58 protein-coding genes (2 of these 58 cut by a window edge) are annotated in these 57,173 nt (G+C 47.6%); 27 read left to right on the forward strand and 31 right to left on the reverse strand.

Annotated features, from left to right (window positions below):
* The 8 genes from CWC33_RS06050 to CWC33_RS06090 form a co-directional block, all read left to right on the forward strand.
* Positions 1-623, forward strand: the 3' portion of a protein-coding gene (locus CWC33_RS06050; RefSeq protein WP_100691206.1) for a helix-turn-helix transcriptional regulator. The gene continues 436 nt to the left of window position 1, outside the view; the window shows 623 of its 1,059 coding nt (coding positions 437-1,059); the start codon falls outside the window, past its left edge; the stop codon is at positions 621-623.
* Between the two features lie 656 nt (positions 624-1,279).
* Entirely contained in the window at positions 1,280-1,534 is a 255-nt protein-coding gene (locus CWC33_RS06060) for a hypothetical protein (RefSeq protein ID WP_100691208.1), read from the forward strand.
* Between the two features lie 41 nt (positions 1,535-1,575).
* The gene (locus CWC33_RS06065; protein WP_100691209.1) at positions 1,576-2,253 is read left to right on the forward strand and encodes a hypothetical protein; all 678 of its coding nucleotides are present in this window, start codon (positions 1,576-1,578) and stop codon (positions 2,251-2,253) included.
* Positions 2,254-2,346: 93 nt separating this feature from the next.
* Positions 2,347-3,879, forward strand: coding sequence for a hypothetical protein (locus tag CWC33_RS12680; RefSeq protein ID WP_198511834.1), 1,533 nt, complete (start codon positions 2,347-2,349; stop codon positions 3,877-3,879).
* Between the two features lie 43 nt (positions 3,880-3,922).
* Positions 3,923-5,143 (forward strand): hypothetical protein, encoded by a 1,221-nt coding sequence (locus CWC33_RS06075; protein ID WP_100691210.1) that lies wholly within the window; start codon positions 3,923-3,925, stop codon positions 5,141-5,143.
* On the forward strand, positions 5,140-6,948 hold the full coding sequence (locus CWC33_RS06080; RefSeq protein WP_100691211.1) for a S8 family serine peptidase: 1,809 nt from the start codon (positions 5,140-5,142) through the stop codon (positions 6,946-6,948). Before CWC33_RS06075 ends, CWC33_RS06080 begins: the two co-directional genes overlap by 4 nt.
* 83 nt (positions 6,949-7,031) lie before the next feature.
* Entirely contained in the window at positions 7,032-8,312 is a 1,281-nt protein-coding gene (locus CWC33_RS06085) for an anti-phage deoxyguanosine triphosphatase (protein WP_232709858.1), read from the forward strand.
* Positions 8,309-9,016: a ZIP family metal transporter gene (locus CWC33_RS06090; RefSeq protein WP_100691212.1), complete on the forward strand. Its 708-nt coding sequence runs from the start codon at positions 8,309-8,311 to the stop codon at positions 9,014-9,016. The genes CWC33_RS06085 and CWC33_RS06090 overlap by 4 nt, the downstream gene beginning before the upstream one ends.
* A 61-nt stretch (positions 9,017-9,077) precedes the next feature.
* Here CWC33_RS06090 and CWC33_RS06095 read toward each other — a convergent pair whose 3' ends face one another.
* The 4 genes from CWC33_RS06095 to CWC33_RS06110 form a co-directional block, all read right to left on the reverse strand.
* On the reverse strand, positions 9,078-11,027 hold the full coding sequence (locus tag CWC33_RS06095) for a S8 family serine peptidase (protein ID WP_100691213.1): 1,950 nt from the start codon (positions 11,025-11,027) through the stop codon (positions 9,078-9,080).
* A 205-nt stretch (positions 11,028-11,232) separates the two neighbouring features.
* Positions 11,233-11,682 (reverse strand): type II toxin-antitoxin system tRNA(fMet)-specific endonuclease VapC, encoded by a 450-nt coding sequence (gene vapC, locus CWC33_RS06100; protein WP_100691214.1) that lies wholly within the window; start codon positions 11,680-11,682, stop codon positions 11,233-11,235.
* The gene (vapB, locus tag CWC33_RS06105; protein ID WP_100691215.1) at positions 11,679-11,909 is read right to left on the reverse strand and encodes a type II toxin-antitoxin system VapB family antitoxin; all 231 of its coding nucleotides are present in this window, start codon (positions 11,907-11,909) and stop codon (positions 11,679-11,681) included. Before vapB ends, vapC begins: the two co-directional genes overlap by 4 nt.
* Before the next feature lie 62 nt (positions 11,910-11,971).
* Positions 11,972-13,138 carry a methyl-accepting chemotaxis protein gene (locus CWC33_RS06110; RefSeq protein WP_100691216.1) on the reverse strand — a complete coding sequence of 389 codons (1,167 nt, stop codon included), beginning with the start codon at positions 13,136-13,138 and terminating at the stop codon, positions 11,972-11,974.
* 198 nt (positions 13,139-13,336) lie between these two features.
* On the opposite strand from CWC33_RS06110, the gene CWC33_RS06115 reads away from it, so the two are divergent.
* Positions 13,337-13,993, forward strand: a complete 657-nt coding sequence (locus tag CWC33_RS06115) for an epoxyqueuosine reductase QueH (protein WP_088767182.1) — start codon at positions 13,337-13,339, stop codon at positions 13,991-13,993.
* 64 nt (positions 13,994-14,057) lie between these two features.
* Here the strand turns inward: CWC33_RS06115 and CWC33_RS06120 are convergent, their stop codons facing one another.
* The 3 genes from CWC33_RS06120 to CWC33_RS06130 form a co-directional block, all read right to left on the reverse strand.
* The gene (locus tag CWC33_RS06120) at positions 14,058-16,184 is read right to left on the reverse strand and encodes a TonB-dependent siderophore receptor (protein WP_100691217.1); all 2,127 of its coding nucleotides are present in this window, start codon (positions 16,182-16,184) and stop codon (positions 14,058-14,060) included.
* Between the two features lie 70 nt (positions 16,185-16,254).
* Positions 16,255-16,725, reverse strand: a complete 471-nt coding sequence (locus CWC33_RS06125; protein WP_100691218.1) for a hypothetical protein — start codon at positions 16,723-16,725, stop codon at positions 16,255-16,257.
* Positions 16,725-17,870: a PepSY-associated TM helix domain-containing protein gene (locus CWC33_RS06130; protein WP_100691219.1), complete on the reverse strand. Its 1,146-nt coding sequence runs from the start codon at positions 17,868-17,870 to the stop codon at positions 16,725-16,727. Before CWC33_RS06130 ends, CWC33_RS06125 begins: the two co-directional genes overlap by 1 nt.
* A 113-nt stretch (positions 17,871-17,983) precedes the next feature.
* Here CWC33_RS06130 and CWC33_RS06135 point away from each other — a divergent pair, with 113 nt between their 5' ends.
* The 7 genes from CWC33_RS06135 to CWC33_RS06165 all read left to right on the forward strand — a co-directional run bounded on the left by CWC33_RS06135 (position 17,984) and on the right by CWC33_RS06165 (position 24,257).
* A complete protein-coding gene (locus tag CWC33_RS06135; RefSeq protein ID WP_100691220.1) occupies positions 17,984-20,137 on the forward strand; it encodes a TonB-dependent siderophore receptor in 2,154 nt (717 codons plus the stop codon).
* Between the two features lie 116 nt (positions 20,138-20,253).
* Complete coding sequence (ctlX, locus tag CWC33_RS06140) at positions 20,254-21,159, forward strand: citrulline utilization hydrolase CtlX (protein ID WP_100691221.1); 906 nt, start codon at positions 20,254-20,256, stop codon at positions 21,157-21,159.
* A gap of 238 nt (positions 21,160-21,397) precedes the next feature.
* The gene (locus tag CWC33_RS06145; protein WP_100691222.1) at positions 21,398-21,607 is read left to right on the forward strand and encodes a cold-shock protein; all 210 of its coding nucleotides are present in this window, start codon (positions 21,398-21,400) and stop codon (positions 21,605-21,607) included.
* Positions 21,608-21,733: 126 nt separating this feature from the next.
* Positions 21,734-22,567, forward strand: a complete 834-nt coding sequence (locus tag CWC33_RS06150) for a putative RNA methyltransferase (RefSeq protein WP_100691223.1) — start codon at positions 21,734-21,736, stop codon at positions 22,565-22,567.
* Positions 22,568-22,663: 96 nt separating this feature from the next.
* Positions 22,664-22,900: a DUF4160 domain-containing protein gene (locus tag CWC33_RS06155; RefSeq protein WP_100691224.1), complete on the forward strand. Its 237-nt coding sequence runs from the start codon at positions 22,664-22,666 to the stop codon at positions 22,898-22,900.
* Entirely contained in the window at positions 22,881-23,120 is a 240-nt protein-coding gene (locus CWC33_RS06160) for a DUF2442 domain-containing protein (RefSeq protein WP_053953435.1), read from the forward strand. Before CWC33_RS06155 ends, CWC33_RS06160 begins: the two co-directional genes overlap by 20 nt.
* Positions 23,121-23,123: 3 nt before the next feature.
* Positions 23,124-24,257, forward strand: a complete 1,134-nt coding sequence (locus CWC33_RS06165; RefSeq protein WP_100691225.1) for a GNAT family N-acetyltransferase — start codon at positions 23,124-23,126, stop codon at positions 24,255-24,257.
* Here the strand turns inward: CWC33_RS06165 and CWC33_RS06170 are convergent.
* On the reverse strand, positions 24,254-26,029 hold the full coding sequence (locus tag CWC33_RS06170; RefSeq protein ID WP_100691226.1) for an SLC13 family permease: 1,776 nt from the start codon (positions 26,027-26,029) through the stop codon (positions 24,254-24,256). The genes CWC33_RS06165 and CWC33_RS06170 overlap by 4 nt on opposite strands.
* 94 nt (positions 26,030-26,123) lie before the next feature.
* On the opposite strand from CWC33_RS06170, the gene CWC33_RS06175 reads away from it, so the two are divergent.
* Positions 26,124-27,149 carry a Vgb family protein gene (locus CWC33_RS06175; protein ID WP_100691227.1) on the forward strand — a complete coding sequence of 342 codons (1,026 nt, stop codon included), beginning with the start codon at positions 26,124-26,126 and terminating at the stop codon, positions 27,147-27,149.
* On the opposite strand, the gene CWC33_RS06180 is transcribed toward CWC33_RS06175, so the two are convergent.
* Positions 27,150-27,980, reverse strand: a complete 831-nt coding sequence (locus CWC33_RS06180) for a DUF4198 domain-containing protein (RefSeq protein WP_100691228.1) — start codon at positions 27,978-27,980, stop codon at positions 27,150-27,152. It lies immediately after the preceding gene.
* Between the two features lie 2 nt (positions 27,981-27,982).
* A complete protein-coding gene (locus CWC33_RS06185; RefSeq protein ID WP_100691229.1) occupies positions 27,983-29,053 on the reverse strand; it encodes a PepSY-associated TM helix domain-containing protein in 1,071 nt (356 codons plus the stop codon).
* Positions 29,054-29,228: 175 nt separating this feature from the next.
* Here CWC33_RS06185 and CWC33_RS06190 point away from each other — a divergent pair, with 175 nt between their 5' ends.
* Both CWC33_RS06190 and CWC33_RS06195 read left to right on the forward strand, forming a co-directional pair.
* Positions 29,229-30,011, forward strand: a complete 783-nt coding sequence (locus CWC33_RS06190; protein ID WP_100691230.1) for a ferredoxin--NADP reductase — start codon at positions 29,229-29,231, stop codon at positions 30,009-30,011.
* A gap of 74 nt (positions 30,012-30,085) precedes the next feature.
* Positions 30,086-30,607 carry a uracil-DNA glycosylase family protein gene (locus CWC33_RS06195; RefSeq protein WP_442906203.1) on the forward strand — a complete coding sequence of 174 codons (522 nt, stop codon included), beginning with the start codon at positions 30,086-30,088 and terminating at the stop codon, positions 30,605-30,607.
* Here CWC33_RS06195 and CWC33_RS06200 read toward each other — a convergent pair whose 3' ends face one another.
* Entirely contained in the window at positions 30,608-31,069 is a 462-nt protein-coding gene (locus CWC33_RS06200; protein WP_100691232.1) for a methyltransferase family protein, read from the reverse strand.
* A 30-nt stretch (positions 31,070-31,099) separates the two neighbouring features.
* On the opposite strand from CWC33_RS06200, the gene CWC33_RS06205 reads away from it, so the two are divergent.
* A complete protein-coding gene (locus CWC33_RS06205) occupies positions 31,100-31,639 on the forward strand; it encodes a DUF1415 domain-containing protein (protein WP_100691233.1) in 540 nt (179 codons plus the stop codon).
* Between the two features lie 60 nt (positions 31,640-31,699).
* Complete coding sequence (locus CWC33_RS06210) at positions 31,700-33,088, forward strand: sensor domain-containing diguanylate cyclase (protein ID WP_100691234.1); 1,389 nt, start codon at positions 31,700-31,702, stop codon at positions 33,086-33,088.
* 13 nt (positions 33,089-33,101) lie between these two features.
* Here the strand turns inward: CWC33_RS06210 and CWC33_RS06215 are convergent, their stop codons facing one another.
* Complete coding sequence (locus tag CWC33_RS06215; protein ID WP_100691235.1) at positions 33,102-33,434, reverse strand: helix-turn-helix transcriptional regulator; 333 nt, start codon at positions 33,432-33,434, stop codon at positions 33,102-33,104.
* 3 nt (positions 33,435-33,437) lie between these two features.
* Positions 33,438-33,833 carry a hypothetical protein gene (locus tag CWC33_RS06220; RefSeq protein ID WP_100691236.1) on the reverse strand — a complete coding sequence of 132 codons (396 nt, stop codon included), beginning with the start codon at positions 33,831-33,833 and terminating at the stop codon, positions 33,438-33,440.
* Between the two features lie 222 nt (positions 33,834-34,055).
* Between CWC33_RS06220 and CWC33_RS06225 the strand changes: the two genes are divergently transcribed.
* Positions 34,056-34,712, forward strand: coding sequence for an SDR family oxidoreductase (locus tag CWC33_RS06225; protein ID WP_100691237.1), 657 nt, complete (start codon positions 34,056-34,058; stop codon positions 34,710-34,712).
* On the opposite strand, the gene CWC33_RS06230 is transcribed toward CWC33_RS06225, so the two are convergent.
* Positions 34,686-35,543: a LysR family transcriptional regulator gene (locus CWC33_RS06230; protein ID WP_100691238.1), complete on the reverse strand. Its 858-nt coding sequence runs from the start codon at positions 35,541-35,543 to the stop codon at positions 34,686-34,688. The genes CWC33_RS06225 and CWC33_RS06230 overlap by 27 nt on opposite strands.
* Before the next feature lie 149 nt (positions 35,544-35,692).
* Between CWC33_RS06230 and CWC33_RS06235 the strand changes: the two genes are divergently transcribed.
* On the forward strand, positions 35,693-37,666 hold the full coding sequence (locus CWC33_RS06235) for a ligand-gated channel protein (RefSeq protein ID WP_198511845.1): 1,974 nt from the start codon (positions 35,693-35,695) through the stop codon (positions 37,664-37,666).
* Between the two features lie 3 nt (positions 37,667-37,669).
* Here the strand turns inward: CWC33_RS06235 and CWC33_RS06240 are convergent, their stop codons facing one another.
* Positions 37,670-38,701: a phospholipase A gene (locus CWC33_RS06240; protein WP_100691240.1), complete on the reverse strand. Its 1,032-nt coding sequence runs from the start codon at positions 38,699-38,701 to the stop codon at positions 37,670-37,672.
* Between the two features lie 234 nt (positions 38,702-38,935).
* On the opposite strand from CWC33_RS06240, the gene CWC33_RS06245 reads away from it, so the two are divergent.
* Positions 38,936-41,554: an EAL domain-containing protein gene (locus tag CWC33_RS06245; RefSeq protein ID WP_157803480.1), complete on the forward strand. Its 2,619-nt coding sequence runs from the start codon at positions 38,936-38,938 to the stop codon at positions 41,552-41,554.
* A 62-nt stretch (positions 41,555-41,616) separates the two neighbouring features.
* On the opposite strand, the gene CWC33_RS06250 is transcribed toward CWC33_RS06245, so the two are convergent.
* The 4 genes from CWC33_RS06250 to CWC33_RS06265 all read right to left on the reverse strand — a co-directional run bounded on the left by CWC33_RS06250 (position 41,617) and on the right by CWC33_RS06265 (position 44,621).
* Positions 41,617-41,982: a cupin domain-containing protein gene (locus tag CWC33_RS06250; RefSeq protein WP_100691242.1), complete on the reverse strand. Its 366-nt coding sequence runs from the start codon at positions 41,980-41,982 to the stop codon at positions 41,617-41,619.
* Between the two features lie 92 nt (positions 41,983-42,074).
* Positions 42,075-43,055, reverse strand: coding sequence for a DUF4917 family protein (locus CWC33_RS06255; RefSeq protein ID WP_100691243.1), 981 nt, complete (start codon positions 43,053-43,055; stop codon positions 42,075-42,077).
* A gap of 234 nt (positions 43,056-43,289) precedes the next feature.
* Positions 43,290-43,862 (reverse strand): HNH endonuclease, encoded by a 573-nt coding sequence (locus tag CWC33_RS06260; protein WP_198511835.1) that lies wholly within the window; start codon positions 43,860-43,862, stop codon positions 43,290-43,292.
* Positions 43,863-44,060: 198 nt separating this feature from the next.
* A complete protein-coding gene (locus tag CWC33_RS06265) occupies positions 44,061-44,621 on the reverse strand; it encodes a hypothetical protein (RefSeq protein WP_157803481.1) in 561 nt (186 codons plus the stop codon).
* Positions 44,622-45,127: 506 nt separating this feature from the next.
* Between CWC33_RS06265 and CWC33_RS06270 the strand changes: the two genes are divergently transcribed.
* The 3 genes from CWC33_RS06270 (at position 45,128) to CWC33_RS06280 (ending at position 47,127) form a co-directional block, all read left to right on the forward strand.
* Entirely contained in the window at positions 45,128-45,523 is a 396-nt protein-coding gene (locus CWC33_RS06270; RefSeq protein WP_100691245.1) for a hypothetical protein, read from the forward strand.
* Between the two features lie 354 nt (positions 45,524-45,877).
* The gene (locus CWC33_RS06275) at positions 45,878-46,531 is read left to right on the forward strand and encodes a DUF5343 domain-containing protein (protein WP_100691246.1); all 654 of its coding nucleotides are present in this window, start codon (positions 45,878-45,880) and stop codon (positions 46,529-46,531) included.
* Between the two features lie 2 nt (positions 46,532-46,533).
* Positions 46,534-47,127 carry a Swt1 family HEPN domain-containing protein gene (locus CWC33_RS06280; RefSeq protein ID WP_100691247.1) on the forward strand — a complete coding sequence of 198 codons (594 nt, stop codon included), beginning with the start codon at positions 46,534-46,536 and terminating at the stop codon, positions 47,125-47,127.
* 136 nt (positions 47,128-47,263) lie between these two features.
* Here CWC33_RS06280 and CWC33_RS06285 read toward each other — a convergent pair whose 3' ends face one another.
* The 12 genes from CWC33_RS06285 to CWC33_RS06340 form a co-directional block, all read right to left on the reverse strand.
* Positions 47,264-48,445 (reverse strand): NAD(P)/FAD-dependent oxidoreductase, encoded by a 1,182-nt coding sequence (locus CWC33_RS06285; RefSeq protein ID WP_100691248.1) that lies wholly within the window; start codon positions 48,443-48,445, stop codon positions 47,264-47,266.
* On the reverse strand, positions 48,445-48,936 hold the full coding sequence (locus CWC33_RS06290; RefSeq protein WP_100691249.1) for a peroxiredoxin: 492 nt from the start codon (positions 48,934-48,936) through the stop codon (positions 48,445-48,447). Before CWC33_RS06290 ends, CWC33_RS06285 begins: the two co-directional genes overlap by 1 nt.
* On the reverse strand, positions 48,920-49,711 hold the full coding sequence (locus CWC33_RS06295) for a class I SAM-dependent methyltransferase (RefSeq protein WP_100691250.1): 792 nt from the start codon (positions 49,709-49,711) through the stop codon (positions 48,920-48,922). Before CWC33_RS06295 ends, CWC33_RS06290 begins: the two co-directional genes overlap by 17 nt.
* Entirely contained in the window at positions 49,708-50,160 is a 453-nt protein-coding gene (locus tag CWC33_RS06300; protein WP_100691251.1) for a GNAT family N-acetyltransferase, read from the reverse strand. The genes CWC33_RS06295 and CWC33_RS06300 overlap by 4 nt, the downstream gene beginning before the upstream one ends.
* Positions 50,157-51,029 carry a Dam family site-specific DNA-(adenine-N6)-methyltransferase gene (locus CWC33_RS06305; protein ID WP_100691252.1) on the reverse strand — a complete coding sequence of 291 codons (873 nt, stop codon included), beginning with the start codon at positions 51,027-51,029 and terminating at the stop codon, positions 50,157-50,159. Before CWC33_RS06305 ends, CWC33_RS06300 begins: the two co-directional genes overlap by 4 nt.
* Before the next feature lie 69 nt (positions 51,030-51,098).
* Entirely contained in the window at positions 51,099-52,688 is a 1,590-nt protein-coding gene (locus tag CWC33_RS06310; RefSeq protein ID WP_100691253.1) for an AAA family ATPase, read from the reverse strand.
* A gap of 46 nt (positions 52,689-52,734) precedes the next feature.
* Positions 52,735-53,808, reverse strand: coding sequence for a 3-dehydroquinate synthase (gene aroB / locus CWC33_RS06315; RefSeq protein WP_100691254.1), 1,074 nt, complete (start codon positions 53,806-53,808; stop codon positions 52,735-52,737).
* 18 nt (positions 53,809-53,826) lie between these two features.
* A complete protein-coding gene (gene aroK, locus CWC33_RS06320) occupies positions 53,827-54,360 on the reverse strand; it encodes a shikimate kinase AroK (RefSeq protein WP_088767221.1) in 534 nt (177 codons plus the stop codon).
* A gap of 136 nt (positions 54,361-54,496) precedes the next feature.
* Positions 54,497-55,768, reverse strand: coding sequence for a type IV pilus secretin PilQ (locus tag CWC33_RS06325; protein ID WP_100691255.1), 1,272 nt, complete (start codon positions 55,766-55,768; stop codon positions 54,497-54,499).
* A complete protein-coding gene (locus tag CWC33_RS06330; protein ID WP_100691256.1) occupies positions 55,765-56,619 on the reverse strand; it encodes a hypothetical protein in 855 nt (284 codons plus the stop codon). The genes CWC33_RS06325 and CWC33_RS06330 overlap by 4 nt, the downstream gene beginning before the upstream one ends.
* Positions 56,616-57,134, reverse strand: coding sequence for a hypothetical protein (locus tag CWC33_RS06335; RefSeq protein ID WP_100691257.1), 519 nt, complete (start codon positions 57,132-57,134; stop codon positions 56,616-56,618). Before CWC33_RS06335 ends, CWC33_RS06330 begins: the two co-directional genes overlap by 4 nt.
* Positions 57,122-57,173: the 3' end of a hypothetical protein gene (locus CWC33_RS06340; protein ID WP_100691258.1), read on the reverse strand. The gene runs 761 nt beyond the window's last position; the window shows 52 of its 813 coding nt (coding positions 762-813); its start codon lies beyond the right edge, outside the window; it ends in the stop codon at positions 57,122-57,124. The genes CWC33_RS06335 and CWC33_RS06340 overlap by 13 nt, the downstream gene beginning before the upstream one ends.

The raw sequence follows: 57,173 nt of genomic DNA on the forward strand, positions 1-57,173 counted from the left end.
CACATTGGTTGAAGGAACCAAAGTTAGATAAACGAGTGTTTGACTGTATTTGTTATGCATTACTACGCGAAGAGCCAATAATAATCACCTATAAATCTCATGGTAGAGATACGCCATACAAAATCACTGTTACTCCGCTGGGTATTTTTTTCAGAGGTAGAGTGGCTTATTTAGTTGCATATGATCATGAGCGTCAAGTTACTAGAAACCGTCCCATTTCACGTATTGTGGAGGCAAAATCAAAACTAGGATCGGCTATTATTCCGAAAGGTTTTGATATCGATACTTATATAAATTCACATGCGGGATCGATTACTTATGGTGAGCCAATTCGCTTAAAGGCTGTAATTTTTGAGTCTATTGAGCGCGAGATAGCCGAGGCACACTTAGGTGAAAACCAAACTATTAAACCTTATGGTCGCGATGAGAGGTTTAAACTACTTGAGGTGAGCGTGCCTTACACGCTTGACTTAATTCAATGGCTATTAGCGCGAGCTGCTTATTTAAAGGTGCTAGAGCCAATTGAATTTAAGAACAAATTCGAAGAAGAAATTAAGCGAATGTATATAAATGTAATGAGCGAAGCACCAGAGGTGCCGATAAAACTGAATTTCGGTGGATAATCATTAGCACTACTTTATGACAAAGACTGTCGCGTTACTACTAATGTTTCCGCGTAGCTTTTGCAAGGTGCATTTGTTTGCCCTTCATCGTTGCGTTGATTTCCTCTCTCAATAGAAGCATGCTTATGCTGTGCCTTTGTAAACCCACGCGTAGCTGAATAAGAAGGTTTCAGTCCCTCAGAAGTGCATACTTTAAGGTCTCCTAATAAAAATTAGCTGTAAATTGAATGGTCTAGTCAAGAAAAGTTGCCTCGTTCTAAGCCGAGTTAGCCGTTAAAAAGTGCTGGGCGACTTCAGTTTAAGAGAAAACCCGAAGGAGAAGTCAGGCGGGTGTATATAAATCTAGTAAGCGAAGATCCGAGCAAGCTCAAAAACTGAATTTCGGCTGATAATTGACCAACTTACCTTACGACAAAAAATGTCGCTTTCACCTGTTAGTATTTCCTCGATGTTTCGCAATAGCTTTTGTTAAGTGTATTTGAACGCCTTGATTTAGCGTTGCGCTTATATTTTCTAAATAAAAAAGAGACTCGTTCTGCGAGTTGGGAAGATACCGAGCTCGGCTTCGAAAAGATTCACGAACTTAAAAAGTTGGATGAGACTTATAAATTCGAAGCTGTTTGTTCAAAAGCGTACATGACAGATAAGAGGTGAAGATGAGCATATTCAAAAAAGCGAAAAATGATAAGTCACGGTCTCAGTTCAATGCTGTAGAGCTGGCAAAAGCTATTCGTGTAATTAAAGCGAAATATGGCGTGAGCGAAGAACTGATTCGTAACTTGTTGGATAACGCGCATGAGTTTGATCTTAACAAGTACACCTGCTCAGCTCAGCGAATCATAGACTTTTGGGACGATCATTGCGCCGAACAGTTTGCGCATGATTGTGATGAGTACGGAATTGCGGCCTAAGTCGTTGTAGTCATTAAATCATTTTTCCTGGAGGGTCTTTTATGAATCAGTCAGAGCGAAGAAGAGCTATTGAAAACCAGCATCTCTCAACACGCCGTTCAGTGACAATCCCAGCGCTGGCATCGATTTTCAGGGTGGCAGAGAACACGATAAAAAGTGATTTGTTATTTCTTGAGAGTCATGGCGTTGCTGTATGCGAGAACCCGAATGGTAAGCCGCAACGGTGGTTCGCAGTGCGATCAAAAGATGACTTAGAAATGACTCTTGAGGTGGCATGCGCAATCAAACGCATTGAAAAAACGGCAAGAGTATTGCTTCCTAAAGCACTCTTCCACGAGGTTGAGTGCCTTTTCAACGCAGCGAATGATGCATATCTAAGCAAGCAAAAAGTGAATCATCGAAGCAAAGTCATACGGTATGACAACAGTGTCTCTGATATTGACCTCATGAAACACCTACATCGGGGGAAAATAGCAGCGGACACGTTGGAAGAAATTAAGTCCGCCATTTACACCGCAAATATGTTGCGTCTTGAAATTGATGAATGTGAAGAGGTACTGGGCGATGTGTCATTGGTTGAAGTTGATGAGCAACTGTTTCTGGAAGGGAATATGTGTGGTGTCAGTGGAAAACTGCAGCGATTTAACACCCGAGATGTTAGTTCCGCAGAAGTTATTGAACGACCACTATTTAGATCTGCGAGAAACCGAGCCGCATGACGTTTAAAAAAACAATGTAAATATTCACGTGTTGTTTAAATGTTAACTGTATTTTGGTAGAGTCCCTTTCGATTTAAGACAAGCGAGTGTCCGATGAAAATTAAAATATTATTGCTTTCTTCACTATTTTTACTGCCGAGTTATGCCTCTGCTGAGCGGACAAAGATCGTCCCGGAGTACCTTGATGAAGAAGGCAAGGGGGTCAACGATAAACGGACTCTGACTTTATCTGACGGCACTGAAACGACCGTTGGTGAGTTTCGGAAAAATACCATCGAGTATGTTGTACGGGCTATGTCGCTCCAGTTCAAAAATGAAGTATCACTTGCCTGGGGCGTTAAGTTTGGTCCGTTAGACGGCTATGGAGCCTTAACATCAGGTCCTTCTTTCTCAGTGGTTGATGAGCGCACTGAAAAGGACGAATTCGGGATTATGCAAGAGGGTCGGCATTACCCCTTAACATTGACGGCGGCGTTAACCGGAAAGCAAACAACGGATTACGACAATTACGGCGAAACTACCTTTGTCGACCGCGATGATGACTTCTTTTTTGACGACATTTCCGATAGTACTGGTTTGCCCTTGTTGGCAACGGTGGTTTATCACGAACTGACCCACTTTTATGGTTTTGCTGATACAAACTGTCTGGGGGGATGCATTCCAGAGGATTACTCGGTCAATACAACCATGACAGAGCTCCTTCGTTATAACCAGTCTGGGGAGATCCTGTTGTACGACAACATGGATATTGATACTCGAATAGCTGCGGGCAAGAGCAGTGGCGATTTGTTGCTATCAGGCTCAGAGTCCTCGCAAAATGCGTTTGTTAATGAGCTCGCTGGCGGTATTCAAACGCATGACGAAAAAGCCTACGTCGAAATGCTATCAGAGCCACTTTCTGATGGTGGTTATGACCCACAGGTTGGCTCTCACGTGTCCAACGACGTTCAACCGGCTCAATTAATGCGCTCTAGCGTCGCGCACACGACTGACTTAGGTGTTGCCGCATTTATGCTGTGTGATATCGGCTGGTGCCGTAACGAGGGTGAGGTGATTGACCTGTCGGCTGCTGCGTCGATAAACGAAAATGCATCAACGGAGAGTGAGACTCACCTGGTCGTCACCCTGACGAATCAGACGAACAGTGCAGTGGATAATGTCATTTCAAACATTCGTTTTGATGCAAATTATCCTGAGCTTTCGGTTGATAGCGCTAACTCCTGCGAAGTTTCAGAAACGGGCTTGTCCTGCACCTTTAATTTTTCCGCGCTTGAAGAGAAAGAAATACTACTTTCTGTTGGAGCTTTGTCTGAAGCGGGCTATCAAATTGCCGGCGAGATTTACTCTGACGATTATGATGTCGACCGTGATGGCTTTAACAATATCCTGGATACGACTCTGACCTTCCCATCTGAAGAAGATACAGGTGGTGATGGTGGTAACGACAATAATGATGACGGCGACGACGGTACTGATGGTGGTGATTCAGGTAGTGGAAGCGGTGACAGTGGAACCACTCCCCCAGTTAACACAGAATCGGCAAGCGGTGGTTCATCGTCACTGTTTTTCTTCTTAATGCTCGGACTGGTTTGGTTACTGAGTTACGGCATACCGAAAAGAAAGTAAGTCCTGACTAACAAACAACATTCCTCAATATAAGGATATTCCAATGAAAAAACTGTTCCTTACGCTGGCGGCTGCCGGCGTGTTATCAGCGTGCGGCGGTGGCGGCTCTGAATCGACACCTCAACTCAGCGTGTCCATCGGCTCCATTAGTAGTATTGATGAAAACTCTAGTGAGTCGGTATCTGTCTCGGCGTCTGGCGCGCAGGGCAGTGCGGAGTTCAGTATCGATGTAAATGGCCCTGATGCATTGAGTATCGACACGAGCGGTGTTTCAAGTAATGGCGGCAATGTTCAGTTATCACTTGCGGAAATTTTTGAAGATGGTGATGCAACCCTGAGTGTCACCGCCAGAGACAGTGAAGGGCGAGTGTCAACAAAGACAGCGTCTATTTCTCTCGTGAATGTTTCGGGGTTCGATAAGATTGAAACGAGCACGACGGCTTCATCAATAGCTGAAAACTCGGAATTAGAAATTCCTTTAAGCTATTTGGGTAGCCGCGGGACAGTGACGACTAATGTCACAATGAACAGCGCCGGACAAAATACGGTCAGTCATTCGGTATCGACGACAAGCTCTGGGGTATTGCTGACATTCACAGCTGATGAGTTCAGTTATAATAACCACCCGGTAACAGTTGAGGTTCAGGCAACGGATAGCGAGGGTAAATCTCAATCTATTGCATTTGAGCTAACAACCGAAAACACTTCTGGAAGCGCGTCACTTCAGAGACTTCAGTCTCTAATGTCGTCGGCCCAGGGTGTTATGGAGTTATCCGAGCAGGCGCTTTTAGTTGAGCGGTTAGAAGAGCTCGCTGTTTTCTTTAATGATAGCTACACAGTACAAAGCCCATCGCTACTTTCTCAATTATCAACTGAGGTCAGCTTTGAAGACGCTCGCGCGCTTGAGGACTGGCTGAATGACAGCAATTATCTGGTTCATGAGTACAATACGGGCGCTGCGATGGAAGCCAACTTTCCTGTGTTTTTCGATAATGCCATTCCGTTGATTGAAAATTATCTTGGCTCGATCAGTACCGTACTGCAGGCGTCGATCGAAGCGGCCGCACCGATCACCGGCAATATTGAATTGACAGACGTTTATGTTAGTGAGTCCGGAGCGACTGTGTCGCAGTTGGTCGGTAACCCTGCTTTAGGTGAGTTTCAGGAAGAAACATGGGTGTTTAAACCCGCTTTTGAGTTTCTTGAAGCTATTGCATTTCCAGAATCACAAACTTGTTCACGCAACGACGAAGGTGAAGCATGAAACATACGTTCAAATTTTTATCTGTCAGTGCGTTAGCCTTTGTTAGTTTGCAAAGTGCAGCGCAGCCATCAAATCTAGACCTGGTGAGATCAGCTAACACAGTTCGCTTAGTCATCAACGCTGTTGGAGCGCCAAAAGCTATGCAGAGCAGTGCAGATGTAAGCTTTTCCGAAAACTGCGTTTCGACACCTGATGGCGCAAATGAGTGGTGCCTGAGCAGTGAAAAATCACAGCAGCTTAATGATATGAAAAGCGCGAGTGCAGACATCAAAGGTGGGTTTGAGGTAATAGAGCTGCAGAGCTACGGATATAGTGCTGAGCGTATTGCGGAGCTATTAAACGAATCGGGGAACTTCGGGTTAGTGGAGGTAGATGCGATCACATACACCGACCCTGGCATTGTCAGTAGCGCTTCAAATTCAATGGTAGGTAGTCAGTCAATAAATGACCCGGCCTTTGGCGAATACCAGCTTGATTACTTCCAGAGTGCGGATGAATCACCTTCAGGCTCAAACATTTTAGGCCTTTGGGATGCCGTCGGCATGGATGCAGTGACTACGGTATCATCGCCGGTTGATTTGATTGTTATGGACTCCAGCTTTGTTGCAAACCCGGAAACGCCATACACAGCAGGCGGCCGAAACTTTTCGACTACCGCTCTTGAGCAAGGAGGACCTCAGCAAGAGCGTGGTGGTAACTACCAACCACCTGCCGAATTAGAGGGACAAAACTGTGGCTCTCATGGGTTAGAGGTTGCCAGTATCGCCACCGCGTTAATGGATAACGGCAAAAATATGTCAGGAATTACTAACAATGCGAACGTACACGCTATTCGTACTTTGACGTGCGGTACTGGCTTCTTAAGTGACTCAGCGGATGCCCTCGACTGGTTGGCGGGAAAATCGTTCGAAAATGTCGAGCCATACACCGGTGCTGCGGGGGTTGTGAATATGAGCTTTGCTTCGCAAACCATGACATGTCCTCAGTTTATGCAAGATGCCGTTAACCGTGCAACTGAAGCCGGGTTTACTCTGGTGGCCGCCGCCGGTAACTCGGGCGGAAAGGCGTCTGAGTATGCACCTGCAAACTGCGACAATGTTATCTCTGTGGGGGCTTTAGACCGCGACGGCGAAAAAGCGAACTTCACTAACTCTGATGAAAGCATTGATATCATGACCCAGGGTAAGAGGGTCGCGGTGGTTTGTGGTGACAGCGAGTATGCTTGCTACGGGCAAGGTACATCGTACTCGGCCCCTATGGTATCTGGTGTGTTAGCTGTGACCAAGCAAGTAACATTAGCAGATAACCAGCTATTGCACTTCGCTCTGGAAAATAGTGCTCGAAAAGATACGTTGGGTCCTTCTTGCGGTGATGGCAGTTGTGGCGACGGATTAATGGATGCATTCGGTGTTTATACGATTGCTCAGCAGGCTCAAGAAGGAGAGCTCAATCGTATTGAGCATGCTCTGGCTGACAAGGATGAGTGTGAGCAACAGTGGTACATCGATCATTTCGGCAATGAGGGACGTCTGTGCGAAATGTACAAACTCACCTTTATGGGGGGATTCCATAAAGAAGGGGTAGAGTACAAGTTGGTCTCAATTCCAAAAGGTGGAGATTGGGAAACAGAAACCCCTGTTGTTGAAGGTCAGTTCGCTCAGCCAGTCGTGACTTTAGAGAATATCGATGCAGAATCATTCGATTATGGCATGCAAGTTTGTGAGAATGGCACCTGTGAAGCTACCAACGTTATGAACACAGAGTTAGCTTTATTAGAAGCCAAGCCTGCTGTGTGCACTGAGTAATTGAGGTATCTGTGATCTTTCACTGGGCAAACGACTGAAAATTTGTTTTGCTGTGGGTTAGTTACTAGCAACTGACTGCCAACATGAATAAAACCATGCTTCAACGACGCTCAGGAAAGACCACGCCGTTTAATGCCGCAACGCCGGACAGTGATGCGCAGCGCGATCGTGCGCGAATCATCCACTCTTCGGCGTTCCGCAGGCTGCAGTCGAAAACTCAGGTACTGGGTGTGGGCGACAACGACTTTTATCGTACGCGGCTGACCCACTCGATGGAGGTTGCTCAGATTGGCTCAGGTATTTGTGAGCATTTAAAGCAAACTTATGCTGATAATGACGCTATTTCGCAGCAAATCCCGTCTTATTTTCAAATAGAGGCGACCTGTCTGGCGCATGATTTAGGGCATCCGCCGTTCGGTCATGGCGGCGAGGTTGCGCTGAACTATCACATGCTGGGTCACGGCGGTTTTGAGGGAAACGGGCAAACGCTACGTATTTTAAGCAAACTCGGCGAATATTCTGAAAAGCACGGCCTGGATTTGACGCGGCGCACTCTGTTGGGTGTGTTAAAGTATCCGGTGCTGCACAGCGAGGTACAACAAGCGGGTTTAACTACTGACACTCCGTTGAACGCCTTTAAACCACCTAAATCGATTCATGATGATGAAAAAGACGTTCTGGAATGGGCTTTAGAAGAGTTTTCGCCCCACGATCGCGACAAGTTCCGCACAAAAACGGAGAAAGACGGCAAGCGACGCTCCCAATTCAAAGCCTTCGATACCTCGATTATGGAACTAGCCGACGACATTTCTTACGGCGTGCATGATTTAGAGGATGCGCTGGCGCTGGGCTTGGTTACAGAAAGACAGTGGCGCGAAGATGTGTTGCAATTGGCGCAGGAAAACAGCCCTTTCATAGAGGAAGCTTCCTTTTACAACGACAAGCTGTTCTCGCCGGACAGCCGCGACCGCAAACACGCTATTAGCAAGCTCATTGGTTATTTAGTGCCGCAAATTTCCGTTGAACGGCAGCAACAATTCGAGCACCCGCAACTGGATTTACAGGCAACACTACCTGCAGAAGCTGAGCATACGCTGGAATTACTAAAAAGCTTTGTCTTCAAGCATGTGATTCGTAGCGCCGAGGTAAAAGCCATGGAGTTTAAAGGCCAGCGCATTATTATGGCGTTGTTCGAAGCGTTGAATGATGCGCCAGAGCAGCTCCTGCAGCCATCGACATTGCAAAAATACCAGCAGGCGACGAACCCAAAACGTGTCATCTCTGACTATATTTCCGGAATGACAGACCACTATGCTCGTAAGCAATACAGCCAACTTTTTAGTAACGGGAGTGAGCAAGCATGACAATCTATTGGATGCTATTACTCGCTTGGGGGGCGGGCTTGATGGCCTTCCTGGGTGGGACAATCGCTTACCTTGAGGGCTCAGCAAACACCGTTACTAAACGCGAATTTGTACATGGAATAACAGCTTTTGGTGGCGGTATTCTGATGGCCGCGGTTGCTTTCGCGCTGGTTCCCGAAGGCATGAAAGAATTGAATGCGTGGCAGTTAGCGCTTTTGTTCGCGCTCGGTGGGGTTAGCTTTGCGATTGTTGATGCCTGGCTAGCCAAACATGGCGGCAATGTCGCTCAGTTTATGGCGATGTTGCTCGACTTTCTGCCAGAAGCCATCTCTCTGGGCGCACTCTTTGCGGTCAGCCCAAACACCGCTATTTTACTCGCCGTATTTATTGCGGCTCAAAACTTACCGGAAGGCTTTAACGCGTATCGCGAATTGCGGTTCGCACAGTTAAGTACTAAAACCGCATTGGCAGGCTTACTTGGCGTGTCGTTATTTGGGCCGGTTGCCGCCTTGATGGGCTACTGGTGGCTGCGCGATGCACCGGAAATTACGGCCATGATAATGAGCTTTGCGGCAGGTGGCATTCTTTATTTGGTGTTTCAGGATATCGCACCCCAAGCGCGTATGCGCCGACATTGGACACCATCGCTTGGCGCTGTCTTCGGATTTATCGTTGGAATGCTGAGTAAACAGTTGTTGGGATAATAAAAAGGGCGCCAAACCGGCGCCCTTTTAGTTCAAGGAGTTTTTTAACTAGCGAAGAAGCTTATTCCCACTCGACGAATAAGTCGACGCCAGAGTAGGCACTGTAGCCGCGAATGCTGATGTACCAGCGGTCTTCAGCTGGGCTGTCAATGCTACAAGACTCGTCATTACCTGAGCGGTATGGACGGCACTCGTAGTTTGATTCAGTTGGCTGAGAACCTTGGCGAACGTATAGATCCGCGTCGCCAGTACCACCCGACATAGTCGCGTTCAGAACTGACATGCCGGCTGGAACGTCAACGTAGTAATGAGACCATTCACCGCTAGCACCTGATAAGTCAGTTGCTGAAGCCGAACCGCCATCACCGCCACCAGTGCTTGGTTCAGTGAATGAACCGGTCAGGTTAACACCAGAGAAGCTTGAGTATGCGTTCAGCATAACGTGGTAAGTACCAGCTTGTACGTTCGAAATAGTACAAGTTTCAGTGTTACCGCTTTGATACGGACGGCAGTCATAGCTTGACTGGGTTGGCTGAGAGCCAAAACGAACGTATAAATCAGCGTCGCCTGAGCCACCATTAATGTTGAAGCTTAGGTCTGTTGCGCCTGCCGGAACATTCAATGTGTAGTACAGAGAATCGCCGGTAGTTGCAGACAAGTTGCTGACCGTTTGACCATTGCTCAGTTCGTTGTCTGTTGGTGGTTCTTCACCGCCGCCACCGCCTGAGCCGTCACAGCCGTTCGCGTCAATGTAATCAATAGCGTCTTTAGACTGAGCTAAGCCGTAACCAAACTTAACGTCACGACCGGCAGCACCTAAGTCTTGTGCTGTATTGTTGAGCACACTACGAATTTCCTGCGCGCTACAGGTTGGGTGGTGTGACCAAACCAACGCCGCAACACCCGCAACGTGAGGTGATGCCATAGAGGTACCGCTCATGGTGCCGTAGTTGCCTTGTTGACCCGTGCCTTCTGGGTAAGTAGACATAACGTTTACACCGGGGCCGGCAATTTCAACTTGGCTGTTCTTCTGAGAGAAAGACGCTAAGTTTTTGCTGCTATCGACAGCCGCAACGGACATAACCGCGTTGTAAGACGCCGGGTAAGACATTGGGTCAGTTGAGCTGTAAGCAGAACCGTCGTTACCCGCTGCCGCAACCAATAAAACACCTTGGTTATACAGGTTTTGCATCGCGTTGGCTTCAGTCTGGCTTGAGCCACCGCCGCCAAGGCTCATGTTAACAACATCAGCGCCGTTGTCGGCACAAGTTTCAATAGCAGAAACCAGTGAAGACGAATAGCCCCAACCACTTGAGTTGAATACTTTGACAATATGCAGGTTAGGATCGCTACCAATAACGCCACGAACGCCAAAACCGTTATCGAGTGCAGCAATGGTACCGGCAACGTGCGTACCGTGTGGACCGCCGTTGTCATGCCAGTTGCCTGTGCCGCTATCATTCGTGCCGTTAATAGTACCGCCTAAAGTACCCATGTCTTCGTGTGGTAGCTCTAAGCCTGAATCGATAACACAGACTTTTTTACCACCTGCGGCCGCAGAAGCAACGCTGTCATCGACCTGATCAGCCTGTACCTGGCTAATGCCGTAAGGCACGTCTTGCGCCATAAAACGACGGATACGGTCAACTTCAACGTATTCAATGTTTGGGTTTTTCTCAAGACGCTTTCGCTGCTTTTCAGTCAGCTCGGCGGCAACCGCCAAATTGTGGCGCATGCTAAGTTTTACCTTACCGCCAGCTTTTCTGACCACGTTGTTTGCTCGGGAAACGGCCAATTCAGAACGTCCTCTGTTGCCCATTTTGTTGACCGCGTTACCATTATTTTTAAATTTAATGATGTAACGCTGAGGTGCTGAGCTATCCACTTGCGCTTGAATTTGAGCCTGCTCTTTTACCAGCGGCTGCGCTTGTGAATGGTCAGGAGGTTTAGCAAAAGCTGATGAAACTGATACTGCCAGGGCAGTCAGTGTAAGATATTGGATTTTTCTCATACCAGATTAGTCTCTTTTTGTTTTTATTTGTGGCTGTAAGAAGCCATGAATGAAAGCAGCAGGGGATACGACGTTTGGCTGCCTGAAAATGACGTCGTTTGACATCATTTGCAACATTTAATAACAAAAAATGAACAATTTAAAGGGTGAGAACGTAAAGATTGTTTAAATTTTTAACAAAAATGACACATGAGTTAATCAGAGGTTAGCGGTAGGCGGGGCTCGGTTCATTCACTGAACTTTGCGGCGGTTGCTGTAACCAATTCTCTGAAATTAAGCCAGGGACGCGTTCAAACTCGCCTGTATTGTTAGTTACAACGGTTAGGCCATGGCATCTGGCGTGTCCTGCTATCATTTGATCATAAGGGCCAATGGGCGTGCCTTTCTTTTTTAAATGATGTCGGATAAGAGCCGTATGATAGGCCGCATCGGCATCGTAGTTGAGGATGTCTAAGCGAGCTAAAAAGCTGTCGAGTTTGTCGGTATTAGTAACGCGTTGTTGAGAGTTTTCGACACCGTATTGAAGCTCCATGACAGTTACTGAGCTTACACAGAGTTCGCGAGAATGCTCATCAAAAATAGGCGCTAAATAGGCAGGCCGGTTCTTCATAATGTAAATACAGATATTGGTATCCAGCATATATCGCAAATTCATAGCTGCTCGCGCTCCTGCTCTTCGGGCTGCTCACGCTCAACCATAAAGTCGTCACTGGCAGGTTCACCACTAAACCAAGAAGCCCAACTGGCTTTCGCTGGGGTAATAATTCGGCTTTCGCCAACGACTAACACCTCAACTTCTTTTACGTCTTCAGAAAAAGCGACGTCTTTTGGCAACCGAACCGCTTGCGTTTTATTGCTTTTGAAAAGGGTTGTTTTGGTCATAAAAAACTCCGTATATCCAATTTGGATATACGGAGTTTAGTTGGGTAATTCAAATTGTCAAATTAGTCGTCCAGCTTATCCATTTGCTTAACGATCTCGTTACTGAGGCTATTCAGTTCGTCGGTGTTATTCGACAATGTCTCTGCCTGTTCATAGGCGCCATCGCAAAGTTCGCTAAGCACTTGAACGTTTTTGCTGACATTTTCCACTGCAGCATTTTGCTGTTGACTGGCCTCGGTGACCATATCGACTTCGGTGTTAATTTCACGTATTGAGGTTAACACTTGATTAAATGACTCAATGGTTTCCACCGATATGACTTGAGCTTCTTTAGACGCTTCCAAAGCTTGGTCGCTAATTTCACCAGAGGATGAAATAACCGCACGCAATTCATTGGTCATTTCTACAATGTCACTTGTGGTTGCTTTTGTCTTTTGAGCCAAAGACCGAACTTCGTCGGCGACAACAGCGAATCCTCTCCCGTGCTCTCCTGCTCGGTCTGCTTCAATAGCAGCGTTAAGAGCGAGTAAGTTAGTCTGGTCTGTGACGCTTTCGATTAACTCAACGAAAGACGTTATCTTTTCAGCACTTTTTTCGACCTTTTCAAAGCTGCTGTCGAATAGCTCGACAGAAGTAACGAGCTTATTTAATCGATCGGCTAATTTATTGATTTGTCTTTCAGACGTAATACTAACCTCTGAAACCGAGTCGGTATTGCTGTTGATTCGCTCAATGGTTTCGGTCATTTCGTTCATGCTGGCAGATATTTCTTCAATAGTAGAAGCCAAACTAGTGGACTGCTCACTCAGCTTTTCACTGGTTACATGAGAACGATCAGAGAGAGTGGCGGTTCTCTGAGCTAAATTACTGAGCTTCTCTGTGGCCCCGTCTACATGCGTTAGTATGCGACTAAAGCGTTTTAAAGCACGATTAAGAGAGCGCGCAATCTGCCCAAACTCGCTTTCACTACTAAGATTGACGCGGGGATCGAGATTACCGCTACCGACTTGTTCAGCCATGCTTTTGAGTTCTTTTACCGCAAGCGTAAGAACGCGTCGCGAGATGATAAAGAAGATAACTGCTAATGTAATAATAACCAAACTGGGAACAGCGAGCACACCGTTGGTTACGTCAGAGAATAAGGCAAGCCCTAGGACAATACTTAAACTCACCAGAAAAAGAAGGTTAATCTGGTTCATTCTAGCCAAGGACAGGTTAGATAATTTCATTGTTTTACTTTCCACACTATGATTAAAAAAAAGCGGTGCAAAGTAATCTAAATGATTAAGAAAAGATATCTTTTTCCCAATAGGTTTTGTCGATAGTCAATACTGGAAAATACGATTAATTTTTCGACAGCTATTGTGGTTTTTGCTGGGGCCGCTTTGCGCTATAATTGGCGGATAAATCCCCTGCAAAGCTTCCTTATGTCGAAGAAAAAACAAGAGTCGATTGTACTCGAAACCCCAACAGGCTCCGACCACGTTTTACTCCACTCCTGCTGTGCGCCATGCTCGGGTGAAGTCATGGAGCGTATGGCTGAAGCGGGCATCAAGTTCACGATTTTCTTCTATAACCCGAATATTCACCCGGAAAAAGAGTATTTGCTGCGTAAAGAAGAGAACATTCGGTTTGCCGAAAAACTGGGTGTGGACTTTATCGATTGTGACTACGACACCAAAAACTGGTTTGAGCGAGTGAAAGGTCTCGAGTGGGAACCGGAGCGAGGTGAGCGTTGCACAGTTTGTTTTGATATGCGTTTTGAGCGCACAGCCTTATACGCGCATGAAAACGGCTTTGACACTATTACCAGTTGCCTGGGCATTTCACGCTGGAAAAATATGCAGCAAATAAATGACTGTGGTCAGCGTGCGGTTGCACGTTATCCCGGACTGCATTACTGGACGTTTAACTGGCGTAAAAAAGGTGGCTCTGCCCGTATGGTGGAAATTGCCAAGCGTGAACGTTTTTATCAGCAGGAGTATTGTGGTTGTGTTTATTCGCTTCGCGATACCAACCGCTGGCGCCTGCAGAACGGGCGCGACCGCATTAAAATTGGTGTGGAGTATTATACTGCCGATTAAAAAAAGCCCCAGACGCTGGGAAGAGAGACGTCCGGGGCCACACGTGAAAGCGTTAATTTATGCTTTAGAAGTTGTAACGGAAATTCGCCATAATTGTGCGCTGTTGACCGTAAAAGCAGTCACCGCGAGCGAGACATGACGTTAAGACCGTTTTGTCGGTTAGGTTATCAACATCGAGACTGAAACTATAATTATCCCACTCGTAGCCAATCATGGCGTCGAATAAGGTATAGCTCGGTGTTTCTAAAAAGATGTTCTCGCCGTTATAGTTTACGTAGCCGTCAGACGTATTGCCTACGTAACGAACACCTGCACCGACTTTAAAACCACCCCAACTTTCCGGGCGATAGGTAGCCCAAACCGAAGCTTGTTGGTCTGGAGTTGCTGATAGTGTTTTACCGACTTCCGACGGGTTATTGCTCTTACTAATTACAGCATCCGTGTAGGCATAGCTTGCGTAAACATCCATAGACTCCCAGGCTAGCTGAGCTTCAAGTTCTACCCCTTCAATTTCGACTTCGCCAACTTGGATTTGGCCGTTAGGGTTAGGCGCGTCGGGGTCGTTAACTTGTGTCGTGCGGTTTTCCTCAGTGATTTGGTAAGCCGATAAGGTAATTAAATGCTCGGTTCCTTGTGGCTGGTATTTTACCCCCGCTTCCCATTGTTTACCCTCTAACGGGACATAAGCGTTATCGTAAGCATCACGGCCAATTAGCGGTGAGAAGGACTCACTATAACTAAAGTATGGCGATACTCCGCCGTCCATTAAGTACATAGCGCCGAGACGGCCGGTCGTTGCATATTGATCGGTAGCCGATCCTCCTTCAGGGTTCGTTGTAGCGCGATCCCTGCGCAGCGCAGCGGAGACTAACCATTTATCCGCGATACGCATATTATCTTGTGCATAAAAGCCAAGTTGATAGGTCGTTGTCGAAGGAAGATCTGTAACGTCAGCTTCGGTTGGAAGACCAGTGGCCTGACCGTACTCTGGAGCATACAAATCAAGGGGATTCATTGCACCATAAGCATAGTCGTTATCGGTGTAAGCATCCTGCAAGTCTAAACCGAAGACCAAGTCATGTTCTACTGCACCTGTAATTACAGAACCATGTAACTGAACGTCCGTTGTCCAAGCGTTTGCGTCGGCACGAGATAAGTAAGACACACGGTTAACGGTGCGGTTGTCTTCGGCAAAAACAGGCGGCCAACCGTACATTGTATTGTAGTCAGCGTGACTGTCACTGTATCTGCTGGCAAAACGAAGGTGCCAATTCAGATTGATGTCGTGTTCAACAATAGCCGTTAACGCATCCTGCTCAGTATCGTACTTATCGAACCCAGGCTCTGACACAAATGTTGAGCTGTCGATTTGACCAAACTCGTTAGGGAACAAGGTTCCTTGCCACGGAAAAAACTGGGTGCTGGAACCAGATTCATTTCTCTGGATGTTTCCGATTAATGTGATTTTTGTATCTTCTGACGCATGCAAGCTAATAGAGGGATTCAAGACCAAGCTGTTATCGGGGACGTAATCAGTTTGCGTATCACTGTCCCTGTATAAACCGATAAAGCGGCCCGTTAGGGAGGCGTCTTGGTTTAAAGCTCCGGTTATATCGCCCGCAACTTGTTTGCGGGAGTAATTACCAAGCTGAGCCCAAAACTCACCCTGAGTTTCGGCCTGAGGACGCTTGCTGACTAAATTAATGATACCGCCAGTTGAGCCTTGACCGTACAAGACAGAACTTGGTCCTTTAAGAATTTCAATTTGGCCAAGAGAATAAGGATTCACGCGTACGTTATTGTAGTAACCAAACAACGACTTCAGACCGTCTAAGTATTGGACTGGAGCGACACCTCTGATTTGAGCCCAGTCGCCACGAGTATCGACGCCGTATGGACCGTTGTACAGACCGGCAACATAACCAATGGCATCTTGAACCGTTACCGCACCTAAATCTTCGATACGTGTTTCTGTTAATACGGACACGGATAGAGGTGTTTCAATTATGGGGGTGTCAGACTTTGAGCCGGTCGCACTGACGTATGAAATCAAACCACGAGAGCTGACCTCGATGGTTTCCATCATTTCTTCTTTTTCTTTTTTTGTCTGCTGCGGCTCTTCTGCAAAAGCTGGAGTTGTGGTTAGAGCGGCCAAAACGCTGACCGCTAGTAGAGATTTCTGAACTTTCATGGTTCCCCTCAAAATCACAAGCGTTTATGTCGAGGTGGATCCTAAATGAAAACAATTCGTATTTAAAGTTTTATTTTAACCAATTCTCGGGAAGTTCCCATGAGGCCTTGTGAACACTGCCGTCCCAGGTCTGCAAAGTTACCCAAACGCGATGTTCCGGTTCATATTTTTGCGGTGCGATAGCGTGTACATGCTGCAGTAATTCGCTGCCATGCAAAATGCCGACGTCATCACTTTCAAGTGTGTTGAGTGGCAGTGGTTTTTCACCAATACTTACGTAGCCCTGCCGAATATCACTGACGTTGCCTTCGTTTACATAAGCGGAAAAGTCTTTGACCCAGTCTTCATGGTGAGCATATGGAGCCTCGTTATTTAACGGCTGTATTGCAACCTCGAAAGGTCCTACCGATTTTTCTTCCCAGACTTCCGGGAATTCGGGCGGTTGGAGTTGCTCGTACAAAAAGTAAAAAGGCAGAATGAGAATTAAGCCACTTAACTTAAATTTATTACGGTTCCAAAATGTATTTTTACGGCGCGCCATTAGTTCGCTCCCTCACTTTGCAGAGACTCACGCAGTGGTGTCTTCTTTTCCTTTGCGGCTTTTACGGTTCGCGAGCCCCAAATCAAGAAACCGGTAATGGACATGGCGGACAGGATCAGCCCGAAAATAAACCAAATAGCTTTTGTCCAAATACCACCAATAGTGCCGTAGTGGAGTGGGTCGACAATGTGCTGAATGGTTTGTAATGCACCCATGGTCTCGGGTGTGGTTTCGCTGGCTATTTCTCCGGTCCATGGGTTTATATTGACACGGTAAGAGTAGTCGTCGAAGAACACCGTGTCGCCGCCACCCATAATTTTGAACATGTCGCGATTATGCTCCGGCATCATAATGTAGCTGGGGCGGAACTCCGGAAAACGCTTTTCGGTTGTTTTCATCGCGTCAGCAAAAGTCACTGGTGGCTCCGCTTTTTCGCCAAGAGGTATGTCTGAAGCCTCCACTAACGGCGGATGCGCCTCAATATCTATGTCGGCGTGCCACATAACCTGCTGAGTAAAGTACCAGAGGCCGGTCAGGCTCATGACAATAAGGAACCAGATTGACCAAACTCCGCCGTGTTTGTGCAAGTCGGTTAGCAGTGTTTTTTTACCTTGTTTCGCGCGGATCTTCGGTTGTGTATAAGCGCGCCAAAAGCGCTTATAAATAACCAAACCGGTGACCAACGCGCCAATCATTACAAATGACATGGCGGAAACCAGGTAATAACCCACGCTGTAGCTGCTTTGCCATGGGAATAACAACCAACCGTGCAATGAACGCATGAAGTTAATAAAGGTAATGCCTTGGTTGACTTCCTGAATTTCGCCGGTGTATTGGTTTACGTAAGCAATGCCCGACGGAATGGTCTCGGTCGAGAAAATAACGGCATTAATGAGATAAGGCTCAAAGGTCATGACAGTTGTAATGTTGGCTGACGGATAAGCGTTTTGGACCGTCGCAACTAACTCAGAAATAGGCCGAGCGGCTAAGTCATTCGGATTAACCGCACGAGCATTCTCGTTAAATAGCCAGGTTAACTCGTGACTGAACACCGCGATAGTCCCTGTAATGCAGATAAAACAAAACAGTATCCAGATGGGTAGCGAGCACCATCCGTGCAGCTTGAACCATTGCCTTTGCGTCATTTTCTTTACTCTCTAAAAAACTTTTCCTAAATGATATTGCTAATGGGAACGATTATCAAATACAATTACAAAAAGTAATAGTTCTCATTTGTGGTTTAGGGGTGGATTTTTAAATGAATCAGTTTGTAAAAAGTTCTTTAGCGTTAGCAATTGCGTCAATCATGCTTTCATCGGCTGCTATTGCGCAGGAAAATGACAATGCAGAGTCCGAAAAGTCAGAAGGCCAACAGAAAGAAAAGATTTTTGAACATATTAAGGTAACCGGCAGTCCGCTGGATCGTGCGACGACAGCGACAGGGTTGCCACTTACGTTGCGTCAGACGCCTCAGTCTATTTCGGTGATTGATCGCGAATTCATTGATGGCTTCGCGTTAGACACGGTAGCCGATGTTATGCAGTTTGCGCCGGGTATTCAGGCTCAACAGGCTGAAACCGACCGCTTCTTTTTCCGCTCACGTGGTCGTGACGTGACTAACTTCCAATTCGATGGCGTTCCCATTGCGTACAACAGTTTCTTTAGTGAAGCCTTGGCGGACTCTGTCGTTTTTGAGCGGGTGGAAATTGTGCGTGGTGCTACCGGCCTTTTAACCGGTGCGGGTGAACCTTCTGCAGCCATTAACCTGATTCGTAAGCGTCCTAAATATGAAGACGGCGGCTATGCGAGTGTGGGTGTCGGTTCATGGAGTAATTATCGTTTTGAGGCTGACCATTCTCAAACATTGACGGAAGACGGTAATGTGAAAGCACGAGTGGCAATGGCCTATGAAGAAGGCGAAAGCTACGTCGACCTGTCGGAAAAAGAAAATGCGCAAATTTACGCGGTAGTAACCGCTGATTTAACGACCCAAACTCGTTTGACGGTAGGTGCTGACTACAGCGAACGTAACCCGAAAGGCAGCATGTGGGGTGCGTTGCCACTGTTTTATGCTGACGGTACTCAAGCCGATGATTTGCCGGTAAGTACGACAACCGCATCACCATGGAATAAGTGGGACAGAGAGAGCACGAATGCTTTCGTGCAACTTGAGCACGCCTTCGATAACGGCTGGAACATTCAAATGGATGTTGAACGTCGTGAAGGTGAAATGGATGGCTACTTGCTCTATTTTGGTGAGTTTTTCCCTGAAAAAGCGACCGGGAAAAGCCCTGACCCAGATTATAGTCCATCACCAAACCATTATGTTGCTAAGCGCGAGCAAACCTCATTTCGTGTTTTAGCTTCGGGACCGTTTGAGCTGCTTGGTCGCGAACACCAGTTAACGGCAGGCGCTCTTTATGCTGAGCAGGACGTTAACGCTACGTCTTATGGTATTACCGATACCATAGTGGTTCCTAGCCTGTTCGACTGGGGAAATGGTGTTCCGCGTCCCAACTTTAGTGATACACCTTCGTACAGTACGTTGGAGTCTCATACTCAGGAAGGTATTTACGCGGCGGCTCAGTTGAGCCTAACGGACGAGTTTACTGCTATAATTGGTAACCGTTTAACTAACTACGATTCGCTGTCTGAGGCTCCGTGGGCGGTTAGTGACTATGAAAATTCAAGCGTCAATACGCCATATATCGGCCTTGTTTACGATGTTACCGACATTATTTCCACGTACGCCAGCTATACCGAAATTTTCCAACCACAGCAGGCATTAGACGTAAATGGAGAGCTAATTGGTCCCAAAGAAGGAACCAATTCGGAGATTGGAATTAAAGGTGACTTCTTTAATGAAGCGCTTTCTGCCAGTTTTTCCGTTTATAAAGTCAAAGAAGATAATTTAGCCATTGATGATCCGAATTCAACAGGTCCGATACCTGGTACCCAGATTGAAGCGTCTATTGGTGTTTCAGGTGCGGAAAGCGAAGGTTATGAGTTAGAGCTTAACGGTAAGCCAACGGATACTGTGAATATTTTCTTTAGCTATACTCATAACGAATCGACTGATCGCGACGGTTCAGATTACGCGCCGCACTTGCCGGAAGATATGATGAAAGCCAGTGTGCTTTACACGGCTACTAATGCGTTTAAGCTTGGTGTTAACGCAAATTGGCAAAGTGAAGTTTCTAACCCAACAGTGCCAGAAATGCCAACCTTTCATCAGGACAGCTATACAGTGGTAAACGCCATGGCGAATTACAACTTAGGTAAAAACCTGGAGCTAAGCCTGAACGTCAACAACCTGTTCGATGAGAAGTATTATTCAAGTATCGACTTTTACGACCAAGGGTTTTTCGGCGCAGAGCGTAATTTTGAGTTGAGTCTTAAATACGCCTGGTAAATTAACTGGGTAATTACAGAAAGGGCAGTGCAACCACTGCCCTTTTCTTTTGCCCGTTGCTAAGCCCCCTGCAACTTGCTATAAATGCGCGCAAATTCTGCAACGCTTTAAATCTCATGAGCCAGTCGTCCGATACTGTTGTTATGGTGCGCCCGCATCACTTTGCGTCGAACCCGGAAACCATGGGCGACAATGCCTTTCAGTCGCTGGCGAAAGACGGTGTTAATATCGCTGAGGCGGCTTATAACGAAGTGAGTGAAGCGGTCCGTAAGCTGCGTGAACACGGTGTTCAGGTGCACTTATTTGAAGATGAAACCACAGCAATGCCCGATTCGGTCTTCCCCAATAACTGGTTCAGCACTCATGCCTCTGGCGAGCTGGTTTTATACCCAATGTATTGTAAAAACCGTCGCAAAGAACGTCGCCCGGACATTATTGAGTTTCTTCGCAGTCAATATGGTTACCACGAACTTATTGATTTTAGCGCACAGGAAAACGACGCCGTGTTTCTGGAAGGGACGGGCTCAATTGTGTTCGACCATGAACATAAGCTTGCTTACGCTGCTCGCTCTAAGCGTATGCACGAAAGCGCATTGAAAGCGCTTTGCCAAAAACTGGGTTACGAACCTGTGGCGTTTGATGCCACCAGCCGAGACGGCAAGCCAGTGTATCATACCAATGTACTTATGACCGTTGGCAGTGACTTTGTCATGGCGTCTGTTGAGATGATTCGTGATGACAATGAACGGCGCCGGTTTGTGGGTACGGTTGCGAAAAGTCGTAAAGCTCTGGTAGAACTGACAGAAGAACAAATTGAACATTTTGCTGGTAATACTCTGGAGTTGGCGGTAGATGGCAGCAAGTTGTTAGCTATTTCCTCAACGGCTTATAACACCTTAAGCGCTGATCAGATAAAAGTACTAGAGCAGTGGGTGACATTAGTGCCTATTTCTGTACCTACTATTGAGTTAGGTGGCGGCTCAATTCGCTGTATGTTAGCGCAGGTTTTTAAAGTGATTTGACTATAAGTCACTTTTATAAAATAAATTAAAAATATTATTTGACTTTATATTTATTGAGCGTACAGTGGGCGGCGTTGGATAAGAAACAGTTAGTTAAACACTCCTCTACGTAACATTATTAGAAGTAATCGTCTCGTCCTGTAGTTTTAAGTTTCACATTTTTTACCCCGCACGATCATCGGCGTCGAGATTGTCTCGGTCCGGTACTTATATATTTTTAAAATTTCAGGATATTATTATGTCTAATACAGTAAACGGTGTTGTTAAGTGGTTTAACGAAGCAAAAGGTTTTGGTTTTATCGAGCAGCAAGGTGGCGCAGACGTATTTGCTCACTTCAGCGCGATTGTCGGCGACGGTTTCAAAACCTTAGCTGAAGGCCAACGCGTTTCTTTCTCAGTGACCCAAGGCCCGAAAGGCCCTCAAGCTGAGAACATTCAAGCGCTGTAAGCGTCTGAATTTGCGTTAAGCGCAACACAAATTATGAAGAGCAGCCTACGGGCTGCTTTTTTTGTGCCTGAATTTTGTCGTGAAACCCCGTAAACTTAAGTTTTAAAGTGAATAAGAGTTTCTGCCGTGATACAACCGTTTGACCAACTCATTTGCCCCCTCGACAAGCAGCCTTTGCAGCTGAATGAACGCACCTGGTGCTGCGAAAATGGGCATAGCTATGACGTGGCAAAGCAGGGTTACGTCAACTTGTTGCCGGTACAGAATAAACGCTCGAAAGACCCGGGTGACAGCAAAGCGATGGTGCAGGCTCGGCGTAAGTATCTGGAGGAGGGGCATTACCTACCTCTAGCCCGGGCTTTGGCTGATATCGTGTTGGAGCAAGGTGACCAAACTCTGCTCGATGCAGGTTGCGGTGAAGGCTATTACTTGCGCTATCTCGTTGAACAGGCTGAGCAAAAAGGGACAAAGTTAAGTGTGGCTGCGCTGGATATTTCGAAATGGGCGGTACAGGCTGCAGCAAAGCAGGATAAACGTCTGAGCTGGATAGTCGCATCGAATAACGCGATTCCGCTGGAAGACAATAGTGTTGATACCATTTTGTGTGTATTTGGCTTTCCGGTTGAGGCTGAGTTTAAACGAGTTTTAAAACCTGGTGGCCGATTGATTATGGTTGATCCAGCGGTAAACCACCTAACGGAGCTAAAAAGCATAATCTACTCTGAGCTAAAGAGTAAAAGTGAAACGTTGCCTATAACCGGCTCAGATTATGAACTGACTTCTGAACAACGGGTGAACTTTCAGGTTGAACTGAATAATAACGACTCCATTAAAAACCTCCTGACTATGACCCCTCACCTCTACCGCGCTAGTATAGAAGGCAGGGAGCGAGCCGAAAGCCTACAACGCTTGGCCATAACGGCTGATGTCTGGGTACGTGTCTTTAGTTTAACGGCTTAGAGTCGGTAATCGACTATAAAAGGTTACGCTATTCGCTAACGACATTTAGCAGCTGACTTTCTATGCTTTCCTATTTTCATAGAGGGAAGCTGATGCATGCCAACAGTGCTAAGGATTGGTGCTTACCGTTTTTTCTTTTATAGTAATGAAAGTGGCGAGCCGCCGCATATTCATGTGCAACGCGAGAGTAAACTTGCGAAGTTTTGGCTTAAGCCTGTTTTGATGAGCAGCTCGATTGGCTTTTCATCGTTTGAGCTTAGGCGAATACAGAAAATTGTAGTTCAACATAAAGACGAGCTTCTGGAGGCTTGGGATGAATACTTTAGAAATTGATCGCCACCCTGTTGCAGTGAATGTATCTGTTACCGAAGCTGCGCTCGAAGTTGAACTGGCTGACGGACGTAAAATTTCGGCTCCCATTGTTTGGTTTCCTCGCTTGGAAGCTGCCACGGAAGAAGAACGTAATGATTGGCAGTTATTAGGTAACGGCCAGGGCATTCATTGGCCCCGCTTAGATGAAGATATCAGTGTGCTTGGACTGTTAAGCACTTAGCTCATGCGCACCGTTGTTCACTCAACAATAACGTCAATACCCAAGGCGGACTGGAACCGGTTGTTCAGCAGTGACTACCCGTTTACGCAATATGATTTCCTGCTGGCGCTTGAGCAGGGTGGTAGTCTTGGGCCCCAGCGAGGTTGGTTGCCCCAGTATGTTGCGGTACATGATAATAGCGACACACTGGTCGCCATTATGCCGTGGTTTAAAAAGACCCATTCCTATGGTGAGTATCTGTTTGACTGGGCGTTTGCTGAGGCTTATGAACGTTATGGTTTTCAGTACTACCCCAAGCTGATTAACGCCATACCTTTTACCCCGTGTCAGGGACCTCGCTTGGGGACCGCTAAGGGCGTTAATACCGCTGATGTTCTGCCGGTTATTGAATCGGCGTTGATGCAGGAGCATGATGTCAGCAACTTACAATGTCTGTACATTGAACCGAATGTAAGCCAGGCACTGGCAGAAGAAGGTTGGTGGCAACGCTTTGACATTCAGTTTCTCTGGCAAAACCGAGATTATGACTCCTTTGATGACTTTCTTGGGGCTTTGGTGTCACGGAAGCGCAAGTCCATACGCAAAGAGCGGCAAAAGGTGTCAGAGCAAAAGGTCGAAATGCGAACCTTGCCGGGCAACGAGCTGACCGCAGATTTCTGGCATCAGTTCATTGTGTTTTATCAGCGTACTTACTTAAAGCGTTCGGGTCATGGCGGCTATTTAACACCAGCGACATTTCAGCTCTGGGGTGAGTTACTGGCGGAACATATTGTTGTGTTTGCAGCTTACCGAAACGACGAAATGGTGGCGGCGTCATTGTGCTTTAAAAGTGACAACACGCTTTACGGGCGCTACTGGGGCTGTCGGGAAGAGCTTGAGTTTTTGCATTTTGAAGCCTGTTATTATCAGGGGATTGACTACTGCATACGCCAAAACCTTAGTTACTTTGATGCCGGAGCACAGGGTGAACATAAGCTGCACAGAGGCTTTGAACCGGTATTGCGTGAAGGTTTTTATCGGTTTATGCCGTCTCCTCTTAACGACGCCATTGAGCAGTACTGTCAGGATGAGCGCGCTGCTCTGAGCGAGCATCTGAAAACACTGCAAACCTACCTGCCTTATAAAGACCGCGATTAATACAGCGGCCAAACCAGCAGTATCATGACCAAAGCAACCGCGGCAACAACCAGCGATAGCGGCAAGCCCAGCCGCCAATAATCACTGAAGTTATAACCGCCCGGCCCCATGACCAGAATATTCGACTGGTGCCCAATGGGTGTTAAAAATGGCACAGCAGCACCAATGGCAACGGCCATTAAAAACGGATCCATACTGGCCCCGAAACTACCGGCCATGCTGATACCGATAGGTGCCATAAGTACCGCGGCAGCAGCGTTATTAACGATATTCGACAGCAGCATGGTAACAACCAGCAATAAACCAACGGCCACATACTCAGGCGCACCGGCGCTGATATAGAGCACACCGTTGGCAATGGTGTCAGCCGCTCCGCTGCGCTCTAACGCTGAACCCAGCGGTATGGTTGCGCCCAGCAGCACAATAATAGGCCAGTCTATAGCGTCATAGAGCTCGCGCAGGGGCAGAATATTGGTGACCACCATAAGCCCCGCCGCTAGTGTGAAGGCAACGGGTACAGAGAGTAGCCCAAGAGCTGCCGATAAAATCGTTGCAGCAAAAATGCCCAGTGGCAAAGCCAGCTTTTTGGACGATCCTATACGTAAGCTGCGTTGCGCAAGCGGAAAACATCCGAAGCGCTGAAATACATCGGTCAGTGTCTCCGCATCGCCCTGCAATAACAGAACGTCGCCTGGCTTGAAGCGAATATTACCTAAAGCCGTACCGAGTTTTTGACCTTCCCGCGCTACCCCAAGCACATTGATGCCGTAGCGGCTGCGCAGTTTAATATCCGCGGCAGAGCGACCAATAAGCCGTGAGTCGTGACCAACGATACCTTCAATAACGGTAATGTCGTCTGATTTCAAAAAGCGCTCATCAATTTTTTCTTCAGCGTTGAGCTCTAAACCGGTTCCGTCAATAACTTGCTGAATGGTTTCAGCGTTGGCCTCGACAATTAACACGTCCTCGGCTCTGAGTCTTAAATAACGAGCCGGCGCCGACCATCGCTTTTCACCGCGCTGCAATGCCACAATAACAAAGTCGTCTTCAGTGCGGTTCTCCAACTCGTAGAGCGTTTCGCCGATAAAGTCGGACTCTTTTGGGACATACAATTCGGTGAGGTAACTGCTGACATCGTAAAGCGATGCTGATTTGGATTTACCGCTTTTCTCAGGAACCAGCCAATGGCTGAGTAGCCACATAAATAACAGACCGGTAACGGCAATACTCAAGCCCACAGGGGTAAACTCGAAAATGCCAAAGGACTCGCCCATGGCTTCGCGTCGAATGTCCGCAATAATGATATTGGGCGGTGTACCGACCATGGTTATGGTCCCGCCGAGTAGCGAACCAAACGCCATTGGCATGAGCAGTTTAGAGGGGTTATTGCCGCTGGCACGGGCCAGTTGCAGTGCGACGGGAATCATTATGGCCATGGTGCCGGTATTACTGATAAACGCTGAACAGACGGTCGTGACAGATGTGAGCGCTATCATTTGAATCCAGCGTTTGTCGCCAACTTTTTTCATGCCGGCCGCAAGAGCATCGACAACACCGGAGCGCCATAGCGCATGACTTATAATAAGAACGGCGGCGACGGTAATAACCGCAGCATTGCCGAAACCGCTGAAAACCTCAGCCGCCGGAACTAGACCCAGAACGGCGGCCGACAGAAGCGCCATCATGGCAACGAGGTCATAACGCCATTTATCAATGACAAATAAAGCCAGCATTGCCAGCAAGATAATACCAATAAGCCATTGATCCAGCATACAAAGCCCGTCGTTTACTATTTATACGATGAACATTGCATAAGATACGATCGGGTGCAATATTTAGATGACGACCTAATCAGGAGGCATAACGATGAAGTACCTTAGTTTAGCAAGTGCAGTAGTCGTTGGCCTGGCGGGATTAAGCAGTGCGCCGGCAAACAGTGATGATCATAAAGAAACGGGATTGGCGAACGCTGAAATTCAGGAGTGGCAGGTGCCGTGGGAGGACTCTCGCCCCCGAGATCCTTGGGTACACGACGGTATTGTCTGGTTTGTCGGCCAGGGGAGTCATTACGCGGCAACCTTTAATCCAGAAACAGAAGAATTCAAACGCTACGACTTGCCTGATGGCGCGGGGCCCCACACGGTTATCGTCGATGACCGGGGCGCCTGGTATGCGGGCAACTTGAAAGAGCATATTGGCCTTATTGACCCGGGTACCGGTGATATTAAGCAATTTGAATTACCCGGCAGTGGACCAAAAGACAGTCACACCATGGACTTTACTGCGGCAGGTGATATTTGGTTTACCGTTCAGGGTGGTAATCAAATCGGCTTTTTAGAGACGACTGGCGGCGAAATCATGCTGTGGGAGGTACCGACAGACTCGGCAAGACCTTATGGCCTCATTGTTGAAAATGACCGCCCCTGGGCGACGTTGTTTGGAACGAATAAGCTGGCCACCATTGAAAATGGCAATTTAAAAGAGTTTGAACTGAAGCGGGAAAAATCGCGTCCTCGTCGTTTGGGTATGACCGATGACGGCACGATTTGGTATGTCGATTATAACCAGGGATACGTCGGTAGTTACGACCCGGTAACGGGCGACAACAAAGACTGGCGCGCACCGGCGGCAGGGAATTCACGTCCTTATGGCATGGCAGTAGACAAGCGCAATGACATTTGGTTTGTCGAAACGGGTGTGCAGCCGAACCGCTTAGTGGGTTTTGACACAGAAACCCACGAATTTTCAGAGCCTATCGAGCTAGAAAGTGGCGGCGGTACCGTTCGTAATATGTTTTATGACGAAAACACCGACTCCATTTGGTTCGGCACCGACGCCAATACACTGGGCGTGGTCCGCCTAAGCGAACCACCCGTTGTCACCGCCGATTAATTACATCGGCAACACTTCTAAAACGGCGACGTAAGAGCCCTGGCGTTTGGTCGCCGGGGCTTTTCCATTATTGTCTGAGTATTCAGCTTCCAGCCAATACATGCCGGCTTCATCAACAGAAAACATCACTTCGCCTTTTTCATTAGTAGTCAACTTGGTCGGCTCAGAGCGGTCACGATACCGTTCACCGCCCTTCACCAAGACCAGCTCAGTACCTGCAGCAGCTGCACCGTCTATCGTGAATTTGAACGTAATATTTTCACCAGTGTATAAGTCATTCGGATGGGTTACTGGCTTGAGCTCTAAACCGTTGCCCGTAGGTCCTAAAGTGTCATAAGTCGGGGCGCCTGATGTCACAAATGTTTCAACCCGGTGTGAGCGTTCACTGACCTCTAAGTCTTTGGCATCTTGCGGCACTTCTTTGTAAAAGTCGTCATTCGTTTTCCGGGAGCCACGCGGCGGCCAGTATTGGCGTTCGCCATTATCGTCTATCCAGCGGGCAGATAGCCCAGAGCTTGCTGAGTAAACGGTGTAAGTGCCTTCCTTTTCCAACTCAACATCAAACACTGAACGTAGTTTACCTTTGTACCCGTTTTCTAAAGTTACCGCAGAGCCGTCCGGCGCCATCGCTTCCACTCGGTCTAAACTAAGCGGGTAGTGGTCGGGATAAAAAATGCCATTTGCAATAGCCGCGTCAAAGGTGACCCATTCCGAGTCGCCGGAGACAACGGTAGCACTTGGCTTAATCCATACACGGTGTGCTTCACTGCTGGCGCTGGCGAACAGTGTCAGTACGGCAAGACTTGTCGTTATTACAGAAGATAATTTCATGCTTAAGGCTCCAGTTTTAGGGACACACGGCCGAGTTCGTGCTCGCCGCTGTCTGTTATGGATATTGGGTGGTTAAGAGGTAAAGACAATGGCAGTCGCAACATTTCACGGCCGCCAAGCTCACGAGCTGCTTCTACGTATAGGTAGTATTTGCCTTCACTTAGCTCAGGTAATTGATTCAGCATGGGGGTTAAGTCGACCCGTTGAATGCCGGGACGGCGAGTTGCGCCGGACACACCATCTATAGGCATATCGGTCATGCGTCCGCTGCGGCGCCACCATTGACGCATGTCTTTCAGCCACTTTTCCCCTTCGTTATTTTCAAGGTTTACGTCATACCACACCGCAATATCGACAACACGCTGATGACGTTCGTTGGCCAACCAAACGGCAACATAAGGTACGTGATATTCGGCAACAGACAAGCGTGGAATTTCCACAGTGAGTTCATTTTCAGCGGCGTGAGCCGAACCAATAACGGCGAAAAATGGAATGATGAATCCGGCCAGGACCAGTGGCCAGGTTGATTTGCGGCCCTTACTGTATTTTTTCAAAAGCAATAACCCCGTAATAGTGAAAACAATGCTTGCGATAGCAAACACATCAATAAACAAACTCCATAAGAATCCGGTGTTCCGCGCCTTGTGCAGGTCATTAAAGTAAGCGATCCAGCCGCGATCAGTGTTTTCAGAATAAAAAGCACCGCTGGCTAAATCGACACTGAACCAGCTGTCCCCGCCAGGTCGGGGCATGGCGACGTACACTTCGTAGTCACTCCACTCTATTTGGGCATTTGAACTGATGCTGTTATGTGTCTTTGCTTCGTACCAGCGGTGAAAGGAAGTTGGCAGAACGTCATTCCCTGACGCATTCACCAACCGTTCCAAGTCCTTTTGAGGGAGAGACCCTTCGTAACTTTCGACGCTCGGTGCAGACTCTATCCATCCTGCATGATTCAACGTAATACCGGTGACAGAGAACAGCAGCATGCCAATAAGACAAATCGCTGAGCTTATCCAGTGCCAGTCTTTGAGTGACCAACCTCGCTTTTTTGATCTGTTTCCGCGCGCCATAATCCACTGCTGTTAAAATTGGCTGAAGCCAACGTTTTTATTTGATGTTTTATGAATATGGCGTTAGTCTATATGAAAATCATTCTTATTCGCAATTTAGAAATAGTGAACTGATTTTTCAGTTTTTAAGCGCATAGCGTTACTTTTGCCGTAATCTGCAGGAGCAGGAGTTTTCATGAGAAGTACTATTGCCGAGACCGTGACTCAGGTACGTCACTGGAATGACACTTTATTCAGTTTTAGAACCACCCGTAAGCCAAGTTTCACGTTTGAAAACGGCCAGTTTGTGATGATGGGCCTGCAATTGGAGGACAAACCACTGCTGCGAGCTTACTCAATTGCCAGCGCGAATTATGAAGAAGAACTTGAGTTCTTCAGCATAAAAGTGCCTGATGGCGCACTAACGTCTCGCTTGCAGCATATTCAGGTGGGCGATGAAGTGGTCCTGTCGACGCGCCCTACCGGCACCCTTGTTCCGGGACATTTGTTACCGGGTAAGAACCTGTACTTGCTGAGTACAGGAACCGGGCTGGCGCCGTTCATGAGTGTTATTAAAGACCCCGATATTTACGAGCAATATGACAAGGTGGTTCTTGTTCACGGGGTGCGCTATGTCTCCGAGTTGGCTTACCAAAAAGAAATAGGTGAAGACTTACCTAATAACGAGTTTTTTGGTGACTGGGTAAAAGAAAAGCTGATTTACTATCCAACGGTAACTCGGGAACCTTTCAGGGATGAAGCGCATCAGCAGCGTATTACTGATTTGCTGACTTCTGGCACCTTGACGCGCACCATAGGCATGCCCGATTTGAACCCGGAGCATGACCGTTTTATGCTGTGTGGTAATGACGCTATGCTGCAGGACTTAATGGCTATATTGAACGAGCGTGGCTTTACAAAGGCAACGTCGCGTAAGCAAGGCGATTACGTTATTGAGCAGGCATTTATTGAGAAATAACCAATGAGGTAACCATGAGCTCCTGGCAAAACTTGCTGACCGAGGTTCGTCAATGCACGCTATGCGAACCGGAATTGCCAATGGGAGCTCGACCGGTTGTTCAGTTACATCCCAACGCCAAAATTTTAGTCGCTGGTCAGGCCCCTGGCCGACGAGTTCATGGCTCCGGTAAACCGTTCTATGACCCCAGTGGTGACCGTCTTCGTCAGTGGATGGGCATTGATAAATCGACGTTTTATGACGCTGAAAAGCTGGCGATTATTCCTATGGGGTTGTGTTACCCGGGCACCGGCAAGTCCGGCGACTTACCGCCACGCCCCGAATGTGCTCCGGCGTGGCGGCATAAGCTCCTTGAGCAGTTACCGAATTTAGAACTGACGTTAGCCATTGGGCAGTACGCCCAAAGTTGGCATATTGACGAACCAAAACAGACGCTTACTGAGCGAGTAAAAAACTGGGAACATTATTGGCCTGACGTGTTGCCGTTGCCGCACCCCAGCCCACGTAATAATTTGTGGTTAAAGCGTAACCCGTGGTTTGAAGACGCCGTTATTCCGACGTTGCAGAAGCGCATTGCCGAATTAGTCCGCGCCTGACTACCACCAGCGACCGGTCTCCCGGCAATAGCTTTTGTACGCTTCGCCAAAGGCCTTGGTAAGAGCGCGCTCTTCGGGCTGAATCTGGAACTTACTCATGTACGCAACATAAAGCACCAAGCCCCATAGCGAAAACACGCTGCCTAAAAATACACCCCAAGCCATAAGCACAAAGAAAAAGCCAAGGTACATTGGGTTTCGGGTGCGCTGATAAATACCCGTTGTGACCAATTCGGTACTTTTGTTTGGATCTCTGGGGTCGACCGTGGTTTTTGCCCGGCGAAAGCTCATAACGCCCAGTAAAGGCAGTAAGACACCTAGCACTAATAAGAAAATTGCCGCAGCACGCTGGCCAACATAGAAAGCATTAAACTCTGCGGTATAATGCGCCGTTAACCACATCAACCCTGCCACAATGGCGACAACAATGACGGGCGGAACTTTGAGTTCTAAAAACTTCATAGAAAGAAGCGTCCTTTTGGTGATACGAAAATGACGACCGAAACTTCTACAATTATTGAGCAAACCGAGCGCTGGGTGCAACAGCTCATTGTGAAATACAATATTTGCCCGTTTGCGCGCCGCGAAGTTGAACGCAAACGTGTTCGCTACGTTGTTGCGGAACAACAGGACATGGCTTCGGTGTTACAACAATTACTGGACGAGGCGAAACATCTGGACGAAACCCCTGAAACCGAGACCACACTTTTTATAATCCCTCAGGGCTTTGAAGGCTTCTATGGCTTTTTAGACTTGGTCGGCATGGCTGACACATTGCTTATTGAAGAAGGCTATGAAGGCATTTATCAATTAGCGCATTTTCACCCGGGTTACTGTTTTGATGGTGAGCCTCAGGATGACCCGGCAAACTACACGAATCGTTCACCCTTCCCAACGCTTCACTTGCTAAGGGAAGCGAGTTTAGAGAAAGCAATTGAGCAACATGACGATCCGGAATCCATCCCTGAGCGCAATATCGAGTTTTGTCGTCGTAAAGGTGCTGAGTTTTTTGTAAAGATTTTAAACGGTTAGCTTGGGCTGACGAATTGAATGGCGTAGGCTATGCTTTAGTTATAAACAAAGGTGATTGTCATGCCAGAGCGTCAGCTGTCGAATAAAATTCTGGAAAAGTTACCCACTATGGTCGCGTTCATCGATGAAAAGCGGCGCTATCGTTATATCAACAAAGCCTATTGCCAGTTCCTTAACCTGAAAAAAGCCGACATTCTGGGTCGGTTCGTTTCCGATGTTCTTGATGATGAGCTTTACGCGAGGATGAAGCTTCGGCATGACAAAGTATTTGAAAGCGGCAAGGTCAGTTCCTTTTCGGAAGCGGTTACATTTAGGGATGGCCGTAAGTGCTTTTTGGATATCCGCTACATTCCTGAGCTGGATGAAAGCAAAAAAATGGTCGGTCTGTATGCTGTGATGGAAGACGTGACCGAGTACTATGCTTCGGTCGATTTAATGCGCACCATTCATGACATTATTCATAAGCGCGGCCGGCGTATTGATCCTGTATCAATTGATGAGCTCCTGAAGTTTGGCGTTGAGTATTTGGACGTGGATATTGGAACCGCAAGTTCAATCATTGACGGCGTATACACCATTGAGTGGATACAAACGGCAAAATTAGAGTTCGATGCCGGTACTCAACTTCCTCTGGATACTACCTATTGCTCTGTTGTTTTAAAGGAAAATGAATTAGTACATACCAATGAAGCCGACAAAGACGAGCGCTTTAAAAATCATAAGTCTTTCCTGACGTACGGGCTTCAGTCTTATATCGGTACACCGCTTGTTATTAACGATGTTGTTTGGGGTGTATTAGGGTTTGCGCGTAAAACCGCTCGCCGGGAAGCTTTCAGCGAACTGGAAATAGAAATGGTGCGTATGATGGGCACCGCTGTGGAGACGGTTATTGCGGAGCAGGCGGTGCGTCATGACCTGATACGGCAACGTGACGATATGGCGTTAATTGCTTATACAGACTCGCTCACGGGTTTGAAGAACCGCTCAGCGGGCATGCAAATGCTTGAGCAAGGGCTGGCATCTCATTACAAGGACAGCTGTTGTGTGGTGGCGGTTATCGACTTTGACCATTTTAAGTCAATTAATGACACCTACGGCCACGACATTGGGGACCGGGTGCTCATTGCTGGCGCTAACGCCATGAATGACAGCTTAAGGGGTAGCGACACGGTTATTCGGGTGGGCGGTGAAGAGTTTATGATTATTTTACCTCACACCGATAAAGAAAATGCTTCAACGGTACTTGAGCGCGTACGAGAAGCCGTGGAGACAACGGTTGTCACGCTGGAATCAGGCGACGTCATTAATCCCACTGTCAGCATTGGTGCTACCGCTAGTGAAACTAATGACGACGTGTCGAGTATTTACCGCCGCGCCGACCAAGCGCTCTATAAAGCCAAGCACGCGGGCCGAAACTGTATTGTTTGGTCAGACAATGCAGCGAGTTAAGCCAAACGGTTTTCTAGCGGTTGGTTAGCCATAGCGTTAATCCAATGCCGATAGCCATGCCAAGTAATAACGTAATCAGCATTGGCAATGCATCAATCCAGCTTGGTGCTCGCTGGGGAGCGTCTTGGGACATTAGCTTTTCCTCGGCAGCAAAGTTTGACTCAATGGTCTTACGCTCAACCTCTAAAACGCTGCATAAAGCCAGTACGGTTTCTGATGAAGCCATACCTTCTTTCTCAACTCGCTGTATTGTGCGAAGGCTCACTGCGCACGCATCGGCAAGGTGCTGCTGAGTCCAGCCTTTGTCATTTCGAAGCTCGACAATTTTAGTAGCATCAATACGCATAGCCTACCCCAAAAACGTTAATGCAGCGGTGGCAGCGAGGTAGCCGAATATCAGTCCAACAAAGAAGAAAATAACTAAGTTCCTGACAAAGGCTTTCTTGTTATCGAAGGCAGAGCGCGTTTCCGTGCTGACAGTTTCACCATTTACTATCAGCCGACATTCTACACGGCAAAAGAGAAAGCCTGTCACATTAAAGTGAAGTTCATAGTCAGAACCATCGACGTGAAACTTATGGCAGCTTGATAACCCAAGGTTACGCTTCTTTGACACAGAAACTCCGTCAACAAGTACTTCCTCTTTGCCTGTGAGACTTGATGCATTTGCCGTTATCGTGTGTCCATTGTCGTTAAACTTAAAACGATACGCGAGGTTTAGTTTTTCCAGTAAAGATTGTTTCATGACTTTTTCCTTTTTATTTAATGTAAAGAGTACAGCGTTCTTTCGATGAATAAAGCTATCAGTACCAGAAAAATATCGTGACGCCAGTTTTGAGTCTGTCATATGACACTGTGCTGTCATATCGGCTGCAGCACTTATATTTTCTTTAATTTACAGTAGAGTAGCGATCTAATCCGCCACCTATGAGCGTATGATCAGATATAAAAATCATGGAGGTGAATTATGAACGTTGCCGTTATTGGTGCTAATGGAAAAATTGGTCAACATCTTGTCGAACAATTGCAAAACGACGACAAACACAAGGTTGTTGCTGTAGTACGGAAGCAGGAACAAAAACAATCGTGGGAAGAGAAAGGTATTGAAGCCAGGTTAGCCGACTTAGAAGGCTCCGTTGACGACTTGCAGACTGCTCTTAACGGCGCAGATGCCGTGGTATTCACAGCAGGCTCCGGGGCTAACACGGGTGATGACAAAACGCTTTTAGTGGATCTAGACGGCGCCGTGAAAACCGTTGAAGCTGCTGAGAATACTGGCGCGAAACGTTTTATTATGGTCAGCGCATGGCAAGCGAATAACCGTGAGAACTGGGCGGAACAGCTACTGCCTTACTACGCGGCGAAACATTACGCTGACAAAGAGTTAATGCGCAGCAACCTCAATTGGACGATAGTGCGTCCCGGCGCATTAACGGATGATCCTGCTAGCGGTAAAGTGGTTGTCGGAGAATCATTGGCTCCAGGCTCGGTGCCTCGTGAAGATGTCGCGAACGTGTTACATCGCTGCCTTGACGAATCAGGAACAGAACGTAAAGCCTTTGATTTAATGTCGGGCGAGAGTGACGTTCAGCAGTCCTTACAAGCGATGAAAGAACTCGCTTAGTACCTCAACAGTCCGTTCAGTTTTTGTGGGAATATTGTCTTTAACCGGCAATACTGCGTGAACGCTGTACGGACTGCCTTTCCACTCAGGCAGCAACCGAAGTAGGTGACCACTTTCAATGTGGTGCTTGACTTCAGGCTCTGGCAGTAACGCGTAACCCACCCCATCTAGTGTCAGTTGCACCACAGTTTGCATGTTGTTGAGCATGATTTTCGGTTGCGGGAGTTCAAGCTCTGAAGAGTTCGACATGTGCCCAATAAAGCAGTCTTCGGGAAGGTCGTTAAAACAACTGATAGGCTTCTGCGCAGCCGGGTGCGAAGCAGCAATACAAGGAATCATGTTCCAATCTACTAAGTGCCTCGCATAAAGCGATGAGTCGGCAAGAGGGCCAATCCGAATGGCCAAGTCGGCGCCGGCGGTAATTAAATCAATGGGCTCGTCCGTCATGTGCAGCTGAAAATGGACATTTTTAAACTCTTGTTGCAGCTTTTTTAACGGCTCGCTGAGCAACCCGCCACCAAAACCAACAGGCGCTATCATTTTAATTTGCCCTTGCGGTGTTTTGGTCAACGACTCCCATTGCTCCTGGTTACGCGCCGCAATGTTCAGCATGTCTAAGCATGATTGGTAAAACACTTTTCCGGCTTCGGTCAATGTCAGCGTCCGCGTGTTTCTGTGAAACAGCGCAATACCGTTGTCTTTTTCCAAGCGCTGTAATTGTTGGCTAACCGCAGACACTGTCATGTGGAGTTCCTTTGCTGCTCCACTCATACTGTTCAGCTCAACCGTTCGAGTAAAAGCCTTCATTGACCGAATCATTTTTGGGTTCATGGTTTAGTCCCGCTTAAAACCTATTTCAGAATTTCGACGTTGATGAATTCATCTTAACATTTATGATCGCCAATGAAAATTATTCTCATTTAACAGAGGGGCGATTTGTGAACGTTTTTAAGAATGGCTTGAAACTGGGTGTACTTTCAATGGCTATTTTTTCTGCCTTGGGTACCGCTTATGCACAGGATGGTGCAAACGACGATCGTGAAAAGCGGCGTCATAAACACAAAGACATGGAAGTGATGGTGGTGACGGCCTCTGGTGTCGCCCAGCATATAAAAAAGGCACCGGCTTCTATTTCCGTTATCGATAAAGACGAGTTGTCACAGCGCTTCTACAAAGACTTAACCGACGCCATGACGGATGCGCCAGGGGTTGTAGTCACCGGCGGTGGTGACCGTCAGGATATCAGTCTGCGGGGGATGGGAGCCGACTACACCTTAATTTTGGTGGACGGTCAGCGTCAGAGCTCCAGAGAAACCCGTCCAAACAGCGACGGTCCGGGTGTGGAAGGCGCCTGGACGCCACCACTGGCGGCCATCGATCGCATTGAAATTATTCGTGGACCGATGTCGTCGCTTTACGGCTCGGACGCAATAGGTGGCGTTATTAACATCATTACGCGAAAAACACCGGACGAATGGCGCTCTGAAATTCGCGTTGATGGCACGTTGCAGGAACGAACGGAGTCCGGTAACAGCTACCAAACGAACTTCTATACGGCAGGTTCACTCATCGAAGATACTTTGGGACTTCAGTTGTCGGCAGGATATACACGGCGTCTTGAAGATGACATTGTCGATGGCTTTCGTGATAAAACCGCACAAGATGCAGATATGAAACTGGCTTATACGCCAAATCGCGACCATGAGATTCTGTTTGAAGTTGGGACGGCTAAACAAACGATAGACGCTTCTTTAGGTAAAACGATAGAGCCGCTGGCGCCGGGCGAAGAATGCGGTCGGCGTGGGTGTCCAGAGTCTTCAAGCACTGTGTACGATAGTCAGTCCGTATCGATTGCCCACAACGGTCAATGGGGCTTAGTGGGTGCACGCAGCTACCTAAAACGCGACGAGTATGAAAACGAAGCCCGTTTAATGACCATTACCAATACCGACTTTCAAAGCCACTGGAATTTACCACTATTTGATGACAATTCAGTCAATACCGGCGTTTCCTACTTTAAGGAAGAGCTGGAAGATTTAACCAGTAACCAAATCAGTGACCGTACCCGAGTTGAAGGCTCGCAATGGTCGGTATTTGCAGAAACGGCCTGGCCATTGTTTAAAGGGTTCGACTTAACCACCGGCGTTCGTTATGACGACGATGACATTTTCGGCGGTCACTGGAGCCCACGTGTCTACGGTGTTTATACCTTAAGCCGGACAACAACCATAAAAGGTGGGGTTTCAACCGGCTTCCGGGCGCCAGACCTGCGCGAAACCACCCCTGACTGGGGTCAGGTCAGCCGAGGTGGCGATGTCTACGGCAACCCAAATTTAGAAGCAGAAACGTCAACAAACTATGAGTTGGGTTTGTATACCGACTGGAGTCGCCATACCTCAACCTCTGCTACTGTTTTTTACAACCAATTTGACGATAAAATCACTCGCGTTGCCTGCCCGGCAACGGTGTGTGATGCCGGACCGAATCAGTTTGGCTCCATGCCAACGACTCGTGTGAATATTGATGAAGCGGTGACCCGAGGGTTTGAGTTGACATTCAATTCACGCCTTAGCCGCCATTGGTCAGTTAAAGGGAACTATACGTACACCGACTCTGAACAGAAATCGGGTGAGTATGCCGGTGAGCCTCTAAATCAATTGCCTAAGCACTTAATACAAACGTCGTTAAACTGGAAGCCGAATAAGCGCTGGAACAGTTGGTTACGTGTGCATTATCGCGGTAAAGAAAGCCAGCCAACAACGGGACCGTCACAGAGCGCATTGGTTGCGCCGTCCTACACACTGGCAGACTTCGGTGTGAATTATTATGTGACACGAGACTTAAAGTTAGCAGCGGGTATTTATAACTTACTGGACAAGGAAATTGGCGTGGAAGAGTACGGCTATGTTGAAGACGGCCGACGTCTTTGGCTATCGGCCGCCTACAGCTTTTAGCACTTAAAGCACATTGTTTAACGCAATACCTAAACCGAAGCGAGTCTGTTTGTGGTTGTAGTCAATCAGGCTCTCTCCGTATCCGGTGAAAATTGACGTATAACCGATAAACTTGCCGCCGAGTGGAAATGTCCAGTTAAGCTCGGCGGAGCCTCTGCCGGTATCTATGGCGTGCTTAAGCCTTAAGATGTATTCGAAATCACCGTCACTGTAAGCGGTAGTAAATTCGTAATCACCCACATAATCGGTAATGTTGGGGTTGTCGTCGCCACTGGACTGAAGCGGGTCGGTTTTCGCGTCTTCCTGTAAACGAATCCATGGCTTGAACGAGAAAACGAAACGCCCTTTTTCAACAACAAACTGAGCATAAAAGCGGTTCCAGCTGCGTGACAGTGGTTGACTGCGGCCATTCGACAAGTGTTCTGCGCCGAATACTAAAGCTGTGTTTGTACCAAACGGATGCCAGCCAGTTGGCGTCGCGTAGAAAAATTCCGGCATGTAGTTCGTTTCACGGAATGGTTTCGATATGTTGTCTGAGTAGACTTGCCACCAGGACTGTACGGTGAAACCGAAGAAAAACTGGTCGTCTTCGAACAGCAAGCTTTCTTTATTAAGCGGTACTTTAAAGCTGAGCTGGAATTTAGCCTCGTATTCTTCTAAGTTTTCTTCATAACCTTCAATATCGGCGTACTGTATACGGTTAATATTGTTTGTGGTCAGCACAGGCAGCATGTAATTTCGGCGGTGTGGAGTCAGCACATAAGGGTCAAACTGGGTGACCTTTTCACTTTTCATCCGGTTGGTGAGCACACCCGGCTCTTCCACGGCATCGACTTCAACCACTTCCTCTTCTTCAGCGCTGCGGAGTTGTTGTTCACACTGGCTGCGAATATCGGCAATAGTGGTTTTTTCCGCTTTGGTCGTATTCATTTTGTCCAGCAGGCACTGCTGCATTTCAGACAGCTGCTGTGCGTGAGCCACTGTAAAAAGAAATAGACAAGAGGCTGTTACACTAAGACGAATCCATGTTTTCATAAAGGTACGACTCCAAACGGTAAGCTTCTGTGTACTATAGCGGAATTAACAATTTTAGATCACTCATTCAGGTTTATTTTGTTATACACTTACAAAAAGTAGGTGTATAACGCTTATCGAGATGAGCAAAGGAGAACACGTATTTCATACCGCGCGCTCGAATTATTCGACAAACTGCCACTTTCTTACCGATTTGCAGCGGCATTGCTATTACCCGTTATCGCAATTATTTGGATGTCTGGCTCTAACATTATAGAGCTGCGACAGTCGGTTAATCGGCTGGATGCGCTGAATGATAATATCACGCTGGTCACAGCGGCCGGTCAGCTCGTCGGCACATTACAACGTGAACGTGGCTTGAGTGTGCTCATTACAGACACCGGCACTGAACGCTTACGTTCGCGGTTAGTGCAAAGCCGTGAGAGAACGAACCAGCAGCTGATAAACCTAAAGCAAAAGCTGGGTTCAGTAGATATTACGTCGGAAACCAAAGCGCTTCACCAGGGCTTAAAACTCGCGACTGACGCGCTGGGACAGCTACCGGTTATGCGTGAACGTGTCGATAATAAACAAGCGACCCCTGATGAAATACTTCAGTTTTATACTGCGATTATTCGGCAAACCAATAGCCAGTTGAATGAGTTAGCACGCGACTTATCGATAGTGAGCCTCTCACGCGAAGTAAATGCTTACTTTATTTTAAACCGACTTCGAGAGTTACTCGGACAAGAGCGTGTCATTGTCGGTAAAGCGCTGTTAAACGGCAAAATGAGCCACGAAGACATTCGTCAGTTGGCTTATAACGCTGGTCGACAACGCAGCTTGCTGATTGGCTTTGAAAGTCAGACCTCGGTGGAGCCGGACGGTGAGTTGTCCGTGTTAACAACTGAGTTTCGGCAAAAGCTACTCGCAACACGAACGCCGAATGAGTTACTTCAGGACATGGACGCTGACGTGTGGATAGCTCAGCAGACGCAGCTTATTGCGACCGTTCAGGATGTTGAGCAACGGTTAATCACGAGCATTAAAGAAACAGCGACGAGTTCTTATGAGTCGTCTCTCAGCGAGTTATGGCGTTACGTCATTATATCGCCATTGGTGTTGCTGACTGCACTGTTCTTAAGCTGGCTCATTCTGCGCTATGTGCGTCGCCAAATAATGTTGGCAGACTCCGTTTTTCAATACACACAAGATCGCATTACCATCACTGATGCCGATGGCCGAATTCTGGATGTGAACCCGGCCTTTACGCGCATTACCGGCTATAAAAAACGCGAAGTGCTGGGTAAAAACCCCCGGTTCTTAAAGTCCGGGAGTCAGGGGAAATCGTTTTATCGTTCTATGTTCCAGCAGCTAATAAAAGACGGCTTCTGGCAAGGTGAGCTGTGGAACCGTCGTAAGAACGGCGAGTTTTATGCTGAGCTGGCGTCCATGAGCGCTATTAAGAATAAACGTGGCGAAGTACAAAACTTTGTGGGCATTAGTTCTGACGTAACAGAACGAGCGTTTGCCCATAAGGAGGAATTAGAATTCAGAACCTACCACGACGCTCTGACCGGGCTTCCTAATATCTTACTTGTACGAGACCGCCTGGAACACGCATTGAGCATTGCTGGTCGTAAAGGCGACATGGTCGTGGTCGCGTCTATCGACGTCGATAATTTCAAAAATATCAACGCTCAGTTTGGCCATGCGGTGGGTGATAAAGTCATAGAACAGCTTGCCCGGCGGCTCAACGCCACCATACGCGATGGCGATACGGTCGGAAGGCTCAGCGGCGATGAATTTTTATTGGTCATTGAAGGTGGAGAGAGTGAACTGCAGGTGAATGAGGTTCTCGAGCGAATAAAGTCCGAGCTCTCTGAAACCATTACCGTTGGCTCTTACATCATGGACATTACCGTCAGTATGGGCGTTACTGCGTATCCGCAGGACAACAACGATGCCGATACCCTTATTCGCCATTCCAGCCAGTCACTGCATCAGGCAAAACGTAACGGCCGCGACCGCATAACTTGGTTTGATACTCAAAGAGAGCAAGCGCAGACCCAGTTAACGCAGCTCATTAAGCGGATGGAACTGGCTATGAGCAATAATGAACTCGAGTTGTTTTACCAGCCTAAAGTCAATATGAAAACCTGCGAGGTAATTGGCGTTGAGGCGCTTCTGCGTTGGCGCGACCCTGAACGAGGTCTGGTGCCACCGGGAGACTTCCTGCCTCTTATTGAAGAGCATCCGTTCTCCATTGATGTCGGCAACTGGGTGCTCGACGCAGCCCTGAAGCAGGTGAATGAATGGCGTTCACAGGGCATTGAGCTGCCGGTGAGCGTTAATATTAACGCGCTGCAACTGCTGGACGACGAGTTCCTGGACTCTGTAAACACTCACTTGCGCCATTACCCCAATGTGTCACCGCAGTTTCTTGAAATAGAAGTGCTGGAAAGCGCCGCCATTGGCAAAATTAATGTGGCCGCCGAGGTGCTGGCGAAATGCAAAAAAATGGGTATAGCCGTGTCATTGGATGACTTTGGAACCGGCTTTGCCGCACTCGATTACCTGAAGCGCTTGCCGGCACAAACGCTTAAAATAGACCAAAGCTTTGTGCGCGATATGATGACAGACGACGGCGACCTGGCCATTGTGAAAGGTATTATTGGCCTTGCCGACGCCTTTAACTTCAACATTATTGCCGAAGGCGTCGAAACCGAGCAGCAAGGTAAAACACTGGTTGAGTTAGGCTGCGTGCTGGGTCAGGGGTACGGCATTGCGAAACCCATGCCGGCGAACGAAGTACTGCCATGGCTTAAAAACTGGAAATGCCCTGAAGGTTGGGGTGGGTATGAGGGTTTGTGAGGTGGCAATGTGGCTTGTGTCTGAAATTAACAATAATCGACGGAACCATGTAGCGGTCATCATCAAATCCAAACGTCATTCTCAGCAGTTTTACTACCTGTTTCATCACCAGTGTTAACTACACCTCGTGGCTCTATCAGTAACACCTGGGCTTCTTGTTCGGCGTAAGGCTTATGTTCAATGCCCTTCGGCACTACATACATTTCACCTTCCGACAGATCGACGTGACCGTCTCTGAAGTCGATGCGCAGACGCCCCGAAAGCACGATGAAGGTTTCATCGGTGTCTTTATGGTCATGCCAGACAAAGTCACCTTGCAGCTTTACCACTTTGAACTGGTAATCGTTCATCTCGGCAATCACCTTCGGCGACCATTGCTCGCTAAACAGGCTCAGTTTTTCTTTGAAGTTTATCGGTTTGTGCGGCATGGAGTTCCTTTTAGGTTTAGTCTGGTTTGTGCCAGGAGCGGATGTGGATTGGTACGTGCGAGCCGAAGGAGAGATCGTCGCGCTGCAACATTTTATTCTTCCCAGATAGCAACAGACTGTGCATCAAAAAATTCCACTTCCGAGATGCCCGACTCCAAATAGGCGCGCGCATTGGCTTTGATACGAGTGTTCTCTTCAGTATTCTCGTCCCCAAATATGCTAACGTAGAACTTTTCCACCTGACTTCGCTTCAGTTGTTCAAAGATGTGTTTGTCTCCCTCGTCAATTGAGTGGCCTTGGATGAAGAATGTACCGCTGGACTTACGAAGAGCTCGAAAACAAAAGTCGAGGTAGGGATTATGCTCTATTCGCGCCTTTTTCTTCTCCGCCGAGGGTTCTGAGACGAACAAAGGAAATCTGCCGTCAACAAGGTTGCGCCGCACAAGATCCACGATACTGGTTCTTGCCTCAGAGTAAGCATGCTTTTCAATTACAGATCCTCGGTCGAAAATATGTAGTCCACCGTGTAAGAAATGCACCTCTTGGTTTGTGCCATGCCCGCGCCATTTGCAACCGACCCGAAACCCGTCATCAGTCAAGTATGCTTCTGGTGGAAGGTTGACCATATTCCTCGCCCAGTAAAACAGCAGATCGTAGTTGACTGTAAAAACTTGGTTGAATCGCGACAAATACCTGCGCGCCGAAGTGAACTGCTTATCGGCTATTTCGTTCGGTCGGCTCGGATGTGTGTTAGAAATAGCGGAAATTAACGCATCCTTTAGAAGCTGCTGGTCTCTCTCAATCGTCTCTAGCAGCGGGCCGTTTCCACCGTATGATTCCAAAACTGCTTTAGCCGAGACCAGTGCCCTCATAACCACCTCGAAATCGTAGGTTCCGCAACGGTCGAATAGAGCTCGAATCTCTGCTTCTCGCGCGTCGAAGTCTGCTGCCTCCAAGAGATTAGCGTAATTAAAGATACTATCATCCCAAGCTCGAGAAAAGCCGTTTCCAAGCAGAACCGAGGGCTTTTCGCCCTCCTCAACGGTAGCGATTGCTTCTTCGAAAGTAATCATAAACACTCCATGAATAGGTTCTGGGCATAATGCTCAAAACAGTAGTGCACGTTAGATCGCCCAACCAATAGGGTGATTCTGTCTTTGCTTGTTAGGTAGGAACTTCTGTAATCCCCCCGGAAAATTGGAGCAGTTATTAGCAGTAAAAAGCAGACTGCTTGTTTGTGCCAGGAGCGGACGTCAGCGCCGAAATAATCAGTTTCCCGCATCGCAGGCGCATAGTTGGTTGCTCAGCTATAGTTTTACATATGCTTTTGCTATGGTTTCGTTGATTTCTGTTGCTAACGTTTGCGCCTCACGCATAGTTTTTTGTACTGATTCCCAATTAGCCCAATGCTGAGCCCATTTTTCTTTTCCTACCACAGACTCAAAATCTATTTTTGTTGGCTCAAGCCATGCCTCATATTTTTTCAACTTTTCGATACGCTGACTAAGATCTCTAACTCCTCGGGATTTTGGAGACAGTTTTGCATCGCTAGTAATCCATGCACTCCAAGGCTTGTTGCCTTTTGATTGATTACATTTACCACATGCAGGAACCAAGTTATGGATTTCGGAAATATATCCCGTTGGCTTTTTGTTAAGTACCAAAGGCCGCAAATGATCCCATTCCGAAGCTGTAGCGCCACAGTAGGCGCATTGAAAGCTATCGTGGTCCATACCCAGAATCTCTAGCGCCTCTTTAACTTGCTCATTTGTTGGAACAATTATTGGAATAATTGAGTTAATAAACGAGTTCGTGATGCTTGAGGACCTTCCCGTAATTTTCATCGGCGTTGGCATTCTGAATAGTGATAAGTAATCCATAACTCTCTTTATCCATAACAGCGTATTATACTGACCCTGCAAGATCAGATTCCTTGGAAGCTAGATTACATTGTAAGGTCAGAAAGTCCAATGGCCGCTGTTCGCTCTGAGCTGACGTTAAAGCAGGCCTTTAGAGATCGAATATAAAGAGATATGGCACTCTTGTAGAATTGAGTATGGTGGATAAGACTATTCAAGTCAGAGTTCACCCGCCTGCTCAATAACTTCCGTCCATGATTTTTTAGAATGCCAATCTTTATATCTTTCCATCAAGGGTAGGTAGTGCTCAGGAATATCTGATTCGGGTGCGTTGCTATAAACATAAGCCATTCCTTCTCTAAACCATTCCGGTTTCATCATTGTCGCCACGGCACCAATTTCGGAAAATTGAAACCAATGAATCAATTCATGCTGAGTAATGTAGCTTTGCCACGATGCGGGAGCTATAACCGTACCAAGAAAAGGATATGAGATGGCCCGCTCATTGCCTCCTCCGAATGACTGATAACACTCTAAAGTGGAGCAATATACAAACATAGGCTTTGAGCGAAGAGGTATTCCAGCAGAAGAGACTGCATCAAAGGCGGATCCGTACAACTCTTCGGCTTTTGCCATTTCTTTTGTGTGCTCGACACAAACCGAATTGTGACATTTCATGTCGTTTAAATGCGGAAGTAATAGTCTAACTGGTTTTGCGAACGACCATACCAGCACCGGAAGCGAGACAAGAATCAACACCAATGACAATTTTTTTATCACTTTAAGCTCCCCTTTATACAACATTCATGTGTTTTGCATGCAGGTGGTGTAAATCGCTTGATAATAGGGTACTGACTCATAGGTCAGCGGAAGAATACCGTTATCGAGACACACTATTGGTAAACCAAAAACCACTCCAGACCCTAACGACTGCACAATAAGTAGCTGTGGTTATGCGTTAATCGACATTAAACGAACCGTGTATACAAGACAATAAAAAACGTAATTTATTGCAGAGGAGAGTATGAAGCTGCCTATTGGAGTCTTTAGGTCTTATGAATGAGAGAGAAACAGATAATTAGATATAATAGTTAAACCAACGAAAGGCCGCAATGAGCGAGCAACGGAAGTTAGAGTTATCCACCGCTTAAGGAAAATATGTCGATTTGTGTCAGGCTTTACCTGTATTACAGCTATGCAAAAATACGAAAATGCTTATACTTTGTGCAAGCTAATAATTTCAACCACATTACTTTAATGGAAGTTTTACAAGGATTGTATAAATTATGAAAGACTGGCAAGTACACCTTGGATTTTGGGGAACAATTATTTGGCTTGCATCATTTCAAATAATGCAGTTTTTAAATGAAAATGGTTATACCACTGAAGTGAAGGCAGTTGTTGGTTATACGCTAGGCTTCATTACGACATTTTCTGGCTACCTGTTTTGGGAGATATGGCATGGGCGCTGGGAACGCATCCTTGGTCAGGAACGTGGCCTAATGCGTATCATATCTGCCATTCCGCTTCTATTTTTGCTTTTATTTGGCTTGCTTGGCTTTATTAACGGAATATTCAACTCTATGCCATGGTACTACAATTTACCTTTCGCTTTGGCGAGTATCGTGGTTGCTCAGGGCGTGATTCCTATTCTTAATCATTTAGACGGTACTAAGCCTTAGCAAGTGCAGGCACGGCAATATCCATTACACTGTGCTTTTGCTCCGGCTTCATGGACGCCTACCTATCCTAGCTAGTTACTAAGCGTCCCATTTTGACAAGTCTGAGAGAAAAGCTGAGCTATATGCGACAGGCTTTATTGTTCTGCGCTATGTCTAAGTGCTTGAAGGTCGGTTACACAATAAAAATAAAACTTAGTATCTTTCCTCCTTAATAGTGAAACTAAGCACTCGGACATTGCATTGGTTTGGTTTTTAACTTAGAAATTGGTAACTATGATTTAAACTAACTGGAAAAAACGACGAAAAGCATACAAACTTTGAAGCACCTAATCGCCTGTTCTGAAGGAGAATAATATGGCGGATAACCTACCGTATAGCACTTCTGTCGGCGTACTTGAAAAAGTACTCGAAAAAATTAAAACTGCATCTGTTCCTGAGCGTGTTACTCAAAATTTTTTAAATACAAAATTGGGGTTAAAGGGTGGCTCCGCAAATGCTTCTATCCCGTTTATGAAAAAAATGGGCTTTGTTGCTAGTGATGGCTCACCAACGGAACTCTATAGTGAGTTTCGTAACCCGAAGAAGTCGCGTATTGCTGTAGGCAAAGCGTTCAAAGACCTTTACGCTCGTCTTTATGAAATGAATGAGTATGTACATGACGCTTCTGATGATGAAGTCCTTGGTTTAATTGTCCAATCTACAGGTGGAGAAAAAGACTCACGTGTGACGCAGCAGACGCTATCAACTTTTAATATGCTCAGGAAGTTAGCAGACTTTGATACTGAGACTTTAGAAGCTGAGGAGAGTGAGCACGACAGGCTAGACGAGCAAAAGCATTTAAATCAGTCAGTGCCATTACCACAGTTCAATCATGGCTCTTCAGGTAGCTCGAAAGGAAAGTCAATTAACTTAGCGTATACGATCAATTTGAATTTGCCGGCAACTAAAGATATTGAAGTATTCAATGCAATATTTAAAAGCCTAAAACAACACATATTGGATGATTAGATATGTCTTTTGAGGATAAAGTTAAATCTTTTGGCATGACCAATATGCTTTTAGAAGCTGATTTGGATGATGTCGAAAAAAGTTTTGATATTGAGCTACGTGAAAAAAGGGAAAAGAGTGAGCAGGTTAAAGATATAGAGCAAGCCTACGTTCCTCAATTCGAAGAAAATCTTCGTAAAGAAGCTCAATATATGGCAAGAAATTACGAGCTATTTTACTGCTTAGAGAAAACTATTAGGCAACAAATATCTGAATTACTCGAGGCAAGCGAGGAAGCCGATTGGTGGCATGAGAAATATATTCCTCAACATATAGTTGGAGAGGTAAATAAAAGAATTCAAAGAGAGCGAGAAGCCGGAATCACGCCTAGGTCTTTCGACCCTTTGGATTACACTAACTTTGGTGAATTAGGAGAAATAATTAAGAAGAACTGGGCTATATTTGCTAGTGTTTTTAACAATGTAAAAGCTGTCGACAAAATAATGTTCAATTTGAATACCCTCCGAAATCCAATCGCACACTGTAGTCTGTTAGCGGAAGACGAAAAGCTCAGGCTAGAACTAAGTTTGAAGGATTGGTTCCGTTTGGGTGAGTAAAGCATTTAGAACCGAAGTATTCGTCAAAGAAGGTCAATTAACTCTATTTTTCCTGGTACTACTTATTGAGCGCTTTTACCTCCGCTCCTGGCACAAAGCAGAACTAGCCCGTAAAAGTGCTCTCCCAGAAAATTATTTACAACTCCGACCCACAAGCAAAACCGCTACTCCACGCCCACTGGAAATTGAAGCCCCCCAACCAACCGGTTACGTCCAGTACTTCGCCAATGAAGTACAGACCCGGTTGCTTTTGGCTTTCCATGGTTTTAGAGCTGACTTCGTCGACGTTTATGCCGCCTAAGGTGACTTCGGCGGTGCGATAGCCTTCGGTGCCGTTGGGTTTTAGCTGCCAGCGGTTCAGGTTGTCGGCTATGGTGTGGAACTGTGCGTTCGAAGTATCGGCCAGTTTATTGCTTAATGGCCATTGGTGGTGCTCGGCTAATGCGGTCACCATGCGTTTCGGGAAGTGCGCTTGCAGAACCGTATTAAGTTGAGTTTTCGGCTGTTGCTTTTGCTGGTCTTTCAGCCATTCGTAAGCGTCTAAGTCGGGCAGCAGATTAATAGTAACGGCTTCGCCGGGCTGCCAGTAGGACGATACCTGCAAAATAGCGGGGCCGCTGACGCCTCGGTGCGTAAATAGCATGGCTTCACGAAAGTAGCCGTCGTTAGCCTCTGCGGTTACTGGCACCGCAACGCCGGAAAGTTCGGCGAAGCGCTCTTTGTCGTCTTCTTGCAGGGTAAAAGGAACTAAGCCAGCGCGTACCGGCACAATCGAGTGTCCAAACTGCTCGGCAATTTGATAGCCCAGGGGGGTAGCGCCGAGCTTCGGCATGGAAAGCCCGCCACAGGCAACCACCAGTTTATCGCTGCGGTATTCACCACGGCTGGTGTCTAGGCAATACTCGTCGTCAAAGTCTACCGACACAATATCCGTACGCAGCTGTACCCGCGCGCCGTAGCGGTCGCACTCGCTCATGAGCATACGCACGATGTCTTTGGCGGAGTCGTCGCAAAACAACTGGCCTAAAGTTTTCTCATGGTAAGGAATGCCGTATTCAGCCACTAACCCAATGAAGTCCCACTGGGTGTAGCGGCTAAGCGCAGACTTACAAAAATGGGGGTTGGATGATAAAAAGTTATCGGGGCCGGCAGACATGTTGGTGAAATTACAGCGGCCGCCGCCGGATATCAGTATCTTTTTTCCCGCCTGCTTGGCGTGATCAAGCACTAATACCGACTTGCCGCGCTTGGCGGCATGGGCAGCGCAGTGAAGCCCTGCCGCTCCGGCACCGATAACAATGACATCCCATTTCGACATTATTGTTGCAACTGCTCCAGTATGTATTCGGCTTTGCTGACTTCAAAGGCTTTTTCGTCTTCAACGTATAAGCCTTTAACGGTGCCGTCGGTAATGATCATGGCATAGCGTTTTGAGCGAATACCGCCAAAGTTGCCAGTGTCCATTGCCAGGCCCAGCATTTGGTTATAAGCGCCGTTACCGTCTGACAATAACCGAACTTTTTCTCCGATCCCTAATGACTCGCCCCAGGCTTTCATTACAAAAGCGTCATTTACGGCCACGCAGTTAATGCTTAAAACACCAGCTTCTTCAAGTGCTTCCGCGTGTTCGACATAACCGGGCAAGTGTTTTTCCGAACAGGTCGGAGTAAAAGCGCCGGGTACGGAGAACAATATGTGGGTGCCCTTAGCAAATATCTCTGCCGGGTCGTAATTTTGAATGCCAAGCTCACCTTTGCTGGTCAGTGAACCGGATGGAATTTTATCGCCTTCTTTAATTTGCTGACTCATTGAAACCTCGTTTTATGTAAACATCAAAGCGATGCTTTTTACTCTTAATTTGGCTGTTTGGTTCACGCTCTGCCAGAAAAGGTGCGCTGTTCGGGCGCTTAACCACCACTCGGAATTTAGCGTGAGCCAATGCGGGATCCAGCAGCGCGTCAGCGTCGTCGTCACTGCCGACCAACTGCTGAAACATTTGCATGTCTTTTTTCACCTGGGCTTTTTGCTTGCCGGTTTTGGGGTACATTGGGTCTAAATACACCACGTCGGGCTCGTGGGTGAAGCCTTTGCCGGTGTATAAGTTGTCAGTGCCTATTAAATGCATTCTCTGACAGGCTTCGCCAATATCGTTAGCCTCTAGCTGAGCTCTGTGCAACCCGTTATCGAGCAGCGCAGCGACCACCGGATGACGTTCGATAAGCTGCACGTTGCAGCCTAAACCGGCCAGTACAAAGGCGTCTCGGCCGAGACCGGCAGTGCCATCAACCACTGATGGTTTAAACTGCCCGGTGACCCCCACCGCTTTAGCAATGGCTTCGTTTTTTAATTGCGTGTTCTGTGCGCGGTACGCCGCTTTTCCCTGATGAAAGTCGACCACTAACGGTGACATTTTCTGTGGGCTTTGCAGCCAATGCAGAGCTAATACGCCCTCATTCAACCACAGTTGAAAAACATCATCGTCTCTGGCTTCTGAAGGGAGACTCCAACGCCCGGCAATAGTCCTTGCGGCAACGATGTCCGCATCGCTGCTTGCAAGAACCGGAACCCGGGCAGTGATTGTCATTGGGCAGCCTTTCGTTGCATATCAATGTGTGGAATATCGTCTTCCAGATACTCTTCGCTAATCGGTTCAAAACCGAAGCTTTTGTAGAATTTTAGCAGATATACCTGCGCACCCACTTGAATGGACGCTTGGGGCGCATATTTCTCAAGATAGTCGATGCTGCGTTGCATTAGCTCAATGCCGAGCTTTTGGCGGCGCACTTTCTCGTGCGTTATGACACGACCAATACGGGAATAACCGGTATCGGTAGTGGCGAGGTAAAGTCGGGCGTAGGCAACCATCTCTCCGGCGCTGTTGCGAGCGTATAAATGTAAGGCTTGTTCGTCGGCACCGTCGGCGTCCAGATACGGACAGGTTTGTTCAACGACGAAAACCTCTTGCCTAAGTTTCAGTAAGTCGTAGAGATCGTGCAGCGAAAGGTCGTTAAATGATTTTAAGTACCAGTTCATGTGCCAACTTTCTTCAATGTTTTATTAAGAGAAACAACGTTGCTGGTTGCGGGCTCGGTATTATAGAGGGCCAGCAGCTCTGTGACAGGTTTTCGACCGTCACCTTTTTGGCTGATACTGCGCGACACCGACAAGCTGCTAATATCCGCCTGTTTGTATAGTGCTCGTGTCAGTTCGGTGTCGTGGTTGCTAATGAGTACCGGAATATCACGCTTTTTGGCTACCTGCGCTGCGCGGCGTGCGAGCTCGTGTTGGTCGGTAAGCCCAAAACCACCGGTCGCGTAACTGGTAAAGTTAGAGGCCTGCACTAACGGCGCATACGGCGGGTCGCAATAAATAACGTCGCCCTGACGTGCGCGGCGGAATACTTGCTCGAACGGTCTACAAATAAATTTGGCTTTGCGGGCTTTTTCCGCAAAATGCTCGAGTTCTTTTTCCGGAAAATACGGTTTTCGATAGTCACCGAAAGGAACGTTGAAAATGCCTTTGCTGTTATAGCGGCATAAACCGTTATAACCATGTCGGTTCATATACAAAAACAGCAAAGAACGATAATACGGGTCACTGCTGGCATTAAACGCGGCGCGCAGCGCGTAGTAAGCGTCGGGCTGGTTATTGCGCTCAACAAAAAGCTTGCGGGCGTCCTGAATAAAGGTTTTAGGGCGACGCTTCACAAACTGATACAGGGTAATTAGGTCTTGGTTAATGTCGTTCAGCAGGTAACTGTCATAGTCCGTGTTCAGAAACACGGAGCCGGCCCCCACAAAGGGCTCAATGAGCTTTTTACCTTGCGGCAAGCGTGCTGATATTGGCTCGATAAGTGAGTACTTACCGCCTGCCCATTTTAAAAATGCCCGATTCTTCTTCATGCGCCGGCCGTTGGTTGATCCTCAACGGATTGTAACCCAAAGGCCGGGGGATGAAAATTGCTGTAAGTATTAACGTCCCTGAATATCGGCATGAACGCTGGCAAATGACTTCGCCCAGGGCTCCATTTGCTGGACGGCCTGAGGCAGCTCGCTAGCGGCATTGCGGGCTTGTTCAATACTATTGTGGCTGCCAAAAATAATGACATAGCGGTTATCGGCACGCTGATATACCTGGGTAGTGTCAGTCAGGCCGTAGTCCTGGCGAAAATCTGACAGCAACTGAGTGTCGCTGATAATACTAATTTGCACGGTGTAACTGTCGGCAGGCTGACTTAGTGCCCATTCGGTATTAAACGGTAACTCTTGAGCGGGTGCCGTTTGAGTTGCCGCCGGTTCGACTTGTTCAGGCTGAGTGGTTTCTGCTTCCGCTGCGGCCTCATTTGTGTTGCCGGACTCAGCAACTACGGTGTCTACCGGATCTGCTTCTTTCGGTTGTTGCTCTTTAATGAAACCAACGCTGATATCACCCTCTGTGACTTCAGCGGCGGCTCGGTTGTTTAGCGTACCTAACGACGAGCGGTAAGAGGATGCCAGCTCTTCAGGAACAAGCTCTAAAGAACGCTCGTTAATAGGCTCAAAGGTGGGTAACTCAGTTGTTTGTGGTTCTTCGGCCTGAGCCTGAGCAGGTTCACTCTGACTTTCGCCCTCGCTTGCTTGTGCGGATGCTAAGTCAGTTGTCTTTGGCGACGCTTCCTCTTGAGTCGTGTTGGCGGCTGAACTATTCAACTGCTCCCATAATGGTAGTAACTGGTCTTTGTTCAGGTAGCCGGCGACTGCTGTACTGATAAGTGCGGCAACTAAAATAAGAGGCCACAGCTTCATTTTTGATTGTGTCTTCTGGGTGTTTGATTCGGCAGCACTTGCTGGCGCGCTTTGCTCTTGCTCGGCTGGCGAGGTGTCGCGATAGCGTGCCGCCTGAGTCGCCAACGCCAGCTGTAATCGTTGCTGAATTTCGCCGGGGTAGCCGTTAATTGAGTTCAAAAACTGCTGAATGCGCTCTAAATTCCAGAAGCTGCGTTGTTTCTCAGGCAATAGTGCCTGAACGAAACGAATTTGTTCTTCGTGGCTGAATGGCTGAACTTCGACCATTGCAGGGCCTTGTACACGAAGATGCGGCGCTGGACGTTTTTGCTGTGCCCATCGCGAACTACCGGCCACAATAATGCTGGTGCGTTGGCCAATGGCACTGAGTTGTGAAACGGTGGATATACATTCGGCGAGAAAACTTTCAGACAGGTATTCGCCGTTATCTATCACTATAATCGCGTGGTTGAGCGGACGCTGACGTTGTATTTGACGGCTGAGCGACTCGTCACTAATGCTGATAGTACCAAACAGCTGATTCAGGATTTGTGCACGCAGACGGTCGTTAGTGGAGCGCTCGTTGGCTGAAATGAAAGCAACTTCGGCGTAGTCGGACGCTTGTTCCAGAAACAGCTCGGCAACGGTGGTTTTACCGCTTCCTTCGGCGCCATGCAGCATAATTAAAGAAACACTTTGCTGGCATTGTTGATGAAGTTGATCAATAGCCTGCTGTTGGCTCGGCTTATTTTTTACCGGCGCGGCAACAATGTGCTGTGTGGTCGCAAGTGCTTGCATCGTTTCGTTCCTGTCTGTTTAACCGAATAGAGATAACGCAGGTGCGTTAGCAACATTCAGTGATCACAGCAGCAACGGTAGTATGCTCTATATCTTTGACAACGTCTGCCTGACCAATGGCGGTCGGCAATACAAAATGCAGCTGGTCGTCTTTGACCTTTTTGTCTCGCTGCATGTACTCCAACCAAGATTCCCAAGGCATTTCTGGCGCTTTAGTCGGCAGTTCAAACGCTGTCAGCAGCTCTTTAATTCGTCGAAAATCTGACGCCGATAGCCGCTGAGTCACTTCTGATAGTTTCGATGCAATTATGATGCCAGCAGAAACTGCTTCGCCATGCGTCCACTCGCCATAGGTTGTGGCGGCCTCAATAGCATGGCCAAAAGTGTGACCGAGGTTCAAAAGCGCCCGTAAGCCTTTTTCGCGTTCATCTTTAGCCACGACGTCGGCTTTAATTTCGCAGCTACGCTTTATGGCATAGGTTAAGGCGTCAGGATCTTGTTGTTTTAATTCCGCCGCGTGGTGCTCCAGCCAGTGGAAAAAGTCGGTGTCATAAATGATGCCGTACTTAACAATTTCTGCCAGGCCACTGCGAAAGTCTCGTTCGGTTAGCGTTTGCAGGCAGTCTATGTCGATGACAACCGACTTAGGTTGGTAAAACGCACCAATAAGATTCTTACCATGAGGATGGTTGACGGCGGTTTTCCCACCGACTGATGAATCTACTTGTGACAGCAGTGTTGTCGGTATTTGGTAAAAGTCGACGCCGCGTTGGAACGTTGCGGCGACAAATCCTGCTAAGTCACCAACCACACCGCCGCCTAAGGCAATAATCCCGCAATCGCGGTTGTAGCCTTTACTGATTAACCGGTCCATTATTTCAGCGTAACTGTCGAGGTTCTTAAACTGCTCGCCGTCGCGCATTTCAAAAAAGTCGACCTGGTGGTCGGTCAGCACATTCAGTAATGGCTTCAGATAATACTGGCTCACCGTTGGGTTGGTGATAATGAACAGCTGCTTATTGAGTCTATTGGCGTTGTTCGTGCGGAAGTTGGCAAGTTGTTCGTTGCCAATATGGATAGTGTAGCTGCGTTCGCCTAATGAGACTTGAACCTCGGCCATGAACGCAGCTCCTTTGTTTTATCCCAGCCCGTTGATGGTATCGAGCTGATCAATAATGTCATTGACGACAAACTTTGCGCTTTGGTCGTCAGTTTGTACGGTAATGTCCGCAATTTCTTCGTAAAGCGGGCAACGTACTTCGGACAGTTCTTCTAATACCTGACGTGGGTCATCGGCTTCTGCAATAAGAGGGCGACGTTTATCACGCTGAGTACGTGCTAACTGCTTCTCGATAGGGGTTTTCAGATAAACCACGATACCCCGTGCAGACAGGCGGTTACGGCTTTCTTTACTCATTACCGAGCCGCCACCGGTCGCAAGCACTATGCCCATTTTCTCAGTGAGTTCTTCGATGACTTTTTCTTCACGTGCGCGGAAGCCTTCTTCGCCTTCCAGCTCAAACACCCAGCTGATATCCGCACCGGTACGGCGCTCTATCTCTGAGTCAGAGTCATAAAAGTCTAAATGCAATTGTCTGGCGATTTGACGGCCAATCGTACTTTTGCCAGCCCCCATGGGCCCAACAAGAAAAATATTACGTTTCTCAGCCATATTCCTGCTTACATCATTGGTTAAAAGTAGCTGTAACTCACGAATCCGGAGTGTCTGGAGAATCTCCCAACCCAACGAAAAGAAGCGGGATTATCTCAACTCGGAGTCACTTTAGCAATAGCCATTGGTAGCCGTGTTAGTTTTGCTGCAGAATCGTTGGTGTGACGAATATCATCAACTCACGTTTCTCTTTGCGCTGCTGCTCGTGAGAGAACAGACTGCCTAACACTGGAACAGACCCTAAGATGGGGACGCGACTGTCATCATTCAAGCTATGCTCCTGAAATATTCCGCCTAGTACAATCGTCTCGCCGTTTCGGGCGAGCACCCGGGTCGACATTTCCTGGGTGTCGATAGCAACGGCCGGGCCGGTCGGCGTGGCAACCGTATCGCCGCGGGTGTTTTGAGTAATGGTTAAATCCATTAAAACGTGATTATTGGGTGTAATAAGCGGTGTGACGCTCAAGCCCATTACCGCCTTTTTAAATTGCACAGCGGTAGCACCATGCGCGGCGGTTTCGACATAAGGAATTTCGGTGCCTTGCTCAATATACGCAGGCTGCTGATTTGAGGTGAATATTTTCGGGCTGGTAATAATTTCTGCTTTATTTTCCTGCTCCAGAGCGGTGAGCTCTAAGTCGAGCAGAACGTCGTCGCTGATCCGCGCCAAATTGGCGGAAAAAGTGCCGGCCGGGTTGGTGACAGGTAAGTCGACGTGCATGCCTTTAATAAACCCGGCACCTTCTTCTGGGGCCGACAACCCATAATTGGACGCGCCCCAGCGAACTCCAAGCGCTTTACTCACATTGGCTTTCACCGTCACCATGCGAGCCTCTATTAATACCTGCTGCACGGGAATATCGAGTTGTTCAATAACGTGACGAACCGACTCAACTTGCTCGGGCGTGTCGCGAATAATCAAGGTGTTGGTGCGTTCATCGACACTAACCGCCCCGTTTTCTGACAGGAAGCTTTGCTGGTCGTTTTTCAGTAGTGTCGCTAAGTCAGCGGCTTTGGCAAAGTTGATCCGCAATAACGTCGATGTGCGTTCATCAATGGTGGTTTCTTCTTGGCGTTCTCTGGTCACCCAGAGCAAATCTCCCTGTCGCTTTAAATGCAGGCCGTGTGTATTGATCACGCTTTCAAAGGCGTCCTGCCAGGCGACTTCGTTAAATTTTAACGTCGACTCGCCGCCTATATCGTTACCGATAAGCACATTCAGTTGATGTTGGTCGGCCAGTAATTGCAGTAGCTGTCTAAGGGGCAGGCTTTCTGTGGAAAGCGAGACCGGTTCGTTCAACTGTTGTGGCGACAATAATAGCGTCCAGTCAATGCTGCGGGCGTATACCGAAGCGTTTTGCAAACAGAATAAAACGATAAAGAAACCAATAGTCATAAAATGCTTCATGTCGCGTCACTTTCCTTGTTGATGCGCAGTTGTCGAGAATGCTTTTGCCAGCAGTTGCCGGACTGTCTCCACTGAGACAGGTTTAAGCTATCCGTGTTGATGATGTCGATTTGAGTCCGCGACCCTAGCCAGTCTCCTTCACGTGTGGTTATCCACTGGTTATTTTTAGTTTTAAAAATGGCCTTGCGGGTCGGGTGGGTCTGTATGGCCGTTAGTACTACGTTACCCTGTTCGTTGGTAATCTCTTCGCCAATAGTCTCCTCGCTAAAAGAAAGGGGAGGCCGGGCACCCCGAAAGGGTTTTTCATGGCACGACAAAGCGGGGACATGAACCGGCGTGAAGTGATTCGCGTGTATCGGCTTATTTAAAGGCTCATTGGTTGCCTCTGTCTGCCAGCGGAACTGCCATTTGAGCACACCGTACGCATCTGTGTTTTTTGTTTCGATAGCCTCCCAGAAAAGGCTGTCCGTTTCAGGAAAATGCGACTGTTTTTTATATTGAGTGCCCATAAGCTCAGCGACAAAACGCATCGCCTGCTGGGGCTCTGCTTCAACGGTCACGAGCCAAACTGCGCTTGACGGGGCGGTGTGTTGATAATGAAGTTTAACGGGGTAACGCTGAGCAACCGTCGACAACAATTCGTCGACCGGGGAGGACGGCAGCAATGGATTAAGCGTCTCTGAAACGGTTGGCACAGGCGCCGCTAACTGCTGGGCATTTTCAGACAAAAGCCGTTGCAATTTTTGCGACTGGTGTTTGGTAAAAAAGTAGGCTGCAGCGGCGCAAAGCACACAAACGACAAGGAAGAGTATCGCCCAGAAGCGCAGGGCTTTGGTGACGGAAGCTATCATAACTGCGACCTTTGCAGTGATAGCTGTACTTGCTGCTTTGGTAGCAGTTGTTTTTGCACTGAGGCCTTAATGTCTGAGTTCACCCAATGAGAATGAAGCCAGTTTTTCAGTGAGTCGGTTTGCGTAATACGGTGATAACCTCCGGTAATGTGTAGCTGGTCTTGACTCAGTTTTATCTCGGCGTTATCAAAATGGTGATGTACCTGGGTTATCAGTGCTGCAAACGCATTAAGCGCCTCACGGTTTTGTTGCTGCCGCTGTAAAAACACATGCCGTTGGGATAACGCTTGTTGGTGACGTCTGTGAGCCTGTTGTACCGACTTAAGTGACGCAAGCTGCTGCAATTGCTGCTGAACAATGCGGCGTTTGTTATCGAGCATGGGCTGATACCCGCTAACCAGTTGCAGGGTTAACGCAGTGACACAGATACAGGCGACTAAGCCAATCAGGTTGATAACAGGGTGTTTAAGGAAAGACGGGCGATTGCTTTTAGCCACTAAGTTTAACGATGCCACTGACTAAACCCCCGAAGTGCCAGCCCGACAAGGGCGATC

The organism is Idiomarina sp. X4, assembly GCF_002808045.1.
GTDB lineage: Bacteria > Pseudomonadota > Gammaproteobacteria > Enterobacterales > Alteromonadaceae > Idiomarina.

Coding starts and splice junctions, on each gene's coding strand:
- CWC33_RS06060 (WP_100691208.1), top strand. CDS start 1,280: ATGAGCATATTCAAAAAAGCGAAAAATGATAAGTCACGGTCTCAGTTC.
- CWC33_RS06065 (WP_100691209.1), top strand. CDS start 1,576: ATGAATCAGTCAGAGCGAAGAAGAGCTATTGAAAACCAGCATCTCTCA.
- CWC33_RS12680 (WP_198511834.1), top strand. CDS start 2,347: ATGAAAATTAAAATATTATTGCTTTCTTCACTATTTTTACTGCCGAGT.
- CWC33_RS06075 (WP_100691210.1), top strand. CDS start 3,923: ATGAAAAAACTGTTCCTTACGCTGGCGGCTGCCGGCGTGTTATCAGCG.
- CWC33_RS06080 (WP_100691211.1), top strand. CDS start 5,140: ATGAAACATACGTTCAAATTTTTATCTGTCAGTGCGTTAGCCTTTGTT.
- CWC33_RS06085 (WP_232709858.1), top strand. CDS start 7,032: ATGAATAAAACCATGCTTCAACGACGCTCAGGAAAGACCACGCCGTTT.
- CWC33_RS06090 (WP_100691212.1), top strand. CDS start 8,309: ATGACAATCTATTGGATGCTATTACTCGCTTGGGGGGCGGGCTTGATG.
- CWC33_RS06095 (WP_100691213.1), bottom strand. CDS start 11,027: ATGAGAAAAATCCAATATCTTACACTGACTGCCCTGGCAGTATCAGTT.
- vapC (WP_100691214.1), bottom strand. CDS start 11,682: ATGAATTTGCGATATATGCTGGATACCAATATCTGTATTTACATTATG.
- vapB (WP_100691215.1), bottom strand. CDS start 11,909: ATGACCAAAACAACCCTTTTCAAAAGCAATAAAACGCAAGCGGTTCGG.
- CWC33_RS06110 (WP_100691216.1), bottom strand. CDS start 13,138: ATGAAATTATCTAACCTGTCCTTGGCTAGAATGAACCAGATTAACCTT.
- CWC33_RS06115 (WP_088767182.1), top strand. CDS start 13,337: ATGTCGAAGAAAAAACAAGAGTCGATTGTACTCGAAACCCCAACAGGC.
- CWC33_RS06120 (WP_100691217.1), bottom strand. CDS start 16,184: ATGAAAGTTCAGAAATCTCTACTAGCGGTCAGCGTTTTGGCCGCTCTA.
- CWC33_RS06125 (WP_100691218.1), bottom strand. CDS start 16,725: ATGGCGCGCCGTAAAAATACATTTTGGAACCGTAATAAATTTAAGTTA.
- CWC33_RS06130 (WP_100691219.1), bottom strand. CDS start 17,870: ATGACGCAAAGGCAATGGTTCAAGCTGCACGGATGGTGCTCGCTACCC.
- CWC33_RS06135 (WP_100691220.1), top strand. CDS start 17,984: ATGAATCAGTTTGTAAAAAGTTCTTTAGCGTTAGCAATTGCGTCAATC.
- ctlX (WP_100691221.1), top strand. CDS start 20,254: ATGAGCCAGTCGTCCGATACTGTTGTTATGGTGCGCCCGCATCACTTT.
- CWC33_RS06145 (WP_100691222.1), top strand. CDS start 21,398: ATGTCTAATACAGTAAACGGTGTTGTTAAGTGGTTTAACGAAGCAAAA.
- CWC33_RS06155 (WP_100691224.1), top strand. CDS start 22,664: ATGCCAACAGTGCTAAGGATTGGTGCTTACCGTTTTTTCTTTTATAGT.
- CWC33_RS06160 (WP_053953435.1), top strand. CDS start 22,881: ATGAATACTTTAGAAATTGATCGCCACCCTGTTGCAGTGAATGTATCT.
- CWC33_RS06165 (WP_100691225.1), top strand. CDS start 23,124: ATGCGCACCGTTGTTCACTCAACAATAACGTCAATACCCAAGGCGGAC.
- CWC33_RS06170 (WP_100691226.1), bottom strand. CDS start 26,029: ATGCTGGATCAATGGCTTATTGGTATTATCTTGCTGGCAATGCTGGCT.
- CWC33_RS06175 (WP_100691227.1), top strand. CDS start 26,124: ATGAAGTACCTTAGTTTAGCAAGTGCAGTAGTCGTTGGCCTGGCGGGA.
- CWC33_RS06180 (WP_100691228.1), bottom strand. CDS start 27,980: ATGAAATTATCTTCTGTAATAACGACAAGTCTTGCCGTACTGACACTG.
- CWC33_RS06185 (WP_100691229.1), bottom strand. CDS start 29,053: ATGGCGCGCGGAAACAGATCAAAAAAGCGAGGTTGGTCACTCAAAGAC.
- CWC33_RS06190 (WP_100691230.1), top strand. CDS start 29,229: ATGAGAAGTACTATTGCCGAGACCGTGACTCAGGTACGTCACTGGAAT.
- CWC33_RS06200 (WP_100691232.1), bottom strand. CDS start 31,069: ATGAAGTTTTTAGAACTCAAAGTTCCGCCCGTCATTGTTGTCGCCATT.
- CWC33_RS06205 (WP_100691233.1), top strand. CDS start 31,100: ATGACGACCGAAACTTCTACAATTATTGAGCAAACCGAGCGCTGGGTG.
- CWC33_RS06210 (WP_100691234.1), top strand. CDS start 31,700: ATGCCAGAGCGTCAGCTGTCGAATAAAATTCTGGAAAAGTTACCCACT.
- CWC33_RS06215 (WP_100691235.1), bottom strand. CDS start 33,434: ATGCGTATTGATGCTACTAAAATTGTCGAGCTTCGAAATGACAAAGGC.
- CWC33_RS06220 (WP_100691236.1), bottom strand. CDS start 33,833: ATGAAACAATCTTTACTGGAAAAACTAAACCTCGCGTATCGTTTTAAG.
- CWC33_RS06225 (WP_100691237.1), top strand. CDS start 34,056: ATGAACGTTGCCGTTATTGGTGCTAATGGAAAAATTGGTCAACATCTT.
- CWC33_RS06230 (WP_100691238.1), bottom strand. CDS start 35,543: ATGAACCCAAAAATGATTCGGTCAATGAAGGCTTTTACTCGAACGGTT.
- CWC33_RS06235 (WP_198511845.1), top strand. CDS start 35,693: ATGGCTATTTTTTCTGCCTTGGGTACCGCTTATGCACAGGATGGTGCA.
- CWC33_RS06240 (WP_100691240.1), bottom strand. CDS start 38,701: ATGAAAACATGGATTCGTCTTAGTGTAACAGCCTCTTGTCTATTTCTT.
- CWC33_RS06245 (WP_157803480.1), top strand. CDS start 38,936: ATGTCTGGCTCTAACATTATAGAGCTGCGACAGTCGGTTAATCGGCTG.
- CWC33_RS06250 (WP_100691242.1), bottom strand. CDS start 41,982: ATGCCGCACAAACCGATAAACTTCAAAGAAAAACTGAGCCTGTTTAGC.
- CWC33_RS06255 (WP_100691243.1), bottom strand. CDS start 43,055: ATGATTACTTTCGAAGAAGCAATCGCTACCGTTGAGGAGGGCGAAAAG.
- CWC33_RS06260 (WP_198511835.1), bottom strand. CDS start 43,862: ATGGATTACTTATCACTATTCAGAATGCCAACGCCGATGAAAATTACG.
- CWC33_RS06270 (WP_100691245.1), top strand. CDS start 45,128: ATGAAAGACTGGCAAGTACACCTTGGATTTTGGGGAACAATTATTTGG.
- CWC33_RS06275 (WP_100691246.1), top strand. CDS start 45,878: ATGGCGGATAACCTACCGTATAGCACTTCTGTCGGCGTACTTGAAAAA.
- CWC33_RS06280 (WP_100691247.1), top strand. CDS start 46,534: ATGTCTTTTGAGGATAAAGTTAAATCTTTTGGCATGACCAATATGCTT.
- CWC33_RS06285 (WP_100691248.1), bottom strand. CDS start 48,445: ATGTCGAAATGGGATGTCATTGTTATCGGTGCCGGAGCGGCAGGGCTT.
- CWC33_RS06290 (WP_100691249.1), bottom strand. CDS start 48,936: ATGAGTCAGCAAATTAAAGAAGGCGATAAAATTCCATCCGGTTCACTG.
- CWC33_RS06295 (WP_100691250.1), bottom strand. CDS start 49,711: ATGACAATCACTGCCCGGGTTCCGGTTCTTGCAAGCAGCGATGCGGAC.
- CWC33_RS06300 (WP_100691251.1), bottom strand. CDS start 50,160: ATGAACTGGTACTTAAAATCATTTAACGACCTTTCGCTGCACGATCTC.
- CWC33_RS06305 (WP_100691252.1), bottom strand. CDS start 51,029: ATGAAGAAGAATCGGGCATTTTTAAAATGGGCAGGCGGTAAGTACTCA.
- CWC33_RS06310 (WP_100691253.1), bottom strand. CDS start 52,688: ATGCAAGCACTTGCGACCACACAGCACATTGTTGCCGCGCCGGTAAAA.
- aroB (WP_100691254.1), bottom strand. CDS start 53,808: ATGGCCGAGGTTCAAGTCTCATTAGGCGAACGCAGCTACACTATCCAT.
- aroK (WP_088767221.1), bottom strand. CDS start 54,360: ATGGCTGAGAAACGTAATATTTTTCTTGTTGGGCCCATGGGGGCTGGC.
- CWC33_RS06325 (WP_100691255.1), bottom strand. CDS start 55,768: ATGAAGCATTTTATGACTATTGGTTTCTTTATCGTTTTATTCTGTTTG.
- CWC33_RS06330 (WP_100691256.1), bottom strand. CDS start 56,619: ATGATAGCTTCCGTCACCAAAGCCCTGCGCTTCTGGGCGATACTCTTC.